Below are 57,671 nucleotides of genomic sequence, written 5' to 3' on the forward strand. Positions count from 1 at the left end.
GCCGGCATCCCCTGGTTCACCACCGACATGGGCGGCTTCCACGACGGGGACATCGAAGACCCCCAATTCAAAGAACTCCTGATGCGTTGGTGTGCTTTCTCTTGCTTCCTGCCCGTCATGCGAAACCATGGCGATCGCAGCCGTATTGATGAGGACGGAAATCCCAAAGAGCCGATCTACGCATCAGATGGCACCCCTCGTCTGCCTTCTGGCGCTGATAATGAGCCTTGGAGTTACGGGGAGAAGGTGGAAGCAGTCTTTCGCAAGTACATCACCATTAGAGAGGCCATGCGTCCATATCTACGCGAACTTTTCAGAATTGCTCATGAGGATGGCGATCCAATCGTGCGGGGGCTTTTCTACGAGTTTCAGGACGATGCGAACTGTTCCAATATCGCCGATGAATACATGTTCGGCCCCGATCTTTTAGTTGCTCCGGTCACTGATGCCGGTGTCGATAGCCGGCGTGTCTACCTTCCGGGAGATGAAAAAGTACAGTGGACCTGCTTGTCAACCGGTGAGGACTTCAAAGGCGGGTCTTCCGTCGAAGTTCAGGCCCCACTGGACGTAGTGCCCCTCTTTGCCAGGGACGGTAAGGACCACGGTCTGCGTGGCCTGATCTAGATCTGAGACTTTATCCAAGACCGACTAAGTCGGGGGATTTTTCGGCACTTTAAGTTGAACCGGTTCAATATTAGAAAGAAGGCCAATTATGACATCAATGATTGGTAAAACCATACGCCGATGGTGGATCATCTTTCTCCTGCCCACAATCGTGGCGTTCCTGATAGGATTTTTGGTTCCCTTCATCATGGGGGTTTACTTGAGCTTTACCAGGTTCACCACTGTCAGCGATTCACGCTGGGTGGGACTGGACAACTACCAAGGGGTGTTTTCCGACAAGGAATTCCAGCATGCCTTGGTTTTTACAGTTCTATTTACTGTAGTCACCACCCTAGTGGTCAATGTGGCCGGATTCTTCGTGGCCTACATGTTCACCAAAACGATGAAAGGGGCGAACCTTTTCCGTGCCGTATTTTTCATGCCCAACCTGATCGGCGGGATCATTCTGGGCTATGTTTGGCAGTTGCTTCTGAATGCGGTCTTTGGGCATTGGGGTCGATCGCTGACCTATTCGGGTACCTATGGGTTCTGGGGCTTGGTCATTCTCATGTGCTGGCAGCAGATCGGATACATGATGGTCATCTACATAGCTGGAATGCAGGCCCTGCCTGATGACGTGATGGAGGCAGCTGCTGTTGATGGGGCTTCGTCCAGACAGATTCTTTTCAAGGTCACCATACCCTTGATGATGCCCAGCATCACCGTATGCACCTTCTTGACTGTGACCAACGGTTTCAAGCTTTTCGATCAGAACCTTGCTCTGACGAATGGGGCACCCTCCAATACCTCGGAAATGCTGGCTTTGAATATCTACCGGACTTTTTACGGACGTACTGGCTATGAGGGAGTCGGCCAGGCCAAAGCCGTGATTTTCTTCATCATTGTGGCCATCGTGGCCCTGATCCAGAACAGATTGACGACTCGGAAGGAGGTGACGGCATGAAAAGGACTGATCTTAAACATGGATGGATCTGGACCATCATCTTCGCGATACTTTCCATTTTCTGGATCTTCCCCATTGCCTTGGTGGTAGTCAACTCTTTCAAAAACAAGATCTACATCTCGCAAAGCACTTTTTCGCTGCCGACCTCAAAGACATTTGTAGGTTTGCAAAACTATGCCCGTGGAATACGACGAACCAATCTCATCGCCAGCTTCGGCTGGACCGTGGTCGTGACCGTGGGAGCAGTAGGACTGATGCTGGTGTGCACCTCTATGTGTGCCTGGTGGATAGTTCGGGTCAACAACATTCCTTCAAAGGTCATCTACATGCTTTTCCTTTTCAGTATGATTGTCCCGTTCCAGATGGTCATGTTCCCGCTCTCGAAGATAGCTGACATGTTGGGGCTGAACACGCCTTGGGGGCTCTGGGTCCTCTACTTGGGGTTCGGCTGCGGTATGTGCGTTTTCATGTTTACAGGCGTCATCAAGTCTCTGCCCATGGATATTGAAGAGGCTGCCATGATTGACGGAGCCAGTGTGCCTCGGACCTTCTTCACGATCTTGGTCCCAATTATGAAGCCTAGCTTAGTGTCGGTGGCCATTTTGGAGACCATGTGGATATGGAATGACTTCCTGCTGCCCTACTTGACGCTTGACATGAGAAAGTACAAAACCGCCAGCATAGCCATTCAATATCTTAAAGGCGGATATGGAGCTGTGGATATGGGGGCCATGATGGGCTGCCTAGTGCTGACCATTATTCCTATCATCATCTTCTATATCTTCTGTCAGAAATACATCATTGCCGGTGTGACGGCTGGTGCGGTGAAGGGATGATTTTCCGAGGCAGCCATGCCCTCTTCTTCCAAAAGGCTATGGGAGAAGACCGGCGTTCGCTGAAGTGGAATTTTGTAAATCAATAAAAATGAAAGGAACCATTATGCAAAGAAGCATACGGAAGCTGACAGTGGTCGGTGTGACGCTGGCCATGGGGCTTGTTGGTCTGTCGGGGTGCGGAAGTCAGGGCAGCAGCAATGAAAGCAAGGCCTCAGGGGGCAAGGTTTACTATATGAACTTCAAGCCGGAGGTGGCTACGCAGTGGGAGGATCTTGCCAAGCAGTACACCGACGAGACCGGCGTCCAGGTTCATGTGCAGACGGCTGCTTCCGGGACCTACGATCAGGCGTTGAAGTCCGAGATGTCCAAGACGGAGGCCCCCACACTCTTTCAGGTTACTGGGCCTGTGGGTTTAAGGACTTGGAAGGACTACGTCTCTGACATTTCAGGGACCGAGCCCTACAAACAGCTTGAAGACAAGTCAACAGCGCTCAAAGATGATGCTGGCCACGTGGTAGCTGTCCCATTTGTGACCGAGTCTATTGGCATCATCTATAACAAGGAAATTCTGGATAAGTACTGCAAGTTGTCTGATGCCGCAGTCAAGTCCCCGCGTGAGATTAAATCCTTCCAGAAACTCAAAGCAGTCGCCGACGGCCTGCAGAAGCATAAGGATGATCTTGGGATCAAGGGGGCCTTCACCTCGGCAGGTATGGATTCCTCTTCCAATTGGCGTTTCGGCCAGCAGCTTGCTGCCGTGCCTCTCTACTATGAATTCAAGGATGAGAATACCGTCCAAAAGCAGCCCGCAACCATCAAGGGCACGTACCTGCCGGAATTCAAACAGATCTGGGATCTTTATCTCAAAGATTCCACCGTCGAACCATCCAAGCTGGGTTCCCTGACTCTGGACGATGCCAACTCAGAGTTTGCCACTGGCAGTGCCGCCTTCTACCAAAACGGTACTTGGGCATGGACAGATCTGCGCGATGCAGGCTTTAAGCCAGAGAATGTGGGGATGATCCCTATGTACATCGGTATTAAGGGCGAGGAGAAGCAGGGACTGACCACCGGAACCATGAACTACTGGTGCATCAACAAGAAGGCATCCAAGCAGGACCGGAAAGCTACTGAAGACTTCCTGAAGTGGGTCATAACTTCCGATGAGGGCAAGAAGGCCATGAGCGAGGATATGGGCTTCACGACACCTTTCAAGAGTTTTGCTGATGTTAAGACCGACAACCCTTTGGTTGAAATATCCCAGAAGGATACTAAGTCGAAGACCGAGAAGATTCCTTGGGTCCACACCATGCAACCTTCTGCTACTTATCAAAACAACATATATGATGCCATGCTGGAGTATGCGCAGGGGACCGGTGATTGGAATACGGTTGTCCATCGTTTCGTAGACGGATGGGCCGCCGAAATCCAGGCTTCCAAAAACTGACTCTCTGGTCGAACAACGGGGGGCGGTACTTTGCCGTCCCCTACCCTCGTCGAATGCATCATGATCGGTGCAGGTATCCGCATAGATACCGCTTGGTCAAGCGCCCATATTCGCATCTGTGCTTTTCTACTTCGACCCAGGATCCCTTGCTTGATCAGATCTGAAGCTTTTGGTGTGTGGACTATGGACAAGAATTGTTGTGATTACTGCCAGACCTGCATACCTGGTCATATGCCCGGTCGCCTTGAGCTGTGGCTTTTGGCCTAAGCCTGCCGAGTTTTAGGGACGTGTCGACCGCCTATTTTCAGTTATATCTGACGGGCAGTGGATCTATATGTGCTCGCACCCGCCAAGAGACCGCTCAGCGGGTCAGGGTCCGCTTCAGAATTCGATACTCGCTCTCGGTGATGGGCATGATGGAGCCGTGGCGCTTGGTCAGCCGGCCGAAGTTCATATCTGTAACCAGGGCCCAGTCCTGCCGCCGTCTGGATGACAAATCCGCCGAGCGGAAGGGCAGATAGCCCCGGCCCTCGGCGAACTGGTCGCAGATCAAGCCGAAAGGCATGGTTCGGCCGTCGGGCCCTGCGGCATCAGCATCGTTGTAGAGGAAGAGCTCGGGGCCCTCCAGATACCGCGAGGAGTAGCGCCCCTGGCCGAAGATGTCGGTCAGGTTGGACAGGTATGACCAGGCCTGGTCGTCGTCGGTACGCACCAGCTCGTGGGTGGCCGCATAGGGGTTGCGGGTGCGTTCCAGGGTGATCTGGTCATCCTTGGAGGCCCGGTACCACCAGCCGTCGGGCGCCTTGAGCATGGTCGTGTCGATGATCCCGTTGCTGCGGTCGATCCACTTGACCGGGCGGGAGAAGGACACCAGATCGGTGCTGGTGGCGTAGTACATGTTGATGCCGTCACCCAGCTCGTTGGCCAGGTCGGCTGCGGCCGGGTCCTCGGCGCTGTCGGCGGCCGCCGTGGCCCAGAAGACTATCCATTGACCTCTGTCGGCATCCCAGCAGGCCTCCGGTGCCCAGGCCATGCCCGCCTTGGGAATGGCCGAAGCTACGTCCACCAGGCGGGGTCTGCCCCAGTGGGCCAGATCCGGGGAATCCCAGATGACCAGGCCGGTGGATCCATCCACCGTGGACCGGCCCTCCTGCCAGCCGCCCCTGTGGTAGACGGACAGGTCGGTGGCGATGATGTGGAAGAGGCCGTCTGGTCCACGGACGATATAGGGATCGCGCACGCCACCCTCCCCCTCGCTCCAGGTCAGCACCGGGTCTCCCTGGGCCCGCAGGTCATGCCAGTGCAGGCCGTCCCGGCTGAGGGCGAAGTAGAGCTGCTCATCCGTCTCGGCTTGTTCATGGCCGGTGAAGTGGACGAAGAGGTAGGCGCTGGTCGCCTCGAACGAGGGTTGCCAATCCGTAGACATGTTCCACCTTTCCTGTTTACGGCAACGGTACCGCGGCGGCGGGGAACTGGCGGACAGGCGGCGGGTGCTTCTTCGCTCTTCCGTTCCGGCCATCCCAGGGCCGTCAGAGGTGATTCTAGCTGCCGACCTTCCTTTTGGCAGAGCCGGTCGTCCGGGCGGGTCGCGGTTTGGGCCGCACGGGACCCTAGACTGTGGACCATGAGCAAGCATCATCGCGACCGCAGTTGGGCTCCCGACCCCGAGCCGCTGCCCGAAGGCATCGGAGTCATCGACGATCACACCCACATGGCCTCCGTGGTCCCCTTCGCCCAGGAGATGGATCGGCAGGCCAGGGAACGCGGGCAGGATCCGGTCCCCGTCCGCACGGTCGACCAGCAGCTGGAAAGGGCCCGGGCTGTGGGGGTGGTCGGGGCCGTAGACGTGGGCTGCGAGCTGCCCCACCTGCAGACGGCTGTGGACCTGGCCCTGGCCCATCCCGGGGTGGTTCACGCGGCCCTGGCCATCCATCCCAATGAGGCCGTCCTGCACGGCCATCGAGGGGTGCCGGGACCGGATGGACTGCCGCTGCAATATCAGCCCTGGCATGAGGTTTCTTTCGAGCAGGCGCTTGAGGAGGTCGCCCGTCTGGCTCGCGCATATCCCGACCAGGTGGTGGCCATCGGAGAGACGGGCATGGACCTCTTCCGAACCGGCCAAGGGGCCGAAGAGATCCAGCGGCAGGCCTTCCGCGACCACATCGCCCTGGCCAAGGAGCTGGGCCTGCCCATGCAGATCCACGACCGCGACGCCCATCGGCATGTTATTGAGACCCTGCTGGAGGACGGCGCTCCCGAACGCACGATCTTCCATTCCTATTCGGGGGATGCGCAGATGGCCCAGGTGGCTGCCGAGCACGGCTGGTATCTGAGTTTTTCGGGGACGGTCTCCTACAAGGGCAACGAGGGAATCCGCCAGGCGCTGTCTGTGGTCGGCATGGACCACATCATGGTGGAGACCGATGCGCCCTACCTGAGTCCCATGCCCTACCGGGGACGCACCAACTCCCCCTACATGATTCCCTACACCCTGCGAGCTATGGCCGATGCCCTGGATCGCCCCCTGGCCCAAGTGGCCGAAGCGACGGCAAGCACCACGCGACGGGTTTATGGCCTGTAGGGGATGTCCGACGGACGGTGCCTGGCCGGGATTAAGCTAATGGTGTGTCGCGGTCTGAATCGCCCCTGCCGAGTGTGGGGGGAGAGTGCTACGGTTGTCGTCGCACGTGTGCGCAAACAGCAACATACGGCACCCGGAAGTAGATGAGTGAAGGCTTTGGCCGATGGAGGGCTCTATGGCGGATGAGCGGCATGAGTTGGCGGCTCAGGATGATGGCAGGGGCGCTGACGAACCACCCCGGTTATCCGGTGAAAAAAGGGCGAAGCCGACGACGGCCCGTCGCAAGGGTCAGCCGACGAAAGAATCGATACTTCCTCAGGAGAGCTTCACCAAGGCTCCCAAGATCTCGGCCAAGTCCCGCACCCGGGAGGAGGAGAACGAGCTCAAGCGGGTCCGGCGCGAGGCCCAGCGGGCAGCCCAGCGTCGCCGCACCCCGCCAAAGGGCCCTCTGGGCCGCTGGTGGCGGCGGGTGCAGTCTTCGCCAGACAGGATCAGCCTGGGCATGTGCATCGTGGCCCTGGGCGTGGTCTACGGCGACATCGGCACCTCACCCTTGTACACCATGCAGGCCTTCGTGGCAGGGCAGGGCGGCATGGCCCGTGTGGACAGGGCGGCCGTGCTGGGTATGCTCTCCCTGGTCTTCTGGTCCATCACGCTGATCACCACGGTCAAGTACGTGCTGGTGGCCATGCGGATCGACAACAAGGGCGAGGGTGGCATCTTCGCCCTGTACACCCTGGTCCGGCACTATGGCAAATGGCTGGCCATCCCGGCCATGGTCGGCGGCGCGGCTTTCCTGGCTGATTCGGTGCTGACTCCGGCGGTCTCCATATCCTCGGCAGTCGAAGGACTCAAGACCATCCCCGTCCTGACTCCGATCTTCCGTGAAAACGGGAACCTGACCATGGTCATCACCTTCGTGATCATCCTGATCTTGTTTGCGGTCCAATCGCGCGGAACCGAGCGGATCGGCAAGGTCTTCGGCAGCGTGGTCATGGTCTGGTTCGCCTTCTTGGCCCTGATCGGCATCTACTGCATCGGCAACGACTGGTCCATCTTCGAGGCGCTGAACCCGGTCTACGGGATCCGCTTCCTCTTCAGCCCGCAAAATCCGGTGGGCCTGACCATCATGGGCACGGTTTTCCTGTCGACTACGGGAGCCGAGGCCCTTTACTCCGACATGGGCCATGTGGGCCGTGGCAACATCTACGCCACCTGGCCCTTCATCAACATCGCTCTGGTCTTCAACTACTTCGGCCAGGGGGCCTGGATCCTGCGCAATCGTGACAATAAGGCCCTGCAGGGTGTGGATGGGCTCAACCCCTTCTTCCAGATGATGCCTACCACCGTGCGGTACGTGGCGGTGATCCTGTCGGTGACCGCTGGCGTCATCGCCTCGCAGGCCCTGATCACGGGAGCCTTCACCATGGTCTCGGAGGCCACAGGCCTCAACTGGATGCCTCACCTTCAGGTGCGTTACCCGGCGCGCACCCGTGGCCAGCTCTACATTCCCACCATCAACTGGGTCCTGTGTGTGGCTACGCTGACGGTGCTGGCCATCTTCAAGGATTCCGAGCACATCTCGGCCGCTTACGGACTGGCCCTGACCGTGACCATGATCACCACCACCGTTCTGCTGGCCGACTACATCTGGCACGATGGCAAGCGCGTGTTCTCTCTGCTCTTCGCCTTGGTCTTCCTGGCCATCCAGATCCTCTTCTTCATGGCCTCCATGGCCAAGTTCATGCACGGCGGCTGGTTCACCATGCTGCTGACCGCGGCCATCCTCTACATCATGTACACCTGGGATGTGGGCACCAAGGTGGAGCGCTCGCAACGCCGGCATATGACAGCCAAGGAGTGTCTGCCCGCCCTGGAGATGCTCCACAACGACTTCCGCGTCCCCTACTATGCGGACAACCTGGTCTATCTGACCTCGGACGCGGAGATGCGGCGGCTGGACACCGACATCTTCTTCTCCATCTTCGCCAACCGGCCCAAGCGGGCCCGGGCCTGGTGGGCGGTCTCGGTCCAGACCACGGATGCCCCCTACACCCGCAAGTATTCGGTGGAGAACTTCGGCACCAACTACCTCTTCCGCGTGCGCATGAGATTGGGCTTCAAGGTGGATCAGAATGTGGCCACTTACCTGCACCAGATCATGCACGAGCTGATCGACAGCGGCGAGCTGCCCAAGCAGCCCTCCATCTACCCCAAGGTGGACGAGGACCCGCAGATCGGCACCGTCACCTATGTGCTGGTCCACAAGGCCCTGATGCCCGAGTCCAAGATCGACTCCCGCGGCGCCTTCTCGCTGAAGGTCAAGTACGCCATCCGCAAGGTGGCGGGCTCGCCGATCAAGTGGTTCGGCCTGGCTCCCTACAACCCCATCGTGGAGGTGCAGCCCCTGTTCGTCTCCACCCGGGCGGTTCCCAAGCTGACGCGCGTGGTCCTGCCCTCCCGCAAGATCAAGGGCGGCAAGCACCACAAGGGCTGAATGAGTGGAATCTCACCCCGGGGAGCTTGGCCCAAATCGAGTCCGGGCCATAGAATTGACGGCATGGAACCTGGTGCCCGGCCTTTCCGGGCTACCGTCGAAAGGTGATGTGATGACACAAGCTCAAGCCAATATCGGAGTCGTGGGTCTGGCCGCCATGGGTGCCAGCCTGTCCAGGAACCTGGCACGGCACGGCAATACCGTTGCGGTCTACAACCGCCACTATTCGCGCACCGAGACCCTGATCAACGATCATGGCCAGGAGGGCCGGTTCGTCCCGGCCAAGACCCTGCAGGAGTTCGTGGCCTCGCTGACCAAGCCCCGCACGGCCATCATCATGGTCAAGGCCGGGGATCCCACTGACCAGATGATCGATGACCTGGCCGACCTGATGGAGCCCGGTGACATCATCGTCGATGCCGGCAATGCATACTTCAAGGACACCATCCGCCGGGAGAAGGCCATCAGGGCCCGTGGGCTGCACTTCGTGGGCTGCGGCGTCTCTGGTGGCGAGCAGGGCGCCCTCCTGGGGCCTTCCATGATGCCGGGCGGGACCGATGAGTCCTGGAAGACCCTGGGGCCCATCCTGGAGTCCATCGCCGCCAAGGTCGATGGCGAGCCCTGCGTCACCCATATCGGCACCGATGGGGCGGGCCACTTCGTCAAGATGGTCCACAACGGCATCGAGTACGCCGACATGCAGGTGATCGCTGAGTCCTATGACCTGATGCGCCGGGGCCTGGGCATGGAGCCTGAGGCCATCGCCCAGGTCTTCGAAGCGTGGAACCAGGGGGATCTGAACTCCTACCTGGTGCAGATCACCGCTGAGGTGCTCCATCACACCGATGCCGCCACCGGCAAGCCCTTCATCGACATCGTCACCGACCAGGCTGGCATGAAGGGCACCGGCACCTGGACCGTGCAGACCGCCTTGGATCTGGCCGTGCCCGTGACCGGCATCGGCGAGGCCGTCTTCGCCAGGGGACTGTCCTCCTCGCCCGAGCTGCGCAGCCAGGCGGCCCAAGAGGGTCTGAAGGGGCCGCAGCCCAAGGCCGTCATGGCCGACCTTGCCACCGACCCTGAGGCTCGCAAGTCCTTCATCGAGGACATCCGCCAGGCGCTCTATGCCTCCAAGATCGTGGCCTATGCCCAGGGGTTCAACGAGATGCAGGAGGGCGCCCAGGTCTACGGCTGGAAGCTGGACATGGGTGCCATCGCCCGCATCTGGCGCGGCGGCTGCATCATTCGGGCCAAGTTCCTGAATCGGATCTCCGATGCATACGCCTCTGGCCGTGAGCCGGACTCCCTGCTCTTCGACCCCTTCTTCAAGCAGGCGGTCGAGCAGGCCCAGGATTCCTGGCGGCGTGTCGTGGCCCGCGCCACCCAGGCCGGCATCCCCATTCCCGTCTTCGCCAGCTCCCTGTCCTACTACGACGGGCTGCGTTCCGATAGGCTTCCCGCCGCCCTGATTCAGGGCCAGCGTGACCTCTTCGGGGCCCACACCTATGGGCGTGTGGATCAGCCAGGTGCCTTCCACACCCTCTGGGCCGAGGACAAGTCCGAGATCAAGCAGGACTGAGCTTCTCGCCAGAACCGCAGGGGTCCGCGCAGCCGCTAAGTCGGCAGCGTGGACCCTTTTGTCAACCTGTCAGCGAATCTTGGCTGTGGATTCCCGGACCACCAGCCGGCAGGCGGCAGTCGTCCGGGTGGGAGGACGATTATCGTCGTCGCCTTGCAGACGGGCCAGGAGGGCGTCCACCGCCTTGCGGGCCAGGTCGTCCTTGTCGGTGCTGATGGTGGTCAGCGAGGGTATGTAGAGCGCTCCTTCCTGAATGCCGTCGAATCCTACGACGGCCAGGTCCCGAGGGACCTCCACGCCGCATTCGTGCAGTCCTCGAATCAGGCTCAGGGCCAGGGAGTCGGTCATGCAGAAGATGCCATCAAAGGGCAGGTCGGACGTGTCCGCCAGATGATGGCCCAGGTCGCGGGCCATTTCCCCGTCCCAGCGATCCAGAGGAAGGAAGTCTTGGGGACGGGCCCTGATTCCGGCGTCCTCCAGAGCCTTCAGACAGCCGGCTACCCTGCGGCCGCGGACCGCGTGCCGCTGGATCGGATCGGTGCTGGCCGTCATGTCGGCACCCACCACGCCTATTCGCCGGCATCCGCAGTCCAGCAGGTGCTGCACAGCCATGGCAGCTCCCTCGGTGCTGGCCGTCATGACCGAATCGAAGACCGGCTCGGCTGAGGGGTCGTCCAGCAGGACCAGAGGCTTGCCGTCGGCCAGCTCCTGCATCTCCTCGTTGGTGATGCTGCCTGGGCTGAAGATGGTGCCGTCGCAGAGCTGGCTGGTCACATGCCGGAGTATGGAGACCTCGTCTTGCTTGGAGTTGGAGGTCTGCTGGATGATGGCCTGCATGCCGTGGGCGTTGATCTGCCGGGAGATGGCCGCACTCATCTGCGCAGGATAAGGCTTGTCCAGCTCGAAGATGGCCACCCCGATGATGCCGCTCTTGCCTGAGCGCAGGCTTCTGGCTGACAGGTTGGCCGAGTAGCGGAGCTTGCGGGCGGCAAGCAGGACCCTGCGCCTGGTGTCATCCGCTATGCGTGTATCGCCTCGAAGGGCATAGGAGGCAGTGGCCCGAGAGACTTGCGCCTCCTTGGCTACATCGCTCATCGTCACCATCTCGCACCTTTCCCGGGGTTTAGCCATTATCTTAGGCACGCGGGGTACCTTAGCAGAATGTGATTGACACGATTCAATCAACGTGCTATACCAAATTGTGACAGTAATTGAATCGTGTCAATTCCCGGGTCTCGATGTTGAACAGCCCGGACGGATGTTCAGAGGATTGATTGCAAGGAGGAGTCATGAAGCTGAAGCGAGCATGGAAGGGCATAGCTGCGGCGCTGGGGGTCGGCATGGTGGTGTCGGCCATGGGTGCCTGCGGGGCTGGTGGCGCTGACGGGTCCAAGACCACGCTGACCTTCCTGTCATGGAACAACGAACAGGTGATGAGGCCATACATCGACCAATTCGAGCAGGAGAACCCAGGGATCAAGGTGGACTTCAGCTACTCGCCGCCGACCCCTGAGTACATCCAGACCCTGCAGACCCGGCTGGTCGGCAATCAGGCCCCGGATGTGTTCATCATCACCTCCGAGAACAAGGCTGACCTGATCAAGAACGGCTACGTGCGGGATCTGACCGAGGAGCCCTTCATGCGCAACATCTCCCAGGCCAACAAGGACTTCGTCAGCCACCAGGGCAAGGTCTACGGCATGTCGGTGTCCTCCTGGGCCTCCGGCATTGTCTACAACAAGGATCTGCTGGCCAAGGCGGGCGCCAAGGAGGTGCCGCAGACCTGGGACGGGTTCCTGCAGCTGTGCAAGAAGCTCAAGGCCGCCGGGGTCACGCCCTTCCTGGAGACCATCGCGGATGGCCCCAGCAGGATTCCCGACGCTTTCATGGGTTCGCAGTTCGACAGGGACAAGGTCGACGTGACCAGCCTGATCGACCGCCGTCCGCAAAAGCCTGGCAGCGACCAGCGTGAGGCGGCTGCGGCCTGGATGAAGCTCTACGACCAGGGCCTGGTCACACGTGACACGGTCGGCATCAGCGGCGACGACATGAAGACCCAGTTCATCAACGGCCAGGTGGCCATGATCTGCACCGGCCCCTGGGACCTGCCATCCATCGGCCAGGCCGGGCTCAAGTATGGCATGGCCCCCATGCCGCTCATGGAGAAGGGCATGGTCAACTACGCCCAGGGATCGCCGTCGCCCGCCTACGCCATCTACTCCCACCTCAAGGGCGACAAGCTCAAGGCTGCTCAGAAGTTCCTGACCTTCATGGACAGCCGCTGGGCCCTGCAGCGTTCGGCCGACAACGGGGATGCCATCACCGTCCAGGGGTTCAAGGCCAAGGTCAAGCCCGAGTACGAACAGGTCTACCGGACCAACGTGCAACCAGGCCACTACTTCCTGCTCATGAACTTCTACGCCAAACCGGATGTGCTGACTACGGTCCGCCAGTCCGAGACCCAGCAGCTGGTTCAGGGGTCCATCAACCTGGATCAGTGGGCCAAGGCCATCGACGACAAGATGGCCTCGGTCAAGTAGGAAGGGCTGGATCATGGCTTCCCAATCTGCGGCAGAGCGTGTCAACGCCCATCGACGGCGCATGCTCGGCCTGCGGCAGGATCTGACCTCCTTCTGGTTCCTCCTGCCTATCCTGGCGGTCTTCGTCATCCTCTTCGCGGTGCCGCTGGTGCAGACCATCATCTACTCGGTGACCGACTTCAATGGCTACAGCCTGAACATGCACTATGTGGGCTGGAAGAACTACCACAGCGTGTTCACCGATTCCTCGACCATGCAGGGCCTGGTGTTCACCATCCTGTATGCCGTGGCTCAGACGGTACTGGTGACCATCTTCGCCATCCCCCTGGCTGTCACCCTGAACCGGAAGTTCTGGGGCCGCAACTTCGCCCGCTCCCTGTTCTTCTTCTTCAGCGTGCCATCGCTGGCCATCATGGGCATGGTCTGGAAGTACATCTTCTCGCCCATGAAGTCAGGTGTCATCAATACTATTCTGGGCGTCTTCGGTCTGGGCCCGGTACCTTGGCTGTCCAATTCGACCCTGGCCCGGTGCTGCGTCATCTTCATCGCGGTCTGGGCACAGATCGGCTGGCATGCCACACTCTACCTGGCCTTCCTGCAGTCCATCCCCGGTGACCTCTATGAGCAGGCCACGGTGGACGGCGCCACCAGCCGCCAGCAGTTCGTCCACATCACCCTGCCCCAGCTGATCCCGGGCATCGTCACCTCCAGCTTCCTGCTCATGTCGGGAGGCCTCAAGGTCTACGACCTGCCCTACACCATGACCAAGGGCGGCCCCGGGTACTCCACCTATACGGTGACCCAGTCCATCATTCAGCAGGGCATCGGCCAGTCCCAGTACGGGCTGGGCTCGGCCCTGGCGGTTCTGTTCACCCTGGCCACGGCCCTGGTGGTCTTCGCTCAGATGGGCGCCGCCAGCCTGATTTCCAGGAGGTTCCAATGAGCAGCAGCAAGAGCTCGACCCTGACCCTGAGCCAGCGGGAACGGCGGCGTTCGGTGGTCAGGAGCGTGGTGGTGCTGATCATCGCCTTGATCTGCGCTGTGCCCCTCTGGTACATCCTGATCAACACCTTCAAGACCGTCCCCGACATGGCCACCAACCCCTTGGGCCTGCCCAAGCAGTGGACGCTGCGCAACTACACGCGAGCCTTTGCTACGGTGCCCATCGTCCGCAGCCTGGTCAACACCCTGATCGTCACCTTCTTCGGCGTCCTCTTCCAGGTGCTGATCGGAGCCCTGGCCGCCTACGGGATGATCCTGCGCAAGTCGATCTTCACCTCGGTCATCGGGGTGATCCTCATGATCGCCTTCGTCATTCCCACCCAGTCCACCCTGATCCCCCTCTACCGAATGGAGTCCAGCGTGGGGCTGGTCAACACGCTCCTGGGCCTGATCATCATGTACCTGGGCGGGGCGGTCTTCTGCTACTTCCTGATCGTGGGCTACATGCAGTCCTTGCCCTTCGAGGTCATCGAGGCCGCCAGGATCGACGGGGCCGGTCCCTTAAGGATCTTCTGGAGCATCGTGCTGCCCCTGATCAGGCCCATCCTGACCACAGTGGTGGTCTTCCAGACCATGTCGACCTGGAACGACTTCATGACGGCCAACGTCTTCATCAGCAGCTCCAGCCTGCGCACCATCGTCCTGCAGGTCTACAACGCAGTCGGCCAGTTCACTACTGATTGGCCCAGCTTCATGACCATCACGGTCCTGGCCCTGATCCCGGTCTTCGTCTTCTTCATCTTCTGCCAGAAGTGGATCGTCTCCGGGCTGGTTGCCGGAGCAGTCAAGGGGTAAGGCGACCAGTCGGAAGGTCGTAGTCAATGGCGGCGGTCGGAGGTTCCGGCCGCCGCACTCATAAGGAATCGGAGTCACAGTCCATGGAGGAATTCACAAGCGCACATCAAGGGTCGAAGGGGATGGGATTGGCGAGCAACCCCTTGCATCGCTACTGCGCGGACCCGGATCTGGTCATGATCGGGGACCGCTGGTACCTGTACTGCACCGAGGACGGTCTGCCTGAATGGTCCTCGCACGCCTTCTATGTCTATGAATCCGGGGACCTTTGCCACTGGAGCCGCAGAAAAATCCTGGACTTGGACCAGGTTCCCTGGTGGCATGGAGGACAGGGTGCCTGGGCTCCCTGCCTGCTGGTGCGCCAGGGGCGCTGCATTCTGTATTTTGTGGCCGACGGGCAGATTGGCCAGGCTGTCGCTCCTGGGCCAACTGGACCCTTTCGGTCGGCCCAGGAGCCATTCATCGCCCGGGGGGACTACGACTGCCTGCCCATCGATCCCTCGGTCTTTGTGGATGACGACGATGTGCCCTATCTGCTCTGGGGCAATGGCCGTGCCTACCTGGGGCAGCTGAGCCCGGACGGCCTGCGTCTGGAAGATGGCTCGGTGCGCTCCGCCGTGCCCGACAACTTCCGCGAGGCCGTCACTATCTGCCGACGGGCAGACACCTACTATGCCTCATGGTCGGAGAACGACACCAGGGATCCGAGCTACCGGATCCGCTGGTCCAGCGCGCCATCGCTGGACGGGCCCTGGACCGCGCCCCAGGTCCTGATCCAGGCTGATCATGCCAAGGGGATCCTGGCCACGGGACACCACTGCATCACCCGTGTGCCGGACCGGGACGACTGGATCGTGGCCTACCACAGGTTCGCCAGGGACGGCCGGGGCGACGGCTGCCATCGCGAAATCGTCTTCGCTCCCTTGGATTTCGACGACGATGGCGCCATGGTCCAGGTTCGTCCGCAGGTGGGATCCTACTGGTACCCGGCTCGGGACCTGGTCACTCCCTGACGATGGGGTGGCCGCCGAAGGCGCTGCGCAGGGCGGACACCACCTTCATGGTCATGGGGTCCTCGATCTTGGAGGACTGGCGGGCGTAGAGGGCCGAGGTGATGGCCGGTGTAGGCACCCCCAGCTCCAGGGCATCCGCAATCATCCACTTGGTCTCGCCGGTCTCATCGGCCTTGCCGGCGATTCCGCTCAGGTGGGGGTCCTCCTTCAGGGCCTGGGCCAGCAGGTCCAGCAACCAGGACTGGATGACCGAACCCTTGCGCCAGGACTCCACCACTTCGCCCGGCTCCTTGATCAGGTCGGAGGCCTCCAGGACCGCATACCCCTCGGCCAAGGCCTGCATCATCCCGTACTCGATGCCGTTATGAACCATCTTGGCATAGTGACCCGCGCCGGTTCCTCCCGCGTGGACCAGACCGTAGTCGCCCTCGGGCTTCAGAGTGTCCAGAATGGGCTGGATCCGAGCCACGTCCTGATCCGAGCCGCCGACCATCAGGGCGTAGCCCTTTTCCTTGCCCCAGATGCCGTTGGAGGTGCCCACGTCCACCAGGCCTATGCCCTTGGCGGTCAGGGCTTGGGCGTGCTCCTGGTCCTGGGTGAAGCGGGTGTTGCCCCCGTCCACGACCAGGTCGCCGCGCTCCATAAGATCGCCCAGCTGATCGAGCGTGGACTCGATGGGCTTGCCGGCCGGGACCATGACCCAGATCACTCGTGGTGCCTCGAGGGCCTGGACCAGGGCTTGCAGGCTGTCCACATCCCTGCCCGAGTCCGGGGCGATGTCGTAGCCGACCACCTGGTGGCCGCCGGTGCGCAGGCGGTCCGCCATGTTCTTGCCCATGCGTCCCAGGCCGATCATGCCAATCTTCATAGTGTCAGTTCCTCTCCCTTGACTGCAACAGTGTGAAGTTGACCGCGATGGTTGGTGGTCGGCCGCGGTCGGGCCGAATCGTCGGTGCTACTGGCGGGCTGCCTGCCGGGCGCGCTCGGCCTGAACCTGAGCGGTGTGCGCCTTGACGTCGCACTGCAGGCCCAGGGTGTCGATGACCTCTTCGGCCTCGATCTCGGGAGCCATGCGCAGACCCACGTCAATAGTCAGGTGGACCTCGTCCGGTCCCAGGGGCTCCAGGTCATCGAACTGGGAGCGCAGCATCTGTGGCTTCATGAAGTGGCCCTTCCGCTTGGAGAGCCGTTCCATGATGGAGTCGTAGTCCCCGCTCAGGTGAATGAAGACCACGCCCGGCATCCGCAGCCGGTCACGATAGATCCGCTTCAGGGCCGAGCAGGTGACGGTTCCGGGCACTCCTCGCCGCATATGGTCCTCGATCCACTCATGGATGCTGTTCAGCCAGGGCCACCGGTCTTCGTCGTTCAGGGGGATGCCGCGGGCCATCTTGTCGATGTTGGCCTGGGGGTGGAAGTCGTCGGCCTCGGCCATGTCCCAGCCCAGCTTGTTGCCCAGGTGCTCGTTCATGGTGGTCTTGCCGCAGCCGGCGACTCCCATGATGACCAGAACGGGGGTGCGGTCTTGGAAGTAGTCCGGGGGAACCGTGTTGTCCACTGCCGAGGGGACCTGGGGCTCCGGGTGATCTTCTGCGCTCAGCGCGTCGGAATTCTTTGACGATGTGTCGACCATGTGTAACCTTTCTGAAAAGTAATCTGACAATGGCGCTCAGGCGGTGATGGGCACAAAGATGCTGGCGATCATGACCAGGACCAGAACCACTACCGACAGCAGGCATTCCAGAACCGACCAGGTCTTCAGGGTCTCGCCAACGCTCAGGCCGAAGTACTCCTTGATCAGCCAGAAGCCTGCGTCGTTGAGGTGGGAGAGGAAGATGGAGCCGGCGCCGATGGCGATGACCAGGAGCGTAGTGGCCGTGGAGCCAGCATGCATCATGGTCATGGCGTTGCTGAGGATGCCGGCCGTGGTCAGGATGGAGACGGTGGCCGAGCCTGTGGCGATGCGCACGAAGACGGCGATGACCCAGCCTAGCAGGAAGATGGAGATGTTGGAGTGCTCCACAAAGGTGCCGATGATCTTGCCGATGCCGGTGGAGACCAGTACGCCCTTGAAGCCGCCGCCTGCGCCCACGATCAGCAGGATGCCTGCCACAGCGGGCAGCGAGGCTCCCAGGGAGTCATTGACGGTCTTCCAGGAGATGCCCGAGGCGGCCTTGAGAACCAGCATGGAGACAATCAGGGCTATGGCCAGGGCCATGACCGGGTTGCCGATGAAGTTGATGGTCTGTGCCAGGCCGTCCGTGCGATCCTTGAATCCGGGAATGGCGATCTCGAAGATGGAGGTCAGTAGCATGAGGACTGCCGGCAGCAGGATGCAGCAGACCGAGATGGCGAAGGAGGGCAGTCGGGTCTCCTCCTTGCCTGCCTGCTCGCTCTTGGCCACAAAGTCGGTCGGTGCCTGGATGGGCACCCAGCGGGAGGCCAGCCGGGAGAAGCCCGGGCCCACGACGACCAGGGTGATCAGGGCGAAGGGGATGCCGAACATCATGGTCAGGCCCACATTGCCGGTCTGCTTGAACTGACTCAGGGCTGCCAGGGGGCCGGGGTGGGGAGGCACGCAGGCGTGCATGATGGACAGGCCTGCCAGGGTGGGGATGGCCACCCGCATCAGGGGGAGCTTGGTACGGCGGGCCACCAGAATGATGACCGGGACCAGAATGACCAGGCCAACCTCGAAGAACATGGGCAGGCCGATCAGGGCGCCGATCAGGGCCATGATCCAGGGGATGGTGGCGGGCTTGGACTTGGCGACCAGGGTGTTGACCACCTGGTCAGTGGCTCCGGTGTCCATGAGGACCTTGCCGATCATGGCTCCCAGGCCAATCAGAATGCCCACGGAGCCCATGGTGGAGCCGAACTCGCCGGTGAAGCTGGTCAGGGTGGCCACGGGACCATAGCCGGAACCGATGCCGACCACCAGGGCGGCACCCAGCAGGGAGACAAAGGGATGAAGCTTAACGACGGTGACTAGGAAAATGAGCACCGCCAGGCTGAGCACCAGACTGATGCCCAATTGGGTGGTGTTCAGGGAAACGGCCTGACTCGCCGCCAGGGTCAGGTACCCGCCGGCTGTCGGCTGCGACGCTAAAAGCATGGCTGCCTCTTCTCTGAGGATGCGAACCGTTCGGCCTGAGCAGCTTTCCGGCCCTTATTTTTGCATTACGTAATATCGACAGCGTGATATTACGTATGCCTTAACAGACCATATCATACACGAGCCTGGGACGGTCTGGAAGATGGCATGCTGAGGGCAGGATTGAGCCTCGGCTCATTTGCAGCATCGTTTGATTCCTGTGGGAACGAGCCCGGTTGCTAAAGTGGAATTCGTGGAAAGCGCGAGCAAGCCTGATGACGAGACGGCTACAGAAGGCACCCTGCATGACCGGCTCCTGGATCAGTGGGGGGCGGCCATCGTCGATGGCACCATCGCTCCGGGCGACCGATTGCCTGCCCCTAATCTGGATAGCCAGAGGCCCTCGCGCACGGTCACCCGGGAGGTCACCAGGGTTCTTCAGGCCATGGGTCTGGTCACCGTCAAACGCAAGGTCGGTGCCACGGTCAACACCCGTCAGCTCTGGAACATCTATGATCCTCGGGTGATCGAGTGGAGGCTGCGCGGACCTGGCCGGGGGCGGACCCTGCATGAGCTGTCCGAGCTCAGGGCATGCGTGGAGCCTATGGCTGCCCAGCTGGCGGCCAGCCATGCTGATCAGGATCAATGGGCGAAGCTGACGCGGGCCGCCATTGACATGGTAGCCAACGCTGACCGGGCCGACGGGCCGGACTATCTTCGGGCTGACGAAACCTTCCACCGAACCTTGCTTGAGGCATCGGGCAACGCTATGTTCGCGGCCCTGGGCGATGTGATTGCTTCAGTGCTGTCTGGGCGGACCCGGCATGAGCTTATGCCCAGGAAGGCTGATGAGAAGGCGCTGCGGCTGCACGGGGACGTGGCTGCGCTGATACGGCGGGGCGATGCAGAGGGTGCCCGCCACGCCATGGATTGGATCGTCGACGAATCCGATCGGGCTATCGAACACATGACTCGAAAAGACTCCGAAGACTCCTTCCCTGCTGCGGATAAGGAATCTTCGGAGTCCTGAAATTTGCAGAGGCTCGTGTTGCGGAAGGCTCAGTGCAGTTTCGAGGCGGCATCAGCGTCCAGGAGCCAGAGGGTCTCCAGGGTGCCCCTGGCATACGAGGAGGGGACATGGGGATCGTCTGTAGTTCCCAGGGCAGCAGCCACGGCTGAGGCTTTCTCAGCGGTTGAGGTGAAGAGCCAGACCTTGGGGGTCCGGCGGATGAACGGCGTGGTCATGGTGACCCTGAGCGGGGGCAGCTTGGGGGAGTTGCTGACGCCCGTCACCAGCGGATCGTCGTCCTGCAATCTGACCTCGGGTCGGTCGGGGAAGAGGGAGGCATAGTGGCCGTCGGGCCCCACGCCAAAGACAGCCAGATCCATCCGACCCTCAGGGCCCAGCTGGTTGATGATCTCCTGCTGATAGGCGGCTGCCGCCTGGGTCAGAGCCCGTTCGTTCTCCTCCTGGTCAGCGGCCTCAACCTGGGCTGTGCTGCGGGTGTCCACGGGCATGGAATGTACGTTGGCCTGCGGCAACAGCCCTTGGTCGATCAGCGCGCCGTACCAGGCCCGCCGTGCCTGTTCGTCGTTGCGATCCGGGTCTTCCAGGCCCACGAACCGCTCATCGCTCCACCAGAGGTGGACCCGGCTCCAGTCCACGCTCTGGCTCAGGGGATCGGCACCCATCAGAGCATAGACATCCGCCGCGTCCCGGCCACCAGTCAGCGCCAGGTCGGCCCGATCCTGACGGGCCAGGAGGTCGCCCAGCTCGAGCAGGATGCGGACTGCTGTAGCCCGATTGAGCAACTTGGTCGTGGCATAGGTCACGGTACGACGATCGGTCATCTGATCCTCCTTGCATGCAGGTGATGCTGGCCTCAGCCTACACCCAGACGTTTGCCTATGAATTGAGTCACTGCAGAGGTCTACTGGTGGTCGACCATTCCCCAGCCGGTGTGGATAACCTCCTGATAGACCTCGTCAGGATCCAGCCGGCCCAGTTCCTCGCTCATGCAGTCCACAGGCGTGCGCAGGGGCATGGAGATGGTCTGCGGGGCCTGGCCGGGCTGGTTGATCCGGGCCTGGTCGTCATGGTGGCGCTCCATGCTCATGACCCCGTCCGGACGTTCGAAGTAGACGCCGGTGACCGCCTGAGCCTGCGGGTCGCGTTCGACTGTGACCGGCACCTTCAATTTCAGGGCCAGCCAGGAGGCCAGCAGCTCCAACGGCAGGTAGTGGGCCTGGCCGGTTACCCTGACCGAACGGATGGGCAGGTGGGGCGGCTGCTGCACCATGGAGGTCAGCAGCGCTCGCCAGATGGTGATCCTGGTCCAGGACAGGTCCACGTCCTCAGCGTGCGAATGGGCCAGCAGCCCGGCGAAGGTGGCCTGGCGATCGTCGGCCTCCATGGCATCGGTGATTCTGCTGGCGGCCATGGTCCCGATGGGATCCTGCGAGGGATCCAGGGGCGGATTGGTGGGCCACCAGACTACTAGAGGCGCATCCGGCACCAGGAGGGGAATGACCAGGGCGTCGGCATGGTCCAGCAGGGCTGCCACTGGTCGCAGGACCACCACTTCCCCGGCGCCGGCATCCGAGCCGAAGCGTATTTCGGCATCCAGCGTGCGATTCCCGTTGTGGTCGGTGTTCTTGTAGGAGACGCAGTCTTCGGAGGACTGCGCCGCAGCGGCCCTCTGGTCCGCCTCCTGTTGGGCCTGAGGGTCTTCGGCATCGGTCACCATGGCAATGACCCGGCAGGGATGTTCCCGGCTTGCGGCGTTTACGGTCTCCAGGGCCGTCTCCAGGTGGGCCTGCTCGGTGACGATGACCAGGGTCAGCACTCGTCCCTGGGCGGCCTCCCCGCGTTCAACGTGGAGTTCGTCGATCTCCCGGGCGATGGCGGAGGTGGTGGTGTTGTTCAGTCTGACGATCATGGCATCCTCCAGTGGTATCCGTCGCGGGCCAGCATCAGATCAGCCTCCCGCGGACCCCAGGTGCCGGCGCGGTAGGGCTGGGGCTGGCCCTGTCCGGCCCAGAACTCCTCGATGGGGTCCAGGATCTTCCAAGAAAGGTTGACCTCCTCGGTGGTGGGGAAGAGGGGCGGGTCTCCCAGGAGCACGTCCAGGATCAGCCGCTCGTAGGCCTCAGGGGAGGCCTCGGTGAAGGAACGCCCGTAGGAGAAGTCCATGTTGACGTCGCGCACCTCCATGGCCGAGCCAGGGGTCTTGGCCCCGAAACGCATGGTCACGCCCTCGTCGGGCTGTACGCGGATGACTACGGCGTTGGCGCCCAGTTCCCGGGTGGCTGTGGCCTCGAAGGGCAGGTGGGGGGCACGCTTGAAGACGATGGCGATCTCGCTGACCCGCTTGCCCAGGCGCTTGCCCGTGCGCAGGTAGAAGGGGACGCCGGCCCAACGGCGGGTGTCCACATCAAGTCTGATGGCCGCATAGGTCTCGGTGGTAGAGGAGGGGTCGATCCCGTCCTCGTCCAGGTAGCCGACCACATGCTGGGAGCCCTGCCAGCCGGCTGTGTACTGGCCCCGGGCGGTGTGGGCCGCCAGATCCTTGGGAATGCGGACTGCGGAAAGGATCTTGGTCTTCTCGGCCGTCAGATCCGACGCCGAGAAGGAGACCGGCTCCTCCATGGCCGTCAGGGCCATCAGCTGCAGGAGGTGGTTCTGGATGACGTCCCGGGCTGCTCCGATTCCGTCGTAGTAGCCGGCCCTGCCGCCAATGCCCATGTCCTCGGCCATGGTGATCTGCACGTGGGAGACGTAGTTGGAGTTCCAGACCGGCTCGAACATCATGTTGGCAAAGCGCAGGGCCAGGATGTTCTGCACGGTCTCCTTGCCCAGGTAGTGGTCGATGCGGAAGACCGAATCCGGCTCAAAGACCTCGGAGACCACCCGGTCAAGCTCCTTGGCCGAGGCCAGGTCGTGGCCGAAGGGCTTCTCGATGATGACGCGGCGCCAGGCCCCTTCAGTGGAGTGGGAAAGCCCCGACTCGGCCAGCTGACGGGCCACCTGGGGGAAGGCCTTGGGCGGCACTGACATGTAGAAGGCATGGTTGCCGCGGGTGCCCCGGACCCGATCCAGCTCCGAGACGGTGGCCGACAGGCGGCGGAAGGCCTCGGCATCGTCGAAGCTGCCCTTGACGAAGCGCATGCCCTGGCTCAGATGTCGCCAGGTGGATTCGTTGAAGGGGGTGCGGCAGTGGGCGCGGACGTTCTCCTCCGCAAAGGCGACGAACTGCTGGTCGCTCCAGTCGCGCCGTCCGAAGCCGATCAGCCCGAAGCTGGCTGGCAGCAGCCCCCGGTTGGCCAGGTCATAAACAGCCGGCAAGAGCTTTTTCTTGGCCAAATCGCCGGTGACGCCGAAAATGACCAATGAGCTGGGGCCCGCGATGCGCGGCATGCGCAGATCGCGCGGGTCCAGCAGGGGGTTGTGCCAGGGCGCCTGTCGGCCGCCGTCCTCGTCGGGAGGAGCGGGCTGGTCGGCGGAGCGCGCAAATGGTGAAGTGTCCATAGTGCTCCTCGTGAAATACCGTGGCTCCCAGTCTACTGTCGGCAGTAGAAGGGCAGGGCTGATTATCCGCTGAAGTGTGCATAAGCGTCGCAAAGGTCACATTTGCGGCAGGAATCCTTAGAATGGTCGGTATGATTCCCAATGTTCCCATGGCCGAGGCCCTGCACCGTCAGTACGCGCCCTCTCAAGCCGCCTATGAACTGATACACACCCACTGCCAGATCATCGCCGCCCTCGCGGTGCGTATGGCCGACCAGGTCAACGAACGTCTGCTGCGTGGTGATGACCCTGACGGGGTGCTGCCCGAGCGGCCTCTGGACCGTGACCTGGTCCGCACGGGTGCCTTGCTGCACGACATTGGCACCTACCGAATTTTGAAGGATGACGGCTCCCAGGGCCGGCCTCTGACCTTCCAGGGCGAGCGGTACATTGAGCACGGCTTGGAGGGCTACCGGCTGCTGCTGGACGCTGGGGTGGACGAGTCGGTGGCCCAGTTCGCCCGCAATCATACCGGGGTGGGGCTGACCCGCCGCCAGGTGGAGGAGGAGCATCTGAACCTGCCGCCTGACGACTACCTGCCGGTCAACCCTGAGCAGGAGGTGGTCATGTATGCGGATAAGTTCCACAGCAAGCACCAGCCGCCCATCTTCGTCTCCGAGCCCACTGCCGCCAAGCGCACAGCCAAGTATGGTCCTGACAACCTGGCCCGCTGGAGGCAGCTGGTGGCCCGGTATGGGGTGCCGGATCTGCAGCCCCTGGCCAAGCACTACGGCATGACCATCGTCTGATCCGGCCGGTCCGGCCCCCAGGAACTGCGGAAGCGGCCGCCGAATTCCCGCAGCATCCACGGGTCTGGTTGATAGGGGTCGACTGGATCGGTTCGGCAGGTCGCTACGGCTTTCAAGAACGAGACCATGCCCTGCGGCCCGTAAGCGTAAGGAGCTGCGCACCAGACAGGGTTTCCCTCCAGGACGAGAGGTTGATCTGACTCACGGAGGAAGGCCAGATCCACGCTGATCGGAGCAGGCGATCGACCCTTGGCTGCCCGGAGGGCGCAGTTCTCGGCGATCGCTCGATGCCTGGGATCGAAGATGGCACCGTCAAAGATCGTGGTAATGGCTCGAGAGCCCTCGCCTTCATGCAGGCAGTATCCGCTGGAGGCTGTGATGTGATCCCTGTCAACGATGACCCGCCACTCTTCATGGATATCGGGCAAGTGGGTCTGGATTCGAATCAGCGATTGCGCAGGGGCTGTCCGCAGATCGCTCTGCAGGCCTTCAAGGGTCCGTCGGGCCGCAGACAGGCCCGATACCCGGCCGGCAGCCAGCTGCGACCAGGGACGTTGTCCCAAGCCGGATGGCAGCCGACGCCAGGTCAGGATGGTTGCTGCCGTCACAGTCAGAATCCGGCGTTCGGTCAGGGACTGATCCAGTTCATCCAGCCACATGGTTGGTGGTGCTGACAGGGTCCAGGGGGGCCGGCCTTGGGATGCCAGCCAGGCGTTCTGAGCGATCAGCAGCCCTGGGGTAATCCATATGGCTTCCTTGACGCCGACCTCCCGAACGGGTCCGAATCCATGGTGATGGTGCAGGATGATCCTCCCTTGCCGGCGTGGGTCATTGTTGCATGAACCGATTTGTTCGGTCATGACCCGGGGTATCCACTCCTCATGGGTGATGACCGAACAAATCAGTGCACTGCTGTCCGTTCCCGGTCGGGAGGGCTGGGGCTCAATCGACGATGAATCGGTCGTCGTAGGTGCCCTCGTCCACGGTGTCAGAACCGCCGGAGGTCAGGATGATCACTGCGCAGTCATGACGGCGGGAGACCCGCTTCAGGGTGGCCAGCAGGGTGTCCCAGTCGCTCGGCTCCAGCCCCTCGGTGGGTTCGTCGGCGATGAGCACGTCGCACTCGCAGCACAGGGCACGGGCCACGGAGGCCAAGCGGAAGTCCAAGTGGCCCAGATCAGCCGTCAGCTTGTCCTGCAGGCGCTCCGGGAAGCCCACCTCGTCCAGCAACTGACGGGCCAGATTGTCCTTGGGACCCAGGAAAGTGCGCCCACTGGCCTCCATGGTGTAGACAAGATTCTGTACGGCGGTCAGGTCGCGCCTCAAGGCATCGGTGCCGAAGATGGCTCCGATCTGATGGCCGCGATAGTCGGAGGCCAGCAATTGGCGCAGATCCGTGCCCCGGAAGAGCACGCTGCCTTGGGTGGGGGCGCGCAGTCCGGTCATCAGGGCCATCAGAGCGGCACGTCCGGAAGGCGTAGTGGTCTCCACCGAGTAGATACGGCGGCGCTGGAATTCCAGATCGACATCGTCCAGGATCTGTTCAGGGCGACCTTGGACCTTGCGCGTGTAATCCACATGCTTCAGGAAGAGCACCGGGTAGCCGCCAGGAACCAGAATCCGCTGTTCATCGGTCTCCAGCAGCGGGTCCTCCTCCCGATCGCCGTCGGGCTCTTCGACATTTTCCTGCTCGATGACCACCTTGAAGGCAGCCATCGACACGTCCTCTTCAGAGGAATCATCCTCCTCGGACTTTTCGCCCGTCTGAGAGGCTGCTTCTTCCTCGGATTCGGGCAGCGGTTCGGTGCTGGTGTTCTCGTCGGTTTTGTGCTCAGCATCGGCCGTTGTCTGAGCGGCTTGCTTCTGATCGGTCTGTTTCTGATCAGTCGTTGCCTGGGACTCTTCGTCTGGCTGCTGGTTCGATGTCTTTTCGCTCATGCCTCGTCCTCCAGGTCGTTGGTGTATAGCTGGGCGGTTCTGAAGGCCGCTACCCTGGCGGCTGCTGCCAGAGCGAGAACCAGGCAGACGGCCAGGCCAATCAGGATCATCTTCCAGATCAGACCAGCATGAGGCATGCTGGCCAGGCTCCCCAGCCGGAAGAGCGACCGGCCCAACGGCCGACTGATCGCGGTTCCCAGCGCCAGGCCCAGCACCAGTCCAGGCAGGGTGAGCAAGAGGGTCTCCAAGGCGAACTGCCAACCCAGCCGAGCCTTGTGGACCCCGATGGTGATGGCCATGCCGATTTCGTTGGCACGGTTGCGCAGCATGAGGAACAGACAGCCCAGCAGAATCAGTCCGCCCAGCAGGCAGACCAGAATAATGGTGGTTCGCGCCTGGTCGGCGGCCCGGTGAACAGGCTCCATCCGCCGTTGGTAGTCCTTCAGGCTGGGGGAGTCGATGTCATATTGCGAGGCCTTGAGTCCGTCCTTGCGCAACTCCTTGATGAACTTCTGGTAGGTGCTTGGTGAATCCAGGACGAAGGCGACGAGCAGTTCATGGCCGGGGTCTCCAGGCTTGCTGGCTGCATCCAGCCCCAGCATGGCAAAGGTGGGATAGGCCGTGTAGATGGCCCGGTTGGCGGCCGGATCCACGGCCTTGCGATAGTGGTAGGTGCCGGAGATGGTCAGCTTGACCTGCTGATCCTGCTGGCGAGGATCCTTGATGGTCAGGGTGTCGCCCACCTTGAGCTTGTTGGCCTGCGCCATCTGCTTGGAGATCAGCACGGTCTGGGTGCCGGAGGCATTCTGGGAGGCGTAGTCCAGCCCCTTGCCCTGATCCACCGCGAAGGGGCCGTGAGGCAGAGTGGGTTCGGCCTCCTTGTCGGAGACCCCCACCAGGGAGTAAGTGCCTGACTGGGGCAGTCCCTCCGGGCTGATGTCGGCAGTCTCATGGAAGTAGGCTTTGTACTGCATGCCATCCATCTGCAGGCGCTGGGCGTACTTGGAATACTCGTTCCAGCCCAGTGGAGAGGCCTTGGTTCCCTTGCGCGGGCTGATGACGGCATCCACCTGTTGGGATTCGTAGTCTGTGGTACGCGCCTTGGTGTCAGCCTGGAGCACGGTGGCCGCCGTCGTGGCCAGAGCCGTCACGACCAGGCAGGCCAGAACCATGACCAGGCTCCGCGCCGCATGCCGCCTGATGGTGAACCAGGCGTTCTTGAGAACGAACATGACACCCTTCCTGATAGCGTTCCAGGGATGACCGGGCGGCCCACAATGGCGGGCCTTAAGTCCGGTCGCCGTCCTCCAGTCTAGCCAGGGACGCTCCCAAGCTAGCGGTGCGAACTTGGAGCTTGCTGAATGTCCCGTTCGGTCTCCGGCTGCTCGGCGTGGGAGAAGTTGCGCACCTTCAGGGAGACGGCCAGAGCGGCCAGAATCAGCACCAGGGTGAAGATCAATCCGTAGTGGGTGCCCCTGGTGAAGGCCTGGGCTTTATCAACCCCGGCTGCCTGCCCTTCGCCCATGGCCAGCAGGGAGGTGGTGATGGCCGTGGCCACGGCTCCCACAATCTGCTGCATGGTGTTGATGATGGTGCTTCCGTCGCCGGACTGCGGGCCGCTCAGAGAGTTGAGCGCATAGGTCTGGGCCGGTGACATGGCCAGTGGGCAGCCGATCATCAAAATAATATGGGCAGCCACCACCAGGGCCACAGGGGTGTGCGGGCCGGTGAATAGGAGGATGACCGTGCCAAGCAGGGCGACAAGGAATCCGCAGCGGACGGGCACACGAGCCCCGAAGCCGTCGTAGAGCCGGCCGGCGAAGGCTGAGACCAAGGCGTTGATGGCTCCGCCGGGCAGCATGAGGATGCCGGTCATGGCCACAGGCAGGAGCAGCCCTCGCTGCAGGAACTGGGGCAGCAGATACATGGAGGAGAGGATGACTGCGAAGTCCAGCATGACCAGGGTGGCGCCGTAGCGGAAGGCCGGGATGGAGAAGATGCGCAGGTTGAGCACCGGGTGTTCCAGGCCCAGCTGACGACGAATATAGAGAACCAGGGCTGCTAGGGCCACGACCAGGATGATCAGGGTGACGGGGGAGAGCCATCCGTACCGGCTGGCCAGGCTGACACCTGCTACCAGTCCGCCGAAGCCGACAATGGATTCCAGAATGGAGGCCAGGTCGGGCCGCTGGTGGGTGATGGTCCCTACATTCTTCAGGAAGCCGACGGCGAAGACCAGGGCCACAACCAGGAAGGGGGTGAAGAACCAGAAGATCCAGTGCCAGGTCAGTTTGCCCAGAATGATCCCGGTCAGGGTCGGGCCGATGGCGGGGGCGAACATGATGACCAGGGCGCACATGCCCATGACCGTGCCCAGTCGCGCCGGGGGGAAGATCAGCATGGCCACGGTGAACATGAGCGGCAGGATCAGGCCAGTGCCGATGCCTTGGATCAGCCGTCCCGTCAGCAGGATGGGGAAGGTGGGGGCCATGGCCGAGACCACCGAGCCCGCCAGGAAGGCGACCAGGCCGAAGATCACGGTCTGCCTGGTGGTGAACCACTTGGAGATCAGGCTGGAGAAGGGCAGGACGATGCCGATGACCAGCATGTACCCCGTGACCAGCCATTGCACGGTGGCAGCGGGGATCTGGAAGCTCTCCATCAGATTGGGCAGGGCGATATTGAGCGAGGTCTCGCTCAGCATGCCCACGAAAGCCCCGATCATCAGCGCGGCGATGGCCGGCCAGGGATGGGGGACGGCCGGTCGTGACCGGTGAACAGAGGCAGAGGTGGACGTGTTTTGCACGATGATGATCTCCTTCTTCAGACAAACAGCACGCCATCATAGGGAGGCGGTCATTTTTTCGTAAGTCGGCATGTCTACTCGCTTCGCCGAAGGCGTGCCCCATCGGGATGGAAAAGGTTATGCTCGGGAATGGTCGTCAGAGACCATAAGGAGGGTGCGTGTGGATTGGCATGCAGCGGTCTACGGGTCAAGAGCCGCTGGTTCAGGAGGCCATGGCTTCTATGATCCGGGCGACGATGAGGAGGGGCGGACCTTCGGCGATCCAGACACCATCTCTGACGCCGCTCTGCGCCGATTGGGCGGCAAGGCTTACTTCCGCGCCCATCAACTGCTGGATGACCGCCGCTTTACAGACCTGCGCCTGCGGCACCTGGGGGCTCTGACCGTTCTCAAGGGGCGTGTGCCCGCCACCTATCAGCCGGACGGCGACTGCATGGTCCAGGCTCGGCTGGACGAGCAGGCCCATCGGGTCATCGACTCCTCCTGCACCTGCCGGGCCTTTGGGCGCCAGGGTCCTGCCTGCAAGCATGTGGTCGCTCTGATCATGGCCTACAACGAGTCCAGCCAGGCCTTCGCAGGAGCGGATGACTGGGCCGGCGACCAGGGTCGATCCAGTTCCGCCCGGTCGACCTCGGGACCCCTGGCAGCCTACATGCACCGGCAGGAGGGTCGGCGGCGGCAGGCCTTTCGTGACCGCCAGCTGAACCTGCTCAAGCAGGAGAGCGGACCGGTTGGCGGCCGTCACCTGCCCATCGGCTCGGTCGGGCTGATTCCCGATCTGACCAGTGAGCGCGGCGGCTGGCTGGTCCGTCTGCACATCACCCTGTCCTCCCACGGGGTCGCCTACCTGGTCAAGGACCTTCCGGCCCTGCTGCGCGCCGTGGACCAAGGCGCATTCATGTCTTACGGACGGCGGCTGGCCTTCATCCATTCTCGTGACACCTTTGATGACCGGGCCCAGGCTCTGCTGACCATTCTGGAAAGGGCCGGCGCCATCCGCCGCAGCCTGGCCGAACAGGAGGGGGGCATGCGCCGCCGCCTTGCACGCGCAGGATTGGCGGGGATCCGGCTCAGCGACGACGAGGTGGCGCAGATTCTCGACCTGTTCGTAGACTCCGGGCTCACCCTGGACTACACGCCTCCCGAGGACTCCTTCCTGCAGACCATGCCTGCCCCTGTCCTCGACGGCGATCCGGATCCTGGCATCGCGGTCAGCAAGGAGGCGGACGGCTACCGGATCACCCATGCCCTGGCCGTGGAGCGCTTCATCGTCGGTCAGGCCTCTTCCTTCGTTATCGTGCGCCCTTCGCAACCCGGCTTAGGGCTGGATCCGGGGCCGGTCATCCATCGTTGCAGCGCGCGTTTCATGCGTCATCGGGATCTGCTGGAGACCCTCTGCCGTCCTGGCGAGGATCGGGATCTGCATCTGGATGCCGACGACCTGGATCTGTTCGCCCGGACCGTCCTGCCTGACCTGGATCAGGGCGCCCAGGAAGGATCCGGGCTCTCTGCCAGTCTGCCCGAGGAGCTGGATGCCCGGCGGCGGCCGCCCTGCAGGATCGAGCTTTACCTGGACAGGGATCGGCAGGGGGTCAGCTGCGATCTCAAGGCCCGCTATGGGGACCGTCTTCTGTCCGTCGGCGCTGACCCTGCCTCGGAGGATGAACCCGGCAGGGATCGGGAGAGCGAGTCTTTGGCCCGGCAGACGGTCCGCCGCTATTTCCCCCTGATGGAGGAGGGGCTGGCCCGTATCCCCGAAGAGAGCGAGGAGGCCATCCACACCCTGTTGACCCGGGGCCTGCCCGTGCTCAAGGGTCTGGGACGGGTCTTCTCCACTCCGGCCTTCGACGGGCTGAGCGTCGTCTCTCATCCGCAGATCCGCGTGGGTGTGCGGGTGCGCTCCGGTCTGGTCGAGATCTCGCCCATTGCCGATGAGGTACGGCCCGAGGAGGCTGCTGCCATTCTGGCCGACCATCGCCGTCGTCGCCGCTTCCATCGGCTGCGCAACGGTGCCTTCGTCGAGTTGGCTGATCTGAATACTGATGCTGTGGACACCCTGGCCGAAGACCTGGGCATCGACCCTGCTGATCTGGCCAAGGGGCCGGTCCGGGTGCCTGAATTCCAGCTCGGCTACCTGGATGCGCTGGTGCCCGAGCAGGACCGCGATTCCAGCTTTCGCGACTACCTGAAGGAGCGCAAGCCCGATCCTCAGGGGTTCAAGGTTCCCGATGGGCTGCGCGGACAGCTCAGGCCCTACCAGGTCGAGGGGCTGCGTTGGCTATGCACCCTGAGCGACCGCGGATTCGGCGGCATCCTGGCCGACGAGATGGGTCTGGGCAAGACCATACAGATGCTGGCCTACCTGCTCTCCCGTCGGGATCAGGCAAGGGGTCGGGGACCCTCGCTGATCGTCTGTCCGGCCTCCTTGGTCTACAACTGGGAGGCCGAGTGCCGCCGTTTTACGCCGGATCTGCGGGTGGCGGTCCTGGCCGGGGGGCGCGGTCAGCGTCAGGCGCTGCTGGATCAGGCCAGGTCCTACGATCTGCTGATCACTTCATATGATCTGCTCAGGCGGGACCTGGACCGGTTTCGGAGCCTGCCCTGGTATGCCTTGGTTCTGGATGAGGCCCAGTACATCAAGAACCATGCCACCAAGGCCGCGCGGGCCGTACGCGCTCTGGACAGCCTGCACCGGTTCGCCCTGACCGGCACGCCCATCGAGAACCGGCTGTCCGAGCTTTGGAGCATCTTCGACTTCCTGATGCCCGGGATGCTGGGTCCCTACTCCCGGTTCCGGGACCGCTTCGAGATGCCCATACTCAGCGGCGACCAGGATGCCCAATCCCGGCTCCAGGCCCTGGTGGGGCCCTTCATTCTGCGTCGGCTCAAGTCACAGGTGCTGACGGATCTGCCCGAGAAGATCGAAAACGTGATCAGCGTGCCTCTGCAGGGTCGTCAGCGCAAGCTCTACGCAGCCCTTGAGCAGGAGCTGAGGGCTACCCTCAACAAAGAGCGCGACCAGGAGTACGAGGTCGGCAAAATCCAGATCCTGGCCCAGCTGACCAGGCTGCGGGAGGTCTGCTGCGATCCGCGTCTGGTCTACCAGGATCAAAGCCGAGACCGGCGCGGCGATTCGGCCAAGCTGGATGCCATTGAGGACCTGGTGGTCTCCTGCCAGGATGCCGGACGCAAGATGCTGATCTTCTCCCAGTTCACCTCCTACCTGGACCTGATAGCCCAGCGGCTCCGTCGGCTGGACGTGTCCTACGATCTGATCACCGGCGCCACCTCCAAGAAGCGGCGGCTGGAGCTGGTGGAACAGTTCAATAGGGATGCCACGCCGGTCTTTCTGATCTCCCTGAAGGCCGGCAACACCGGGCTCAACCTGACCGGAGCCTGTGTGGTGGTCCATGCGGACCCCTGGTGGAATGCCGCTGCCCAGGAGCAAGCCAACGACCGCGCCCACCGGATCGGCCAGACCCAGGACGTCAACGTCTACCAGGTCGTAGCCAAGGACACCATCGAGGAACGCATCCTCAACCTGCAGCACAGCAAGAGCGACCTGGCTTCGCGCTTCGTCGATTCGGCCGCGTCCACCGGCGCCGCCGGCGTGGCCAGGCTGAGCAGAAAAGACCTCCTGGCCCTTCTGAGCTGATCCCGAACAGCAGCTGATCTATTGGTCAGTGGTCATGAATGCAGCATCACCGCTGGCCGAGGCCCTTGGGTCATGGCTTCGGTTATTCTTGATGTATTAGTCAAATCGAAAGACTATATGGGTGAGCAGATTGATCGTTGCTCTACCGGTGGATTTGTCGATTTGGCAGCAGTCGACTATTCGGGTTATGGGAGTCTGGTCACCTTCAGCTCCTTTGATGGCAGGAAGCTTGGAGAGCAATCATGATCAGCGGCGTGCAGATGTTCTGCTCAGAGTTTATGGGCACGGCCCTTATGATGGCCATTGCGGTCATGGTCGCAGCCAGCAGGTCGCTCCCCAGGACAGGGGCCTATCGGGCCGACTGGATCAACGCTTCGGTGGGCTGGGGCCTTGCTGTATATATAGGCGTATATGCGGGGTGGAGAACGGGCGGGCATCTCAATCCGGCCGTGACCCTGGTCAGGGTGGTCGGTCACTGGATTGACCCACAAGCGACCTTGAACGGACTGGCCATGGGCAAGGGTGGCATTCCGGTCACCATGGCCAATGTGGCCATCTTCATTTCCGCCCAGTTCTTGGGGGCCTTCTTTGGTTCCTGCCTGGGCTACCTGGGCACTCGCAAGCATTTCGAACTTCCCACCGATTCAGATACCAAACTCATGGTTTTCTGCACCAAGCCAGCCATACGGTCGAATTTCTGGAATCTGACGTCGGAGGCTATCGGCACGGCCATTCTGGTTGCCTGGGTTTTCCTCAATGGGGGGACGCCTACCCAGGTCGGGCCTTTGGGCGTGGCCCTGGTCATCACGGTTCTGGTCATGGCCCTGGGCGGGGTTTCTGGTGCGGCCATGAATCCTGCACGTGACTTTTCCGCTCGATTGGCGTACTGCCTGCTGCCCATGTCCGGCAAGAAGGATGCGGACTGGAGCTACGCCTGGATACCCTTTGCCGGGCCGATCATCGGAGCCTGCATCGGTGTGCTAGCTCCTGCTTGGATGGGGCTGCTGCCCTGATTGTCGGCATGGAAAAGCCCTCGGCCCTGTCAGGGGGTTATTGCGACAGGACCGGGGGTCGAGTTAGTTAAGGCAGCTCGAACTCAGTAGCTGGCTGAGGTGGGCTCCTGGAAGCGGACTGTCAGCCCGCGGCCGTGGTGAAGGAACATCTCTGCACCGTGGCGGTCGACGTCGCGATGGGTGAAGAGCATGCGGATGGCGAAGGCCGTCTGAACGTCATCGGGCAGGTCCAGGAAGGCCTTGTGGGCATCCCATCCATCGGCTGCGACAGCCTTGTTGGGTACGTAGGCATATCCATAGCCGTCCTCGTCCACGTAGCCCAGGAATGGCAGATCCCATGCCTGGTGGTAGCTCAACTGATCCTTGTAATCCTCGACCTTCTTGAGGGCCTCGTCGCTGATGCCGTATTTGCGTGCGACCTCGTTGGCCTTGGCGGTTTTCGCGTCGGCATCTTTTTCGAACATGGAAGTATCAACAACAATGACTGTATCGTCTGCCATGACTGACCTTTCTGTGTGACGGCCTGCACGTGTGGCAATCGACATCATGACCGTGCAGGGCCATGACCGTTCAGGTGACCGTCCATCGTCGACGGTGACCTCTGGATGCAAGATTCCTTCCACTTGCAAGAATAGCAAATTTCGTCTGCAGATAGGAGCAGGGAACCGTGAGGTTCACCATAGGTGCCTGTCACTAGTGAGAAACGTGTCCAGCTGTGTTCTCCTGCAGGAAACTATCAGCCCAGGTCGGCTTCTCGATCTCTGCGATGCCGAAGCATGCACATCAGTGCCAGGCCGAGGACGGCAGTGCCGATAGCCAGCGCTACTGGCATGACTATGTCTGAGCCTGAGGCGGCTAGGGCTTGGGAATCTGCAGATGGCTTTGCTTGGTCATCAGAAGATTGGTTTCCTGGCGCCGGTTTTTGGCTATTGGAACTGGTTTGATCTGGTTTGTTGGATGCATGATCGGACTCGCTCGGCTTGTTCGGCTTGTTTGGTTCTACCGGCGGATTTGGCTTGTCACGTCCTCCAGAGTTGCCAGAGTCGTCGGGGTTATCCGGCTTGGCCTGGTAGGTGTTGGTGAAGGTGGTGTCCTTGCTGGTGATGGTGGCTTGGAGCTGGCCGTTGAGGTCGTCGGTGACGTGGACGTCGACCGTGGCCGCGTGCCGGTCGTAGGTGATGCCGGGCAGGCTGCCCTGGTCCTCGCGGATGGTGTAGTGGTAGTCGCCGGGCTGGTCCAGGGTCAGGTCGTTGAAGGCGATCCTGCCCTGGGCGTCGTTGGATGCCGAGCCCGCTTCATGGCCGGTCTCCCCGTCGTACAGGTGGAAGGTGAACTCGTTGGCCTTCAGGTCCCGGCCCTGCAGGTGCTTGGTGGCGGTGATGACGGGCTTGGCCGGCTTGGCCTGGTAGGTGTTGGTGAAGGTGGGGTTGTTGCCGTCGATGGTGGCTTGGAGCTGGCCTTGCTGGTCGTCGGTGACGTGGACGGTGATCCGGTGCGTCTTCTGGTCGTAGGTGATGCCGGGCAGGCTGCCCTGGGCCTCGCTCACGGAGTACGTGTAGTCGCCGGCCTCGGTCAGGGTCTGGTCGGGGAATGCGACGGTCCCGTCGGCCTTGTTGGATGCCTGGGCCGACTTCCCGCCCTTGGTGTTCTGCAGGAGGAAGTCGAACTCCCCGGCTTTCAGGCCCCGGCCTTCCAGGTGCTTGGAGGCGATGAGTCTGACCGTGGCCGGCTTGGCCTGGTAGGTGTTGGTGAAGACCGCCGTGTCTATCTTCTTGCCCTTGCTGTCAGTCCACTGCGCCTTGGCGGTACGGTGTAACTGAGCTGCATCGGTTGTCAAAGTGATGGTCAGGATTGCAGTGCTCTGATCATACGTCAGGCCAGGAATGGAGCCGGTTTCCTGGTGTATACGATACTCGTAGCTGCCATCGTCGGGCAGAGCAGACACGTTGACGGGCACCTGAATATTTTGGTTGTCGGCGTCTATGGTGATTTGGCTGGGCAACGCTGCGGACGGTGCGCCACCCAAGGGCTCGGCAGTTAACGTGAAGGAGTCTGAGTTGAGCCAGTTCCTGCCTTGGATCTGTACTTTGATTCCTGCAGACACTTCATTGGTGTCCATTGTTCCTGTCAAGCCACAGTTGTTGAAATCCAGGGATTGGCTGGCCGCGTCCACCATATCCTCGGCCTTCTGGAACTTAATATCCTTGATGACGGCGCCTTTCATGGTTCCGTTCTCCAGTATGTCGCTGGCTGAGGAGTTTTCGCTCGGGCTGGCTCCGCTGGCCTTTTGGATTGTCGTAGACAGGTGGGTCCAGTTCGTATTCGGAGCGGGGTCGAACCGCAGGTGGAATTGCCCTGCCGGTATATTGGTCAGTTCGTACTTGCCCTGGGAATCAGATTTTGTGCTCAGATCATCATGTGGGGTGACGACCGACTTGGCGGGCTTGTCGTCAGAATCGTTGAGCAGGGTCACTTTGACATTTTTAAGCAGAATATCTTCCGAAGAGCGGGTGCCGTCCCCATTGACGTCGTACCATACGATGCCGCTGATGGAACGTTGAACAACCATGGCCTGGGCAGGCATTTGGTTCAGTGCATTGCCCCAGCGATTCCGATAGAGGTCGCCGGAGGAGTTGTTTCCGGGGTTTATATGGAAAGTAATGTCATAGCGGAATTGGTTGGGCTGCCCATCGATGATGAAGGCCCAAGCGACCACGTTTTCAGGCATTTTCACTTCGCCACTTGTTGTGTCCAAGTCAGCCTTGTCCCAAGAGAGGTATTCCTGGGCTTGTATGGAACTCGTGTCATTCACCCGCCATCGAGAATCTGTGGTGTAGCGGATAGTGATTCGGCTCAGACTAGCCCCCGCCGAAGCTTTTATGCTCATATCGGCAAAAGTAGGTTCCCCGTGGAAGTCGGGTTTGCCGCTTGTCTGTTTGTACGGCATGATGTCGATGGCATAGTGATGTTGCTTGCCGCTGCCTGAGGTGCTGCTCAGCATGTTGATGAAGCCGATTGGTGCACCGGCTTCATTCGTATCCTGTACGGCCGAAGTGGAAAGGCTGGTGGTGTTGGTCCGCCAAGCGTGGATAGTGAAGGAGTCGGCAGTCTTCAAGTATGTGTTGGGCTGGGACATATTCTGTTTTGACTGAACTGTGGCAGAGGTCGTCAGGTCTTCGTTGGAGCCGATGTCTTTGCTAGGGTCAGTCAGGTCACCCAGGGAGGTGGAGAAGTGGATGACGCGGTTGTTGCCGTCCACAGGGATGTTCGTCAGTGTCCAGGACAGAGTGGTGATTCCGGTTACGGAGTCCGTGCTCACTGATGGCTCACAGGCGGTTCCGCCCTCTATGTGGCCCATTTCAGGCGTGGCTTCCGTATATGTGCCACCCAATCGGGCGCTGCCGGGGATGTAGTGGAGCTTTGCCGGTAGTTTGTCGGTGATGTAGAGTTCAGTTTTGGCGCCCTTGTTGGCTTGGGAAGCTGATGTGCCGGTGTTGATGGTTAGCCGCCAGTCAACGAACCGTTGATCGCTGTCTATGTCAAAGTATTCTTTGGGTTTGGAATTGGTGCTTTTTTGTGCCACGGCGTTGGAGATGGTGTTGGTTTCGCCGGCTACATAGAGGCTGTCCCCGTGTTCATTGCCGCCGGTGTCTCCGCCCAGGTAACCGTGTATTTGGTCATAGCTGGCCTTGGTATAGCCTCCGACCGACGTGGCTAAGACGGGGGGTTTGGTTTTAGCCAGTTCGTAGGGGTTCTGTTGCTTGGCCCAGTTCTCCCATTCCTGATCGCTGGAGTTCTCGGGGCTTAGCCCGGCCATAGCTGCTAATTGGCTGCGGGTGAAAGTGCGCGAAACTGATGTCAGCTGGGCTACCGAACCTACTTTGGCATCGGGGAGGACGTTGATCACAAATCCGCCGAAGCCGAATCGGGAATTCTCTTCGACAAAACTGGTGGGCGCGGCGGTGTGCCCGCCCAGCAGCATGCCTACAACCGTGCCATGCTTCTTTGCATCCTCCTGCGTGCTATAAAAGTTCAGATCCTCTATGTCGGCATTGGCTTGCTCAGTGTCGTTTTTCCAGTCCTTTCCGTCGGGTTTGGTGGCGTACATGACCAGTTCCTGTGACGGGTTTTGATCGCTCGCTGACTCGTATTTATCGTATTTGCTGTTCTGCCAGATGCCATTGACCCAGGGAATATCCAGACCTGCGGGGTTCGGAAGTCTAACGACCTTTGGGTCGATCTTGACCAAGGACATTCCCAGCAGAGGCAGATCGGCCTTGCTGGTTTTGAAGTTGAAGCCGGCCGTTACCCGCACTTGGGTCCCTGCGACTGATGAGTCGGTCCCCCGTAGGTTGTCAGGAGCATTCCACCACCCGCAGTCCACGCCGTCATCAAAATAGTTAGGAGCCGTCATGCAACTGTACTGAATGATGTTGCTGATGCCTGCCTTTATTGTGTTGGAGCCTAGCGTGAAGATGACGTTGTGCCACATGTCATCGGACTGGTCGGGTTGGTTTGACGTGTCCGTGGGGCCAGAGGCATGGGGTAAAGACTGGTTTGATAGCGATTTCGCACTCAGGTTGCCGTCGTCGACCTTGCTCTGCAAGCTGAGACCGGTCTGTCCATAGTAGTTGGCCACGTCCTTGCCGTCGACAGTGGAGGGGTTAAAGACATATAGGTAACCAGTGGAGATTTCGGCCACTTCTTGTCGCGTGCAGTCAGTCGAGGCCAGGGCAGGCGTGCACTTGGCGTCTGGTGCATAGGTGTGTCCCAGGTAGGGGAAGGGGTCGTTGGTTTTATAGTCCTTCAAAGTCAGGTCCAGCCTGAGGCCCTGGCTGTTGCGCTGTTCAGCCACGGTGTATTGGCCATTGCCTTGGACTTGGTCCTTCCCGGCCGTGCCACCCGTGGATCGGGCATAGCCATAGTTGCTGAGAGTGGGTCTCCAGCCCTGATCGCCGGTGTTGCGTCCGCTGTTGTTGAAGTCGCCGTCGATGGTGCCGATGTCCCAGAAGTAGGGTTGCAGATCCGCTATCTTCGGGTAGGCATCTCCGCCAGCGGTCTGCCACAAATTGCTCAGTGACAGGGAAAAGGTAATGGGGCCAGTGGGAACCTCCAGACCCTTGAGACCCTTGGTTCGATCGGGCCAACGCATGTCAACGGCCCAGTTGAACTTGCTGATGATCCCCTTGCGCTTACCCAGCTCATGGTTGGGGTAATTGCTGGCGGCTGGGGTGTTGAAGTCGAATGTTTGGTTGCCGGAGCCTTCATTGGTTCCGCCAGTGATTCGCAGGTTCAGATTGAGCTTGGCTGATACGGTGACCGGATCGGACGTGGCCGAAGCAGGATCGGTCTTGGTGACAGTATCCGGAGCGCCCCAGGCCTGGATTTCGGGGGCGAATTTGCTGCCATTGGCCATGCTTCGGACCCGGAGGACCAGAGTGACGCTGGAGGATCCCGGAATAACGGTAGACAAAGTCGGTGTTGCGGTGAGTAGCCTGTAAACGGTAAGCACCTGTGTCGGATGACCGTCGATGGTCTCTGTGGTTTGCTTTGGCTGGTACCCCGGCGTATTGTCCACCCAGCCCATGGAATCCACATCAAAGGTGACCTGGTCTTCAGGCTGGCTCAGTTTGAATTGGAAGCCTATTCGGCCCCGGCGGTAACTGGTTGTCTCGTTGCGGGTATTTACGGCGAAAGAGTAGGTGTAGGACAACTTATCGAAAGTGCGCACTATGTCATTGTCCGCATCGTGGTCATTGCCGGGGTTGTTGTCGTTGTCGAAAGGAGCCGTGCCGGTGGAGCGGGATGCTTGGGACAGTGTGGTGACCACGGCGTCGTCGGTGTCCAGCATGTCCTTGATGACCGATCTGGTGGTCGGCTTTCTGCTGGGTTGTACGGGCGCGGCCTGGTTCGAGGCGGTTGACTTCGACTGCTGAGTGGTTTGGGCTGCCTCGGATGCGGCGGTGTCTAACTGCGGAGTCGAGGTCTGGATCGATGTGGACGATGCCTGGTTTGTGGCAGTCGCTTGCTGTGCATGTGCCGTTGGAGATGTCGACGTGGTGGCCGTGGTCCGGGCATCCGCTGTATGCCCACCATCAGCCAAGGCCATAGTGGGTATCAACATGGCCATAGCCATCAGGCCGGCCAGGACTTTTCCGCTCAAATTACCCTTTGCCACGTTTCTCCTTTTGAGCGCCGACGACCGCCTGGGGCGTCGGGCCGGGCATCCCTTTCAGGTCATCCGGTCGACTGTCTACGATGGTTATTGAGTCATCCGATAATAATGCTATAGAGCAGTATACAAAATCACTGGTTATGATCCCGCTATTGATATGCGCCTCCGAAGAAAAAGGTTCAACAATGGACAGAGCAAGGAGGCCCGCATGAGTGAACGGGATCATCGTGAGCCTTCGGCGGTCGGTCCTCCAGGTCACGGAATGCGCGAGCGGTCGGCCGTTTACGGGTTTTTCATCATTATGGGTATCGGTACTTCGGCCTGGATTTCTCGACTGCCAACAGTCAAAGCCACTCTCGGTCTGCAGCCTTCGGGCCTGGCTCTGATGACCATCCTGGGCGGATGCGGCGCTCTGATCGGCATGCTGGTCTCGGGAGTGCTGACCGATCGGCTGGGTGTGCGCCGGGCCATGCTGCTGGCAGCTTCCACCTGGTGCCTGGGGATGGTGATCGCGGCTTTGGCCGTCACTCTGCGTTCGGTGCCAGGGGTGGTTTTGGGCCTGCTCTTCAATTCGGCGGGGATCAGCCTTTGGGGAACGGTCAACACTGTTGAGGCCGGCGCGGTGGAGCGCTTCTCCTCTCGGTCCATAATGCCGCGCTTCCATGCCTCATATAGCCTGGGCATGTTTCTTGCTCTGGGACTGGGCTCGCTCCTGTCTCATCTTGGTGTAGCCATAGGCGCGCACCTGGCGGTCAATGCGCTGGTCAGCCTGGCTCTGGTGGTCGCCTGCGTTCTGCTCTGCCCGGCTCAGCCTCTAGGGGATTGCAAGGGCGGCGCTGACGACGAACGTTCGGATCGGCAGGAGGGGTCAGGGCAATCGTCCGCCTTCGGCAAGCAATTGGCGGCTTGGGGCGATGCCCTGGTGCTCATGCTTGCTCTGATCAACGTGGCCCTGGAGGCCAGCGAGGGTGCCGTCAACGACTGGAGCGGGATCGGCCTGGTCGATGCCTTCGGCGTCCCCGAGTCTCAAGCCGGTCTTGCTCCCACGATTTTCGCTGCAGCCATGATCGTTTCAAGGCTGTTGGGGACACATCTGATCGAGCGGTTGGGGAACATGCGCTCGCTGGTCCTGACCCTCCTGGTCTCGGCTCTGGGCATCCTGGTCTATGCTCTTTCGCCCTCTTTTGTGTTGAGCCTTGTGGGCACTGGAATTTGGGGTGTCGGAGCTGCTCTGGGCGTACCCATTGTTACTACTTTGGCAACCAAGGATCCAGCCGTGGCGGCCCAGCGTGCTTCGGTCATCTCCACTGCCTACTACGGAGTCTCCTGGATCATTCCTCCGGCTATCGGGTTTCTGGCCGACCATACCGGTGTCAGGCCGGCGCTGTTGCCCTTGGCGTTCTTGCTGGCGGCGATCACCCTCCTGGTGCCCCCGGTGTCCAGGCTTACTCGGGAATAATGCCCTTCGGTTGGCAAAACTCCGCCAACCGGTTGTCGGGCGAAGTACGGTCTTTGGGCAGATATTCGGATTCAAACAGCCGTTCCCAAATATTGCCGTACGTGTCAGCGAATCTTATGGATGCAGCATCCAGTCGGCACCGGCCCTGAGGATTGTCAATAGCTCAGATGGATGCCTTTCCCTGCCAGATTCTCCAAGCACTCCTGCAGATAGGTTGCATCGTGCTCGGGGTAGATGGGATCTGTCAGCGGCTCTGCAGCCAGATCCTCGTAGGGCGGGCAATGCCTGCCGCGGTAGAGCGGGTCATACCAGGCGGGATCAGGATGGTAGCCGCGCTCGCGCATCGTTGCCATGACCAGCAGATGAAATTGAAAGAGCTTGTATGGGCAGTGGTCGAAGACATAGTCAACGGTGGCATGCCGTCGACCCCAGCCCAGTCCACGCAGGGCGGTGATCTCCCGATGCTGGCCCAGCAGCTGCTGTCTGGGAAGCAGTGGGATTAAATCTTGATGCCACAGTCGCATGACGCCCCCTCGTTGGGGTCATAAGTGAACCCCTCCCTCAGCCTAGCCGCTTGCATTGCTGTGAGGCGGACTGGCAGAAGAAGGGGTTGGGGCAAGTCCTTAATGGAACTCCTTACTGGGCGATGAATCCGCCGTCCACAACGAATTCGGCACCCAGCGCGAACTTGGATTCGTCGCTGGCCAGGTAGACGCAGATCTCGCCGATGTCCTGGGGCTCGCCGATGTGGCCCAGAGGTGTCAGCTTGCTCATCCTGTCTTCAAGGCTCTGGCTGATCAGAGGGGTCTTGATGAATCCAGGATGGACCGAGTTGATGCGAACACCGTAGTTGTTATTGGCGGAATCCAGAGCGGCAGATTTGGTCAGCAGCCTGGTGCCGCCCTTGCTGGCGTTGTATGCTCCAGCCCGGCTCAGGCCCACGAAGCCCTCGATGGAGGAGATGTTGATAATGGATCCGCCGCGGCCTTTCATGACCCGCATGCCATGCTTGGTGCCCAGGAAGGTTCCGTTCAGGTTGATAGCGATGATCTTCTTCCAGTCATCGTAGCTTTCCTCGTCCATGGTGACGCCCTTGTCGCCGACGCCGGCGTTGTTGACCACGGTGGTCAGCTGGCCCAGCTCCTTTTCAACGGTGTCGATGGTGGAGACCCACTGGTCCTCGTCCGTCACGTCCAAGGTGTGGAAGACGACCTGCCCGGGATGCTCCTGCATGAAGCTGCGGGAGGCATCGGTCTCCTTGATGTCGGTAAGGGCCACCTTGGCTCCCTCGCGGACGAAGCATTCGGCTATGCCCACGCCCATGCCGCCGGTTCCTCCGGTGATAATGGCTACCTTACCTTGTAGTCGATCAGTCATATCCACTCCTTTATAGAGATGTGCTGTCGTATTTCATCCTATGCGATGGCATGCCCATACTCCCATACTGATGGTTGCTGCATGAGCCATTCCGGATGATACGTCTCCTGCGGTCGGTATGTGGATTTGTATTACTGCTTCGCCAAGCCTGCTGGCTGTCGCTCGATGAGATTTTTCGACCTCAAAAGCGATGCTATGTGGCGTAAATCAGCATGATGCCAACTGTATTGTTCACGAATTAGTTTGGGTCAATAACGTATCCGCACTCATCGGCCTTTGTAGCTTGGTACCTTATCTTTGGACAAGCAGCGATACAGCAATTACTGTAAAAATTATTTCATGTATACAGGCTCCCTTTCCTGTGGCCATCGACCAGCGGAAGAGAGCCAGTTGTCAGAGCTGTTACCATGATCAGCGTGCTCAAGGTGAACAGTATGGCACAACCATGTGGCGGTCAACAATTATTTCCCAGAGGATCGCTGCGACGGCTGAGGCTGCGGAACCGGCCATCTGTATGCAGGCATCAATCTCCGTATAGTCCGAGGTGCCGAAGACCGAGCGCACCAACAGAGGTGTTTCGACCGTCGTGCAGGTATATACGAATCCAAATCCGAAAGAACCGAGCAGCAGCAGGATGCCCTGGTTGGGGAAAGCTCATATCGCAAAGATGCCCATCAGTCCGCTACTGATCCCCCCTAAACCAAGGATCGCATTCCGGTCGTTGATGAATCCAAGTGTGATCTCGCCGATTGCTTGTCCAATCATGCAGGAGGAGGCAATCAGACCTGCCATGGAGGCCATGGAGGAAATGGATGTCGCATAGGGGGGGGGGCAGGAATTGGTAGACAGTCTGATCAATGGTGATCAGTGCGCAGAATATCTCCAAGGATCAGAAAGCCGGGGTACGCATGGCCTGATGTGCTGTTAGCTCTTGCTCGTGGGCTTTGCTGCAGATCTAGGTCTGATGGATGTGAGCGGACGACGAATATGGTAAATGGAAGAGCGGCGGCCTGGATGATAAGTCCAACGGTCAGGCATCTACGTCTCCATCCGTCGGGTGCGGATTAGATGATCAAGTTGCCTAATTGGTTGAAAATAGCACCGCCTACACCTGTGAAGGCCATGCACAAACCTATATTGAATCCGATGCGCTTGCAGAACCATGCGTTGATCAAAATGGGTACGGCTAGGTAAAGTACAGCCGGCATGCCCACGCCCATGATGAATCCGCAGACGTAGAACTGCCAGACAGCCTAAAACCAGCAAAAGGATGCTTGCGCTTAGCATAGCGCGCAGGTCGAATTGCGTGGGATGATACCAGTATGTTGTTGCGGAATCTGCGATGAGGATGCCTATATGGGCACGAATTATTCTAATAAGATTTTTAAATTTTGAAGAGTAGCGAGCACTCAGTAATTACCGTTTTGACGGCGGTACTGTATAGGAGTCATGCCTACTTGATGTTTGAAAGTGTTGCACAGGATCGATATCGAGGAGAATCCGCACTGTTTGCGGATTTCGTCCAGGGAAAGATTGCTGTTGACGAGTAGGAACTTGGCCACATCAACACGTGAAGCCGTGATATATGCGTGAGGTGTCAGTCCTGTCTGTTTTTTGAAGATACGAATGAAGTGGTATTCGCTCATATATGCCCGTTCGGCCAGTGAGCTCACCGTTAGTGACTGATCGAGATTATCGGCGATGTATGCTATCGAGTCATCGATAGTACGTGAGCGCTTTGCTGTGACTCCAGGCTTGTTCTCTACAGCAAATTCCGTAAGCAGATCGGTAATATGACGAGCCATCTCCGGTTCGGAGTATCCACCTTGATCCGTCGCCATATCGTGGATCTCACGCAACTGAGTCCGCGCATACGAAGGGTTGCGAAGGCTAATTACGTTTCCAAGCTTAGCTGTGATCAAATCATAATAGGGCCGCGCAGTTATTCCGTCGAAATGCATCCACAGTACGTCCGTTTCAGTGTCAGTCCCATAACAATGACGGGAATAGCAGTCAACGAGAACGAATTGATCAGCCACGGCCCGTAAATGACCTGTAGGCAGATCCAAATCCATGGATCCTGAGAGCACTAGCATGACGAGAAAACTGTCAAAGGAACGGCGATCAAGGCGATAGCCGGGCTGGTAGCTGAACAGGCCAGATCTGAGCAGATAAAGAAATGTACGCCGGGCTGTGGCCGAAGGAATTCGCATGACGAAGTCCGACTTGGCCAAGTCGATGAAGTGCTCGGCGGGTTTCATGATTACTGTTCCTCTTTGTCCATATTCCTTAACGATAGGCTATAAGTCTGGTTCTTAAGTGGGTAAGGATGATGGCAGGAACCGTGTGGCATGGCCCCTGCCATCATCAAAATGCCCGTGTAGGGTCCCAGTTTCAGTTCTCGCTCATGTCTTCTAGCGCCACGCCGCTGGTTTCAGGCAGGGCCTTGGTGACCAGAAGGAAACCTACTACGCCGAAAAGGGCGAAGATCACATAGGACCAGCCCAGGCCAATCCCGTCACGCATGGAAGGGAACACCCAGTTGCAGGCGGCTGAAGCTATCCAGCAGAAGAATGTTGCCACTGACACTCCTATGGCGCGAATGGAGTTTGGCAGCACTTCGGAGATGACGACCCACATGCCAGGTGCCCAGGTCGCGGAATAGCAGAACCAGAATACATTGGCTACGATCAGCAGGAACCAGGCCCAGCCTGTGGTCACGTTCACTTCACCGTTGACCACTTTGCCGGTGAAGAACCCTACGGCCATAAGAGCCAGACCAATGGTCATGGTTACGGAGCCAATCGTCAGCAGCTTGCGCCGACCGATCTTGTCGATGTAGGCCATGCCGATCATGGTTGCAATCAGGGCAAAGATCGTGCGAATGAACGACATGTGCAATGCGCTTTGCTCGGAGAATCCGACCATCTGCCACATGGACGAATCGTAGAACATGATAACATTCGTCCCTTGGAGCTGCTGTAGCATGGCTACTCCGATTGCCACCCACATAACCTTGCGCAATCCGAAGCAATCGCCCCTCAGATCAGACAAGCGTGCCGGACGTTCGAGCATGGTTCCACGTATTTCCTGAACCTTGTCGTCGGGATCGGGCTCGCCTGTGATTTCGGAGAGGATAGTCCTGGCCTTCTCGTTCTGCCCTTTCATCACCAGATATCTCGGGGACTCCGGGAGCATCAGTGCCACCACGAACATAAGTATGCCCGGCAGAGCCATAGTCATCAGCATCCATCGCCAAGCCGCCAGACCCAGCCACCAGGTCTTTTCGGCACCGCCTGCGCCCATGGCATACAGATCATTGAGGCCTAAAGCTGCAATTTGTCCAAGAACGATGGCGAACTGTTGCATGGAACCTAGCATGCCGCGCAGATTCTGAGGAGCGATCTCCGAGATGTACGAAGGGCCGATGACAGAGGTGAAGCCGACTCCGATTCCTCCTAGGAATCTGAATATGAAGAACACCCAAACGTTGCTTGTCAGGCCCGATACCAGGGCGCAGGCCACGAACAGTATGGATGCGCCGATAAGAACCTTGGTGCGACCGTAGCGATCGGCGAGTTTGCCGGCAAACCAAGCTCCTACAGCGCAGCCGACGAGCGCCGATGAAACAGTGAATCCGGACATGAAGCCTGTGACGCCGAATCCGGAATCCGGACTGGTCAGTGCCTTGACGGCGCTGTTGATGACGGATGTGTCGTAGCCGAACATGAATCCGCCGACGGCAGCGGCTGCACAAACGATAATGAGTTTGATCCTATTGCCGTTGGATAAGCCTTTTGCCGGCGGTTTGCCGGTTTTAGTTGGATGAGACATGTGAGAAACTTCTTTCTATGTTGTTGACGGATCGCTGTTGTTTCAGGAGATGATGCTCGTTCGGTAGCAGATTCTGGCGGTAAAAATGTCGCCTGCTCTCAAGATGGGTTTTATGGGGTCGTCGCTGTTGATGGCGTTGGGTACAAATTCGCACTCAAGCGCTATGCCTTCCCTGGGCCCATAGCAGTGGCCATCCCTAGCTCGGGTGTTACTCAGATAGTCACCGGTGTACATCTGGATTGCGGGTAGATCGGAAAAGACGTCGAGCCGAATGCCGGTCTTCGCGCTGGCTAGTGTGGCCATATGGCCGAACTCACGGGGGCTTTTGTTGATCGGGTAGGCATGGTTGTAGCCGTGTCCAAGCCTGATCTGATCGAAAGCCGGATCGCGCCGCTCACTGATGCTGCAGGGTTTCCTGAAATCCATCGGAGTACCGGCCATGGCCTGTCGAGAGCCTGTTGGTATGGCATCCTCACTGAGGATCGGGCAGAACGTATCTGCATTTATCTGCAGTGTGTGATCCAGAATATTGCCAGATCCGTCGCCGTCCAGATTGAAGTAGGCATGATTGGTGAGATTGCATATGGTGTCTGCATCCGTGGTGCCTTCGAAGGTTATTTCGAGTCCGTCATCCTGAAGTCTGTAGCATACCGTGATCGACATGGCTCCTGGAAAGCCTTGATCGCCGTCTGGGGTATCCATCCTCAAGGTGACATGCCGGTCATCGTACGAATCAGTCGTCCAAAGTCGGTGCTCGTAACCGTCAGGACCGCTGTGGTTGTTATTCTTGCCGTCGTTCGCTGCTAATCGGTATGTGCGTCCATTCAGCTGGAACTGGGCATTGGATATCCTGTTGGCATTGCGTCCGATGGTGGCGCCCAGACAACAGGCGTCAGCGCAATAGCTCGCTAAATCCGGGCACCCTAAGACGATTTGTCTAAGATCTCCGGCACTGTCCGGGGTGAGGAAAGAGACAAGCCGCGCTCCGTAATCGGTGATTGTTGCCGATTGCCCCTGTCCATTCCGGAGCTTGAACAGGTGTGCGGCTCTATCATCGTCTAATCTGCCGAATTCGTCGGTAGACATGTCCGTTGTCTTCATGCTGTCGCCTTAGTTGCAGCGGAACTGTTCATCAATATATGCCGATGGGAGAGTTCGTCGCTAAATAGGTTGACCTGGATGTGGCTGGGATCTTCGGACATAGCCTTGGCAAGCAGATCCGACGCCTTTTGTGCCTTCCCCAATCCGATATTGGCTAAGGCCATGACATACAAGCAATGAATATGGTTCATTCTTGTGTAATCTTTGTCATAGATTACGAAGTCAGGAAGGGATACTGCGAAGTATTCTATAGCTGCTTGATCGTTCAGATGCTGTTCGCCGAAGTCCAGCAGGCGGTAGAACCTGGCATTGGCAGGTCCGTGTTCACCCAGTGCAGCATGAGCTAGGCCCTGGTATAGGATCATTTCTGCAGGCTGATCATTATAGAACATTGCCCCCTTGACCTCGTCGGGTCCGATGGTCGCTTGGCGGAATTGGGCTTTTGCCGCATCATCATGGCTCATGTGTGCCTCGACCAGGCCTAAGAGATAATGCAGATCGTTGTCTTTCTGTCCTTCGAGCTTGCCCTCGCCCAGATTTTCTGGATAGGACTGGGCCTTGGTCAGTAGATCCTTAGCTGTTTGCCAGTCTTGGGCATTCATTGCATCCTTTGCCATAAGCGTCAGGCTGATGCGGTATTGGGCTGTGATCTTTCCTTCTCCGCCTTCCCAAGGGTGGAAATGCCGTTTACCCATCAATTCATAGGCTTCGCGATAGTTACCGGTCATGTTGAGCACTGTCAGATACTCGATGTACAAGTCATCGCGCTCTTGAACGGCGTTGAGATTGCGGCGGTATTCGACCAGACGCTGGCTGTAGGTCCATCCAAGCATCCGGCGGAGTTGATCCAGCTCCAGGAAAATGCTGGAATCCGTTGGATCGAGGCTGAAGGCCTTTTCCATCTGCTCCAGGGCACCGGCTTCATCATGTCGCTTGTTATAGTATGCCAAGGATAAGTTGCGGTGGACGGTGGGGAAGTTCGGATCGTTTCGAGCGCTGGTCTGCCACAGCTCGATAGCCCTGTCTGATTGGAGCTTGTCGTAATAAAGGCATCCCAGATAATAAGGTGCCTTGGCGTTGGCGCCCATCTTCATCGCAGTCTGAAGGACCTGAATATCGTCCAAGGTGTTGGGGAAGCAGCAGTAGCTGTCGTCTTCTTCGCCTTTCAGGATCGCTTCTTTGGCTTGGTCGGGATGATTCATGGCTGCCAGGTAATAGCCTTTGTAGTAGTCCAGCATTGGATCTTGGCCTTTGGCTTGGTTCAGCATGGCCAGGGCTTCATCGTAGGCTCCGAACGATGCGTATTCGCGAGCCGCCTTGATATGGTTCTTCGTGAATCCCCGGGTAAGGTCCAAGTCGCGTTTGTTGCTTGTGCTCAGGTAGTGTTCATAACGTGAGACGAAGTCAAATGCGTCCAAGGCGAGGTTCTTCTCCACCTGGCTGGCGGCCTCGTCAGTTCGGCCCAATTTACGCAACAAGTAGGCTTTGAGCCCTCTAGCCCTGATGTTCTCGGAGTTCTTCACCAGGCTTCTATTGACGAAGTCCAAGGATTGAGACCAGTCGCCGCGGCGTGCGCTGATTGCGGCGAGATAGAAGAAGCCCATTTCTTGCTGGGAATCATCCCAGGTCGACTTGTAAAAGGCATCGTATGCCTGATCTTCCAGTCCCAGATACCAATTGGCCAAGCCGAGATTGAAGTATGGTTCTGAATCATAGGGGTTGGGGTTACGGCTGGTTATGCGATCGATGGCCTTTTGGAAATGTTCCTTTGCTTTTTCGAATACACCACGTCGTAGCAGAAGCAGGCCATAGGCATTGTTGATCCTGGCATCGCCGGGGTCACGTTGCAGTCCTTCCAGATAGTAGGGATCGGGACGATATGTGGCATGGCGGTATTGTTCGAGATGGGTGCCGATTAGGAATAGCTCCTCATTGGTGGCGACATCGCTCGGTTTGGGTGCGGCTTTTGCGGGGCTGGGCAGTTTGTCGATAGTATCTGGTTCCGGAGTGTAAGAGACGAGTTCCTTGCCGGTGTCTTGGTCAGTGACCGATACGGTCATGTCTGTGGGAGCCGCCCCATGAGTGTCGAACTCTTCAGTGAGGATATTGACGGGGCTCAGTCGAGTGGTTCGTTCGAGTAGGGTCTCGCCTTTACGATTCGTGACCTTGACCAGACCATGGTCTACAAGGTGTGTGGCGTACACGGTTACCCGGCCCTGCCCATCCGACAAGCCGCTGCCATCGACGCCTTCGGTCTCTCCGGCGGCTTTCGCGGGATCAACAGGGCCAAACTCCATGTTCACAGCAGCGTCTAACGTAGCGTTTTTTACCAGACCGCAGGCCTTATATGGCATGAAATACTGGGTGAAGCGTTTGGTTTCGAAGGGTTTGAGCCAGCTGAAATCCGGTTGGTTGTCGGTGAATACACCGGTCATGAGTTCGGCATAGGGGCCATTGTCATCGGTCAGGTTCCGATCCCAGGCATGTCCAAAATCACCGCTACCCCAGACCCACTGCTTCTTGCCGGGACTGATGTGATGGTCGGCATAATGCAGGATGCCGGCTTGAGCTGCGTAATCGTATCCGCCAACGAAGTCGTACTTGCTTCCAGCGGCCATGTAGGAGGTGGGAACGGGGACGTTCTTGTACCTGCCGATGTCCACGCCTTCTGAATAGTCGTGCTTGTAATAGGTGCCTGTGGCGATAGGATATCTGCTCACGTCACGTTTGCCGTGATCCATCACCGCTGTCACATCCGGAGGCATGACCGTCTTGGTATGGGCGTTGACAGATACGGCTGGGTTAGCCCACCAAAGGAAAGTCTGGGGAAGGCTTGTGCCATTGTAGAGATCTCCCGTGATGGCTATGTACGCCTTACCTGGATAGAGGGCGATTGTAGTGACGACCTCGGTGCCGTACATCTGGTCGACATCGTGGCATTGGACTCCCTTGCCGCCATTGGCGAGGTCGACAAGACGGTAATCGACTGGACTGAAAGTAGTGGGGCGATGGTGCTGAGGCCAGTTAAATTCGATGCCTCCCGAGATCCACGGTCCTGTCAGGCCGACCAGTGCAGGCTTGATGACATCGTTTCGGTAGACGAAATCGTACCCATTGGTCTTATCCTGGGCATATTGGATTCTGCCCCCTAGTTCGGGGAGCACGGTGACCTTTATGTATTCATTCTCAATGATGACAGCTTTGTATGACTTGTCTTCCTTGGTGTCTTTGATGGAAGTGATTACCGGGTATGGATAGACCTTGCCTGAGGAACCCTGATAGACGCGTTTTTCAATAAATTGAGGATTCTTATCCGGCTTGCCGACTCCGTAGGTGGGGATGACCAAGGTGGTGTCCGAAATTTTGACCTGTTCGGTTGACGACATTACCTGCTCCTTTGTCTTTGAAGGTTATGTCTGGGGGAGTCGAGCGGCCCGAAGCAGCTCCGATGCTGTCTCCTTACGTCTCACACTAAGGCTGGATATTTGGGTTGCGACCAGTAAAATTGTCCTTTTATTTCGGATTCTTGCTCTTAGTAGGAGGATTTGTGACCTCGTGCCGGTTCGGTCTGTCGATTTTGAAATCACAGATTCTGATGGGTAAGTCACAGGCGGCCCATTGTTGACTTGCACTTCCAGCGACTCGAGGTTGTACCATCAGGCCGATTGAAGATAAGGAAAGGTGGGACTGTTATGACAGTTGCAGATAAGACAGTGTTGATCACCGGAGCTTCGTCCGGCATCGGGGAGGCCACAGCGAGGCTGTTGGCACAGCGAGGGGCCAAGGTGGTGCTGGGCGCTCGCCGCAAGGATCGGATGGATACAATCGTCAACGACATCGTTCAGGCGGGTGGCCAGGCTGCCTCTATGGCTCTGGATGTGACCGATCGACAGGCCAACAAAGACTTTGTGGCTTTCGCCAAGAAGCAGTTCGGCGGGGTGGACGTGGTATTCCTCAACGCCGGGCTCATGCCTAACTCGCCCTTGTCGGCTCTGCATGTGGACGAGTGGGACCGCACCATTGATGTCAATCTCAAAGGCGCACTGTATGGGATTGCTGCGGCCCTGCCGGAGTTCGTCGGGCAGCGTCACGGGCAGTTCATCGCCACCTCTTCGGTGGCTGGGCTCAAAGCCTATACTGGCGGAGCGGTCTACGGGGCAACCAAGTGGGGCCTGCGTGATCTGATGGAGGTGCTCAGGATGGAGTCCGCCCAGGAGGGGACCCATATTCGTACCTCTACCATTTATCCGGCGGCCATTCGAACCGAGTTGCTGGACACCATCACGGACAAGCAGACCCTGGCTGATATGAACAAGACCTACGACAGCTACCAAATCGACCCCGAGCGAGTGGCTCAGGTGGTGGCCTTTGCCATTGATCAGCCCGAGGATACCAATGTATCGGAATTCACCGTCGGCCCCACCATTCAGCCTTGGTGAATTCCTCTGCTGCTGCCCTTAGTCGCCGCTTGAGGAGAGCAGACGAATGCCGGCTTGGGCCATGGCCTTTCGAGCTTCAACGCCCTGATCCTCGCTGACCGGGACGGTCAAGTCCTCGAAGACCGTGACCTGGTAGCCCAGCTTTGCGGCATCCAGGGCCGTTTCCTTGACGCAGTGGGATTCGGCGATGCCGACTACGTCCACCTGATCAACGCCGGCTTGCGCCAAGGCGTCGGCCAGGGTGACGCCTGATGATTTGGCCGCAGCAAACTCCTCCCTGCTCTGGATCCGATCAGTGTTGTCTTCGATGCCTTCGAACCCGGAGTAGGCAGCTGAATACTGACCTTTTTTGAAGTGATGGGTGATGCCCAGCCCACGAATACTGGGATGCAGCTCTGCCCCGGGCGAGCCTGCTACGCCATGTCTGGGCCAGGTGTCCACAAAATCCGGGTGATCGGACCAATGAGATCCGGGTTCGATATGCCAATCCTGGGTGGTGGCCATGTAGGCGTAGTCCTTGGCATGGCTGTGGACATAGTCGGCGATTTTGCCAGCTGTGGCGTTACCTCCCTCGACTCCCAGTTCACCTCCTTCGCAGAAGGTCGGTTGAACATCCACGACGATCAAAGCCTTGGACATGGTGATCACTCCCTTGGTCGATGCTGACGGTAGGCAGAGGAAATGCCGGGTGAAGCTCCACGAACATTCCCCTTATGTATCAGTTTACTTTTCGTGGACGGGTCAGGCTTTCGGCTTTGGGTCATGTGGACGAATATGCCTAAGAATTGCCCTCATGTGTACAAGATGGCAAGGCAGGCAACAGCGGGGATTGATTGTGAGCCTTGTAGGTGGATTCATGCCGATTGCCAGGGTGTTTGCTTGGTATCCTGAGTGCCAGGATTGCACGGGGTTATGGCCGGTGCTTCTTTTTCAGCCTGTCTCTTCACTGCCAAGGCGGAGTCAAGCATCATCCCAAAGGAGAAGATGCGAATATGAGGATCAATGAGTTCGGACAGCCCATTGGTGACGCGGTTTCGTTTGCAGGGACCATGATGCCGAAACCTGTCGAGTTGATAGGCAGGACCGTTCTGGTGGTGCCTCTGGATGCGAACCAAGGCAATGCCTTCTATGAGCGGATTTTCGGTCCGGATTGTGACGAAGCCATCATGACCTACAGCACCCACGATCTCTACCCTGATAGACCAGCATTCGACTCAGGCTTCGCATCCATGATTGCAAGCCGGGATCCACTCTTCTTTGCTATTCTCCGCAGGACGTCTGCACTTGAATTTGGTATCGGTCAGTCTGCAGGTGTGAAGGACGTGGACACACGGAAGCATGTGCAGCTTCATGATGCGTCGAATCTGTTGGGCATGTATGCCTTGATGCGGATTCGGGCGGACATGGGAAGCGTTGAGATGGGCCATGTCATCTATACCAAGGATCTGCAGAGAAGCAGACAGGCAACCGAAGCCCAGTATCTGATGGCTCGGCATGTCTTCGAGGACTTGGGCTATCGCCGATACGAGTGGAAGTGCGACAGCCTCAACGCGCCCTCGCGGGCAGCTGCGCTGAGGCTGGGGTTCAAGGCTGAAGGCCGGTTCAGAAACGACATGGTCTATAAGGGCCGAACTCGCGATACGGATTGGTTTTCCATATTGGATAGTGAATGGCCGGCAGTGAAAGAGCGGTTGGAGACCTGGCTGGATGATGCCAATTTCGATGAGGATGGCAGGCAGAAGCGCCGTCTGCAAGATTGCTGAACTGTTGCTGATCTGAATGCAGCTTCTTATGATCGCACTGCTGCATCCTTGATAAAGCCAAAATAGGCATTCAGGGCTCGGGCTGTGGGAGTGTCATTGCGGCGCATCAGTGCAAGCGGAGCCCCTTCAAACAGCACCTTGCCTCCATCGTTTCCAGCTCCTGGACCCATGTCGATTACCCAGTCGGCCTGACCTATGAAGCGCAGGTTATGTTCTATGGCGACAACAGTCAGCCCTTTGCTTGCGATGAGTCTACGTAGGAGCGCAATCTGCTGCAGGATATTGGATTCATGCAGGCCGCTGGTGGGCTCATCCAAAATCAGGGTCTCATGAATTCCGTCCTTGAGCAGCTTAGCCAGCTTGAGACGTTGCAGCTCACCGCCCGAGAGCGTATCGAGGGCCTGCCCAACGGATAGGTACGACAGCCCGACGTCTTCTAGGGCCTGCATGGCTGGCCCCAGCACTTCGCGATATTGGCGCATAGCCTCGTTGGCAGTCAGTTTCAGCACCTGGGCGATGCTGAGACCGCGATATCTGGCAGACAGAGCCTGCGTTGAATACCTGGTTCCCTGACAGCTTTCGCAGACAGTGCTGGTGTCGCCCATGTAGGCAATATCCAGAGTGACGACCCCCTTGCCCTTGCAGACTGGACAGGCTCCCGCAGCATTGAATGAGAAGAGTGAGGAGGATTCGTCGGTAGCCTTGGCGAAGGCCTTGCGCAGCGGGTCGAAGACGCCCAAGTAGGTCAACAAGTTGGAGCGTCCGCTGGCCTTGATTGGCTTCTGATCGAGGAGTATGGCATCATGCTGTGCCATGAAGCCTTCTTTGATCAGGGTACTCTTGCCCGAGCCGGCCACTCCGGTCACCACAGTCAGCATATGCCTGGGTATCTTGGCGTGGGCTTCTCTGACGTTGTGGGCAGTGACCTTGTCTATTGCGTAGAAGCCTTGCGAAGGCACCGCCGGTTCGTTTACAGTGCCTGGATCTGACAGAGCTCTGCCAGTGGCTGTGCCGCTTTCCAGCAGAGACTGATAGCTCCCCTCGAAGACGATCTGTCCCCCTTCCTTGCCTGCTCCTGGCCCCATGTCGACGATACGGTCGGCGATGGCGATGAGCTCGGGGTCATGGTCCACGATCACCACCGTATTGCCCTTGTCTCGCAAGCCCTTGAAGATTTTCGTGATCCCGGTCAGGTCCCGGGGGTGCAAGCCAACGCTTGGTTCGTCGAAGATGTAGAGAACGTCATTCAAAGGGCTGTTCAGACAGTTGGCGATTTTCAGGCGCTGCCCCTCTCCTCCGGAAAGCGTGGAGGTGCCGTGCTCCAGGCTCAAGTAGCCCAGCCCAACCGTTGTCAGATTGGCTATCTTGCGCTCCAGGTCCTGCAGAATGGTATCAGCCTGATCGTTATGGATCTGCTTCAGCCAGTCCTGCAGGTCAGACACGCTCATGGCTGAGCAATCGGCTATGTTCAGTCCGCCGATCTTTGCTGAGCGTACCTTGGCGTTGACCCTGGCCCCTTGGCAGTCGGGACACTGGGCGATTCGTGTAACTTGCTCGAGCTCATGCTGGTATTTGTCGTTGCTCTGATTCATGAAGGTCTTGGTGATCCGGGGCACCAATCCTTCATATATGGCCGTCTTATGCCAGGCGGGGCCAGGGTGTGCCGGTTTTTGCTGCTTGCCGTGGAGCAGAAAGTCGAGGTCGCCGCTGGTCCACTCCCGTAAGGGCATATCGTTGTCAAAATAGCCTGAATCCGTATACCTGGTCAGTCTCCAACCGCCCGGCTGGAAGGTTGGAAAGTTGATGGCTCCCTGATTCAGCGAGAGATCCACGTTGAGCAGGCGATCAAGCACCAGACTGCGTACAGTACCCAGGCCCTGGCAGGTCGGACACATCCCCCCAGGATTGTTGAAAGAATACATCATAGAGTAACCGATGAAGGGCTGGGCCATGCGGGAAAACAGCAGGCGCAGGGCAGTATAGATATCGGTGTAGGTGCCCACGGTTGAGCGGGCATTGCCTGAGAGCTGCTTCTGGGTTACGACAATGGAGAAGGGCAGGTTGTCGATGCGCGCGACTTCCGCAGGCTCATACTTGGGCATGAGTTGCTGAATGTAGGAGCTGTAGCTGCGGTTGATCATGCGCTGTGACTCGGCTGCCAGCGTGGAAAATACGAGAGATGACTTTCCTGAACCCGACAGGCCGGTGACCACGGTGATGGCCCGCTTTGGTATGGCCAGCGAGACTTGCTTGAGGTTGTGTGTGGAGGCCCGATCAATAAGAATGTATTCGGTCTTCATCGGTCGACCCGCTCTTGGCGCAGCTTGGCGATAAGCCTGTTGGCAAGAGCTGTGAACTCTTCCTGCTCGTCTTCGGACCAGACCTGTCGGGCATCCTTCTCGAGGGTCTTGTGCTGTTGATCGATGATGCCGAGCATGTCCCGGCCATCCGGGGTCAGGCTGGTTTCCAGCTCGCGCCGGTCATGAGTATCGGGCGTTTGTTTGATATATCCGAGGTCGCGCAGCGTGCTCAGGTTCTTGGAGATCTTGGATCGGCTCATGCCGAGCCGTTGGCCAATCTGTGAGGGCGTGGACGCTCCTGTGCGCAGAATGGTGAGGATGTCGAACTGTTGCCAGGTAATGTTCCCCGGATTGACCCTGTTGCGCTCTGCTACGAATTCGCACTGCAGATACATGAGCGCATCGTAAAGGGAGGGCGGCTTATTTGATTTCATTATAGAAACTATATCATATTGGAAACTATCTATCTCCCAGATAGGCAGCTACGCTCTGGCTTCGGTCTTGTCTGACTGTATCGGACCGATGAAGTCGGGTCTCAGGAGGTTCGATATTCGCTGTGCTTTGTTGAAATAGCGCAGGATATTTCATGGAACGCTTAATCGGACCTTTCTGTGCAAAGGACGCTCTCGCATGCCTTCATTGTTGCTTGTAAGAGCTTCTTGCATGAGAGTAGGCGTGTGTTTGCCGGGTGGATCCCTTGAGGCGGGTTAGCGGTTCTTTGTGTCGGTTGCTCCAAGGCAAAGAGGGGCTATAGGACTCAAGGCTCGTGATTTGTTGACAGGGGGTGGTGGGACGGAGTGTCAACTTATCGCCCTATCAGTTTTGCTTAGTCGGTCGGTTATGCAGAACGACGATACTGACACCTCAATGCCAGGTAAGCCAGCATGTCCACCGGTCGGAGAGGCTGAGCTATGGCTCTTCTTTGGCTCGAGCATCCCCTCGCCTCCTGTATTACGAACGTTGTTGGATAGGTTTTGTAGTTCTTTGATTTGACAGCCAGGCTTTCTTTGTTAATAATGTAGCATGCTACATTTTAAGGAGGCGGTAACTTTTGGAGCTTTCGGAGAAGCGGCCAGAGGGACTGGTCAAAATAGCCAACACTCTGCTGGAAAAGCACATGAATGAGTGTGTGCGGAGCATCTTTCCCAATCTGACTGGTCCCCAATTTGTCATGGTTTATTACCTGTTTGAGCATGAGGGCCTGGAGGTGACGCAGAAGACTGTGGGCGACAGGTTCCGTTTGAGCCATCCCACGGTTCGGGGAGTTGTCAAACGGCTGGTCAAGGCAGGATGGCTGACGGCAAAGCCGCAGAGTGATGACCGACGTCAGATGGTTCTTGAGCTCACCGGGCAGGCGCGGAAGGAGCTGAACGCCCACCAGGTCGAGATCCGGCATGTATTAGAGAACACGGGCGAGCTTGCCTTGAAAGGGTTCGATGAGCAGGAGAGCAGACAGCTGGTCGGCTACCTGGAACGAATCATTAGAAACATGGAATCCTGATCTGCTTTTAGTCGGATCACGCAGGCTTTGGCCCGAGCCGGTG

Annotated in this window: 43 protein-coding genes and 1 pseudogene; 20 read left to right on the top strand and 24 right to left on the bottom strand. The window is 59.3% G+C overall.

Annotated features, from left to right (window positions below; genetic code table 11):
* From AC0AII_RS04660 to AC0AII_RS04675, 4 genes are all read left to right on the top strand, one after another.
* Positions 1-624, top strand: a 624-nt coding sequence (locus tag AC0AII_RS04660; RefSeq protein WP_490446306.1) for a TIM-barrel domain-containing protein, incomplete at its 5' end; no start/stop codon positions are given.
* 88 nt (positions 625-712) lie between these two features.
* Positions 713-1,567, top strand: a complete 855-nt coding sequence (locus tag AC0AII_RS04665; protein WP_490446307.1) for a carbohydrate ABC transporter permease — start codon at positions 713-715, stop codon at positions 1,565-1,567.
* A complete protein-coding gene (locus tag AC0AII_RS04670; RefSeq protein WP_490446308.1) occupies positions 1,564-2,403 on the top strand; it encodes a carbohydrate ABC transporter permease in 840 nt (279 codons plus the stop codon). Before AC0AII_RS04665 ends, AC0AII_RS04670 begins: the two co-directional genes overlap by 4 nt.
* An 82-nt stretch (positions 2,404-2,485) precedes the next feature.
* On the top strand, positions 2,486-3,850 hold the full coding sequence (locus AC0AII_RS04675) for an ABC transporter substrate-binding protein (protein WP_490446455.1): 1,365 nt from the start codon (positions 2,486-2,488) through the stop codon (positions 3,848-3,850).
* Positions 3,851-4,211: 361 nt separating this feature from the next.
* Here AC0AII_RS04675 and AC0AII_RS04680 read toward each other — a convergent pair whose 3' ends face one another.
* Positions 4,212-5,276 (bottom strand): alpha-arabinofuranosidase, encoded by a 1,065-nt coding sequence (locus tag AC0AII_RS04680; RefSeq protein WP_490446309.1) that lies wholly within the window; start codon positions 5,274-5,276, stop codon positions 4,212-4,214.
* A 198-nt stretch (positions 5,277-5,474) separates the two neighbouring features.
* Between AC0AII_RS04680 and AC0AII_RS04685 the strand changes: the two genes are divergently transcribed.
* The 3 genes from AC0AII_RS04685 to gnd (AC0AII_RS04695) all read left to right on the top strand — a co-directional run bounded on the left by AC0AII_RS04685 (position 5,475) and on the right by gnd (AC0AII_RS04695) (position 10,507).
* The gene (locus AC0AII_RS04685) at positions 5,475-6,431 is read left to right on the top strand and encodes a TatD family hydrolase (protein ID WP_490446310.1); all 957 of its coding nucleotides are present in this window, start codon (positions 5,475-5,477) and stop codon (positions 6,429-6,431) included.
* A 175-nt stretch (positions 6,432-6,606) separates the two neighbouring features.
* Positions 6,607-8,928: a KUP/HAK/KT family potassium transporter gene (locus AC0AII_RS04690; protein ID WP_144085247.1), complete on the top strand. Its 2,322-nt coding sequence runs from the start codon at positions 6,607-6,609 to the stop codon at positions 8,926-8,928.
* Between the two features lie 112 nt (positions 8,929-9,040).
* On the top strand, positions 9,041-10,507 hold the full coding sequence (gnd, locus tag AC0AII_RS04695) for an NADP-dependent phosphogluconate dehydrogenase (protein ID WP_490446311.1): 1,467 nt from the start codon (positions 9,041-9,043) through the stop codon (positions 10,505-10,507).
* A gap of 69 nt (positions 10,508-10,576) precedes the next feature.
* Here the strand turns inward: gnd (AC0AII_RS04695) and AC0AII_RS04700 are convergent, their stop codons facing one another.
* Positions 10,577-11,611 carry a LacI family DNA-binding transcriptional regulator gene (locus tag AC0AII_RS04700; protein WP_490446312.1) on the bottom strand — a complete coding sequence of 345 codons (1,035 nt, stop codon included), beginning with the start codon at positions 11,609-11,611 and terminating at the stop codon, positions 10,577-10,579.
* Positions 11,612-11,796: 185 nt separating this feature from the next.
* Here AC0AII_RS04700 and AC0AII_RS04705 point away from each other — a divergent pair, with 185 nt between their 5' ends.
* The 4 genes from AC0AII_RS04705 to AC0AII_RS04720 all read left to right on the top strand — a co-directional run bounded on the left by AC0AII_RS04705 (position 11,797) and on the right by AC0AII_RS04720 (position 15,857).
* Positions 11,797-13,047: an ABC transporter substrate-binding protein gene (locus tag AC0AII_RS04705; RefSeq protein WP_490446313.1), complete on the top strand. Its 1,251-nt coding sequence runs from the start codon at positions 11,797-11,799 to the stop codon at positions 13,045-13,047.
* Positions 13,048-13,060: 13 nt separating this feature from the next.
* On the top strand, positions 13,061-13,990 hold the full coding sequence (locus AC0AII_RS04710) for a carbohydrate ABC transporter permease (RefSeq protein WP_490446314.1): 930 nt from the start codon (positions 13,061-13,063) through the stop codon (positions 13,988-13,990).
* Entirely contained in the window at positions 13,987-14,844 is an 858-nt protein-coding gene (locus tag AC0AII_RS04715) for a carbohydrate ABC transporter permease (protein ID WP_490446315.1), read from the top strand. Before AC0AII_RS04710 ends, AC0AII_RS04715 begins: the two co-directional genes overlap by 4 nt.
* Before the next feature lie 122 nt (positions 14,845-14,966).
* Entirely contained in the window at positions 14,967-15,857 is an 891-nt protein-coding gene (locus tag AC0AII_RS04720; RefSeq protein WP_490446316.1) for a family 43 glycosylhydrolase, read from the top strand.
* On the opposite strand, the pseudogene gnd (AC0AII_RS04725) reads toward AC0AII_RS04720, so the two are convergent.
* The 3 genes and pseudogenes from gnd (AC0AII_RS04725) to AC0AII_RS04735 form a co-directional block, all read right to left on the bottom strand.
* Positions 15,847-16,758 (bottom strand): annotated as a pseudogene (gene gnd / locus AC0AII_RS04725) (phosphogluconate dehydrogenase (NAD(+)-dependent, decarboxylating)); the annotation flags it as partial. The gene AC0AII_RS04720 and the pseudogene gnd (AC0AII_RS04725) overlap by 11 nt on opposite strands.
* A 54-nt stretch (positions 16,759-16,812) precedes the next feature.
* Positions 16,813-17,490 carry a gluconokinase gene (locus AC0AII_RS04730; protein ID WP_490446317.1) on the bottom strand — a complete coding sequence of 226 codons (678 nt, stop codon included), beginning with the start codon at positions 17,488-17,490 and terminating at the stop codon, positions 16,813-16,815.
* A 36-nt stretch (positions 17,491-17,526) separates the two neighbouring features.
* Positions 17,527-18,972 carry a GntP family permease gene (locus AC0AII_RS04735; RefSeq protein ID WP_101431850.1) on the bottom strand — a complete coding sequence of 482 codons (1,446 nt, stop codon included), beginning with the start codon at positions 18,970-18,972 and terminating at the stop codon, positions 17,527-17,529.
* A gap of 232 nt (positions 18,973-19,204) precedes the next feature.
* Between AC0AII_RS04735 and AC0AII_RS04740 the strand changes: the two genes are divergently transcribed.
* Positions 19,205-19,981 (top strand): FadR/GntR family transcriptional regulator, encoded by a 777-nt coding sequence (locus AC0AII_RS04740; protein WP_490446318.1) that lies wholly within the window; start codon positions 19,205-19,207, stop codon positions 19,979-19,981.
* A 29-nt stretch (positions 19,982-20,010) separates the two neighbouring features.
* On the opposite strand, the gene pgl is transcribed toward AC0AII_RS04740, so the two are convergent.
* The 3 genes from pgl to zwf form a co-directional block, all read right to left on the bottom strand.
* Positions 20,011-20,802, bottom strand: coding sequence for a 6-phosphogluconolactonase (gene pgl, locus AC0AII_RS04745; RefSeq protein ID WP_490446319.1), 792 nt, complete (start codon positions 20,800-20,802; stop codon positions 20,011-20,013).
* 80 nt (positions 20,803-20,882) lie between these two features.
* Positions 20,883-21,890, bottom strand: coding sequence for a glucose-6-phosphate dehydrogenase assembly protein OpcA (locus AC0AII_RS04750; RefSeq protein ID WP_490446320.1), 1,008 nt, complete (start codon positions 21,888-21,890; stop codon positions 20,883-20,885).
* A complete protein-coding gene (zwf, locus tag AC0AII_RS04755; protein WP_490446456.1) occupies positions 21,887-23,368 on the bottom strand; it encodes a glucose-6-phosphate dehydrogenase in 1,482 nt (493 codons plus the stop codon). Before zwf ends, AC0AII_RS04750 begins: the two co-directional genes overlap by 4 nt.
* Before the next feature lie 233 nt (positions 23,369-23,601).
* Between zwf and AC0AII_RS04760 the strand changes: the two genes are divergently transcribed.
* The gene (locus tag AC0AII_RS04760) at positions 23,602-24,267 is read left to right on the top strand and encodes an HD domain-containing protein (protein ID WP_463424940.1); all 666 of its coding nucleotides are present in this window, start codon (positions 23,602-23,604) and stop codon (positions 24,265-24,267) included.
* Here AC0AII_RS04760 and AC0AII_RS04765 read toward each other — a convergent pair.
* The 4 genes from AC0AII_RS04765 to AC0AII_RS04780 form a co-directional block, all read right to left on the bottom strand.
* On the bottom strand, positions 24,246-25,127 hold the full coding sequence (locus tag AC0AII_RS04765) for a hypothetical protein (RefSeq protein ID WP_490446321.1): 882 nt from the start codon (positions 25,125-25,127) through the stop codon (positions 24,246-24,248). The genes AC0AII_RS04760 and AC0AII_RS04765 overlap by 22 nt on opposite strands.
* Before the next feature lie 82 nt (positions 25,128-25,209).
* Positions 25,210-26,205, bottom strand: a complete 996-nt coding sequence (locus tag AC0AII_RS04770) for an ATP-binding cassette domain-containing protein (protein WP_490446322.1) — start codon at positions 26,203-26,205, stop codon at positions 25,210-25,212.
* Positions 26,202-27,437, bottom strand: a complete 1,236-nt coding sequence (locus tag AC0AII_RS04775; protein ID WP_490446323.1) for an FtsX-like permease family protein — start codon at positions 27,435-27,437, stop codon at positions 26,202-26,204. The genes AC0AII_RS04770 and AC0AII_RS04775 overlap by 4 nt, the downstream gene beginning before the upstream one ends.
* Positions 27,438-27,538: 101 nt before the next feature.
* The gene (locus AC0AII_RS04780; protein ID WP_490446324.1) at positions 27,539-29,011 is read right to left on the bottom strand and encodes a DHA2 family efflux MFS transporter permease subunit; all 1,473 of its coding nucleotides are present in this window, start codon (positions 29,009-29,011) and stop codon (positions 27,539-27,541) included.
* 160 nt (positions 29,012-29,171) lie between these two features.
* On the opposite strand from AC0AII_RS04780, the gene AC0AII_RS04785 reads away from it, so the two are divergent.
* The 3 genes from AC0AII_RS04785 (at position 29,172) to AC0AII_RS04795 (ending at position 33,679) form a co-directional block, all read left to right on the top strand.
* Positions 29,172-32,666 carry an SNF2-related protein gene (locus AC0AII_RS04785; RefSeq protein WP_490446325.1) on the top strand — a complete coding sequence of 1,165 codons (3,495 nt, stop codon included), beginning with the start codon at positions 29,172-29,174 and terminating at the stop codon, positions 32,664-32,666.
* Between the two features lie 72 nt (positions 32,667-32,738).
* The gene (locus AC0AII_RS04790) at positions 32,739-32,912 is read left to right on the top strand and encodes a hypothetical protein (RefSeq protein ID WP_180335336.1); all 174 of its coding nucleotides are present in this window, start codon (positions 32,739-32,741) and stop codon (positions 32,910-32,912) included.
* Positions 32,909-33,679, top strand: a complete 771-nt coding sequence (locus AC0AII_RS04795; RefSeq protein ID WP_490446326.1) for an MIP/aquaporin family protein — start codon at positions 32,909-32,911, stop codon at positions 33,677-33,679. The genes AC0AII_RS04790 and AC0AII_RS04795 overlap by 4 nt, the downstream gene beginning before the upstream one ends.
* Before the next feature lie 83 nt (positions 33,680-33,762).
* Here the strand turns inward: AC0AII_RS04795 and AC0AII_RS04800 are convergent, their stop codons facing one another.
* A complete protein-coding gene (locus tag AC0AII_RS04800; RefSeq protein ID WP_045924232.1) occupies positions 33,763-34,179 on the bottom strand; it encodes a hypothetical protein in 417 nt (138 codons plus the stop codon).
* Between the two features lie 236 nt (positions 34,180-34,415).
* A complete protein-coding gene (locus tag AC0AII_RS04805) occupies positions 34,416-39,857 on the bottom strand; it encodes a Spy0128 family protein (RefSeq protein ID WP_490446327.1) in 5,442 nt (1,813 codons plus the stop codon).
* Positions 39,858-40,062: 205 nt separating this feature from the next.
* Between AC0AII_RS04805 and AC0AII_RS04810 the strand changes: the two genes are divergently transcribed.
* A complete protein-coding gene (locus AC0AII_RS04810) occupies positions 40,063-41,313 on the top strand; it encodes an MFS transporter (protein WP_490446328.1) in 1,251 nt (416 codons plus the stop codon).
* Positions 41,314-41,468: 155 nt separating this feature from the next.
* On the opposite strand, the gene AC0AII_RS04815 is transcribed toward AC0AII_RS04810, so the two are convergent.
* The 7 genes from AC0AII_RS04815 to AC0AII_RS04845 form a co-directional block, all read right to left on the bottom strand.
* On the bottom strand, positions 41,469-41,837 hold the full coding sequence (locus AC0AII_RS04815) for a TIGR02328 family protein (protein WP_490446329.1): 369 nt from the start codon (positions 41,835-41,837) through the stop codon (positions 41,469-41,471).
* A 112-nt stretch (positions 41,838-41,949) separates the two neighbouring features.
* Positions 41,950-42,690, bottom strand: a complete 741-nt coding sequence (locus AC0AII_RS04820; RefSeq protein WP_121914317.1) for an SDR family oxidoreductase — start codon at positions 42,688-42,690, stop codon at positions 41,950-41,952.
* A gap of 654 nt (positions 42,691-43,344) precedes the next feature.
* Positions 43,345-43,482 (bottom strand): hypothetical protein, encoded by a 138-nt coding sequence (locus tag AC0AII_RS04825; protein WP_490446330.1) that lies wholly within the window; start codon positions 43,480-43,482, stop codon positions 43,345-43,347.
* A gap of 617 nt (positions 43,483-44,099) precedes the next feature.
* Positions 44,100-44,951, bottom strand: coding sequence for an AraC family transcriptional regulator (locus tag AC0AII_RS04830; protein WP_144085264.1), 852 nt, complete (start codon positions 44,949-44,951; stop codon positions 44,100-44,102).
* 133 nt (positions 44,952-45,084) lie between these two features.
* Entirely contained in the window at positions 45,085-46,524 is a 1,440-nt protein-coding gene (locus tag AC0AII_RS04835) for a sugar porter family MFS transporter (RefSeq protein ID WP_144085265.1), read from the bottom strand.
* Between the two features lie 42 nt (positions 46,525-46,566).
* The gene (locus tag AC0AII_RS04840) at positions 46,567-47,625 is read right to left on the bottom strand and encodes an aldose epimerase family protein (RefSeq protein WP_490446331.1); all 1,059 of its coding nucleotides are present in this window, start codon (positions 47,623-47,625) and stop codon (positions 46,567-46,569) included.
* Positions 47,622-51,011: a DUF5107 domain-containing protein gene (locus AC0AII_RS04845; protein ID WP_490446332.1), complete on the bottom strand. Its 3,390-nt coding sequence runs from the start codon at positions 51,009-51,011 to the stop codon at positions 47,622-47,624. The genes AC0AII_RS04840 and AC0AII_RS04845 overlap by 4 nt, the downstream gene beginning before the upstream one ends.
* 306 nt (positions 51,012-51,317) lie before the next feature.
* Here AC0AII_RS04845 and AC0AII_RS04850 point away from each other — a divergent pair, with 306 nt between their 5' ends.
* A complete protein-coding gene (locus AC0AII_RS04850) occupies positions 51,318-52,064 on the top strand; it encodes an SDR family oxidoreductase (protein ID WP_490446333.1) in 747 nt (248 codons plus the stop codon).
* Positions 52,065-52,082: 18 nt separating this feature from the next.
* Here AC0AII_RS04850 and AC0AII_RS04855 read toward each other — a convergent pair whose 3' ends face one another.
* Positions 52,083-52,703 (bottom strand): isochorismatase family protein, encoded by a 621-nt coding sequence (locus tag AC0AII_RS04855; protein ID WP_101431869.1) that lies wholly within the window; start codon positions 52,701-52,703, stop codon positions 52,083-52,085.
* 236 nt (positions 52,704-52,939) lie between these two features.
* Here AC0AII_RS04855 and AC0AII_RS04860 point away from each other — a divergent pair, with 236 nt between their 5' ends.
* On the top strand, positions 52,940-53,827 hold the full coding sequence (locus AC0AII_RS04860) for a GNAT family N-acetyltransferase (RefSeq protein ID WP_490446334.1): 888 nt from the start codon (positions 52,940-52,942) through the stop codon (positions 53,825-53,827).
* A 26-nt stretch (positions 53,828-53,853) separates the two neighbouring features.
* Here the strand turns inward: AC0AII_RS04860 and AC0AII_RS04865 are convergent, their stop codons facing one another.
* Positions 53,854-56,127: an ATP-binding cassette domain-containing protein gene (locus tag AC0AII_RS04865; protein WP_490446335.1), complete on the bottom strand. Its 2,274-nt coding sequence runs from the start codon at positions 56,125-56,127 to the stop codon at positions 53,854-53,856.
* Positions 56,124-56,561, bottom strand: a complete 438-nt coding sequence (locus AC0AII_RS04870; RefSeq protein ID WP_490446336.1) for a MarR family winged helix-turn-helix transcriptional regulator — start codon at positions 56,559-56,561, stop codon at positions 56,124-56,126. The genes AC0AII_RS04865 and AC0AII_RS04870 overlap by 4 nt, the downstream gene beginning before the upstream one ends.
* Positions 56,562-57,178: 617 nt before the next feature.
* On the opposite strand from AC0AII_RS04870, the gene AC0AII_RS04875 reads away from it, so the two are divergent.
* The gene (locus AC0AII_RS04875; RefSeq protein ID WP_101431873.1) at positions 57,179-57,628 is read left to right on the top strand and encodes a MarR family winged helix-turn-helix transcriptional regulator; all 450 of its coding nucleotides are present in this window, start codon (positions 57,179-57,181) and stop codon (positions 57,626-57,628) included.
* Positions 57,629-57,671 lie beyond the last annotated feature (43 nt).

Source organism: Bifidobacterium sp. VU/mBH4 (B4), from assembly GCF_058199535.1.

Bases quoted from the DNA above. Each gene is read 5' to 3' on its own strand.
- AC0AII_RS04795 (WP_490446326.1), top strand. From the start codon at position 32,909: ATGATCAGCGGCGTGCAGATGTTCTGCTCAGAGTTTATGGGCACGGCC.
- AC0AII_RS04870 (WP_490446336.1), bottom strand. From the start codon at position 56,561: ATGAAATCAAATAAGCCGCCCTCCCTTTACGATGCGCTCATGTATCTG.
- AC0AII_RS04700 (WP_490446312.1), bottom strand. From the start codon at position 11,611: ATGGTGACGATGAGCGATGTAGCCAAGGAGGCGCAAGTCTCTCGGGCC.
- gnd (WP_490446311.1), top strand. From the start codon at position 9,041: ATGACACAAGCTCAAGCCAATATCGGAGTCGTGGGTCTGGCCGCCATG.
- AC0AII_RS04680 (WP_490446309.1), bottom strand. From the start codon at position 5,276: ATGTCTACGGATTGGCAACCCTCGTTCGAGGCGACCAGCGCCTACCTC.
- AC0AII_RS04770 (WP_490446322.1), bottom strand. From the start codon at position 26,205: ATGAGCGAAAAGACATCGAACCAGCAGCCAGACGAAGAGTCCCAGGCA.
- AC0AII_RS04800 (WP_045924232.1), bottom strand. From the start codon at position 34,179: ATGGCAGACGATACAGTCATTGTTGTTGATACTTCCATGTTCGAAAAA.
- AC0AII_RS04845 (WP_490446332.1), bottom strand. From the start codon at position 51,011: ATGTCGTCAACCGAACAGGTCAAAATTTCGGACACCACCTTGGTCATC.
- AC0AII_RS04810 (WP_490446328.1), top strand. From the start codon at position 40,063: ATGAGTGAACGGGATCATCGTGAGCCTTCGGCGGTCGGTCCTCCAGGT.
- AC0AII_RS04720 (WP_490446316.1), top strand. From the start codon at position 14,967: ATGGGATTGGCGAGCAACCCCTTGCATCGCTACTGCGCGGACCCGGAT.
- AC0AII_RS04815 (WP_490446329.1), bottom strand. From the start codon at position 41,837: ATGCGACTGTGGCATCAAGATTTAATCCCACTGCTTCCCAGACAGCAG.
- pgl (WP_490446319.1), bottom strand. From the start codon at position 20,802: ATGACCGATCGTCGTACCGTGACCTATGCCACGACCAAGTTGCTCAAT.
- AC0AII_RS04855 (WP_101431869.1), bottom strand. From the start codon at position 52,703: ATGTCCAAGGCTTTGATCGTCGTGGATGTTCAACCGACCTTCTGCGAA.
- AC0AII_RS04730 (WP_490446317.1), bottom strand. From the start codon at position 17,490: ATGGTCGACACATCGTCAAAGAATTCCGACGCGCTGAGCGCAGAAGAT.
- AC0AII_RS04840 (WP_490446331.1), bottom strand. From the start codon at position 47,625: ATGAAGACAACGGACATGTCTACCGACGAATTCGGCAGATTAGACGAT.
- AC0AII_RS04865 (WP_490446335.1), bottom strand. From the start codon at position 56,127: ATGAAGACCGAATACATTCTTATTGATCGGGCCTCCACACACAACCTC.
- AC0AII_RS04835 (WP_144085265.1), bottom strand. From the start codon at position 46,524: ATGTCTCATCCAACTAAAACCGGCAAACCGCCGGCAAAAGGCTTATCC.
- AC0AII_RS04665 (WP_490446307.1), top strand. From the start codon at position 713: ATGACATCAATGATTGGTAAAACCATACGCCGATGGTGGATCATCTTT.
- AC0AII_RS04715 (WP_490446315.1), top strand. From the start codon at position 13,987: ATGAGCAGCAGCAAGAGCTCGACCCTGACCCTGAGCCAGCGGGAACGG.
- AC0AII_RS04820 (WP_121914317.1), bottom strand. From the start codon at position 42,690: ATGACTGATCGACTACAAGGTAAGGTAGCCATTATCACCGGAGGAACC.
- AC0AII_RS04830 (WP_144085264.1), bottom strand. From the start codon at position 44,951: ATGAAACCCGCCGAGCACTTCATCGACTTGGCCAAGTCGGACTTCGTC.
- AC0AII_RS04670 (WP_490446308.1), top strand. From the start codon at position 1,564: ATGAAAAGGACTGATCTTAAACATGGATGGATCTGGACCATCATCTTC.
- AC0AII_RS04765 (WP_490446321.1), bottom strand. From the start codon at position 25,127: ATGACCGAACAAATCGGTTCATGCAACAATGACCCACGCCGGCAAGGG.
- AC0AII_RS04850 (WP_490446333.1), top strand. From the start codon at position 51,318: ATGACAGTTGCAGATAAGACAGTGTTGATCACCGGAGCTTCGTCCGGC.
- AC0AII_RS04750 (WP_490446320.1), bottom strand. From the start codon at position 21,890: ATGATCGTCAGACTGAACAACACCACCACCTCCGCCATCGCCCGGGAG.
- AC0AII_RS04690 (WP_144085247.1), top strand. From the start codon at position 6,607: ATGGCGGATGAGCGGCATGAGTTGGCGGCTCAGGATGATGGCAGGGGC.
- AC0AII_RS04760 (WP_463424940.1), top strand. From the start codon at position 23,602: ATGGTCGGTATGATTCCCAATGTTCCCATGGCCGAGGCCCTGCACCGT.
- AC0AII_RS04705 (WP_490446313.1), top strand. From the start codon at position 11,797: ATGAAGCTGAAGCGAGCATGGAAGGGCATAGCTGCGGCGCTGGGGGTC.
- AC0AII_RS04825 (WP_490446330.1), bottom strand. From the start codon at position 43,482: ATGGCAGGTCTGATTGCCTCCTCCTGCATGATTGGACAAGCAATCGGC.
- AC0AII_RS04685 (WP_490446310.1), top strand. From the start codon at position 5,475: ATGAGCAAGCATCATCGCGACCGCAGTTGGGCTCCCGACCCCGAGCCG.
- AC0AII_RS04735 (WP_101431850.1), bottom strand. From the start codon at position 18,972: ATGCTTTTAGCGTCGCAGCCGACAGCCGGCGGGTACCTGACCCTGGCG.
- AC0AII_RS04790 (WP_180335336.1), top strand. From the start codon at position 32,739: ATGGCTTCGGTTATTCTTGATGTATTAGTCAAATCGAAAGACTATATG.
- zwf (WP_490446456.1), bottom strand. From the start codon at position 23,368: ATGCCGCGCATCGCGGGCCCCAGCTCATTGGTCATTTTCGGCGTCACC.
- AC0AII_RS04710 (WP_490446314.1), top strand. From the start codon at position 13,061: ATGGCTTCCCAATCTGCGGCAGAGCGTGTCAACGCCCATCGACGGCGC.
- AC0AII_RS04775 (WP_490446323.1), bottom strand. From the start codon at position 27,437: ATGTTCGTTCTCAAGAACGCCTGGTTCACCATCAGGCGGCATGCGGCG.